The organism is Tsuneonella sediminis, from assembly GCF_051912845.1.
In the GTDB taxonomy this organism is placed as follows: Bacteria; Pseudomonadota; Alphaproteobacteria; order Sphingomonadales; family Sphingomonadaceae; genus Tsuneonella; species Tsuneonella sediminis.
Window position 1 is genome coordinate 1 of the sequence record NZ_JBNCBU010000003.1, and the last position, 55103, is coordinate 55103.

The 55103-nt window shown below is 67.6% G+C and carries 55 protein-coding genes, 1 tRNA gene, 1 pseudogene and 1 riboswitch (1 of these 58 running past the window's edge); of the genes and pseudogenes, 35 read left to right on the forward strand and 22 right to left on the reverse strand.

Annotated elements, in window-relative coordinates; all coding sequences use genetic code 11:
* Positions 1-27: 27 nt before the first annotated feature.
* Positions 28-537, reverse strand: coding sequence for a hypothetical protein (locus ACPV3N_RS11820; RefSeq protein ID WP_440118016.1), 510 nt, complete (start codon positions 535-537; stop codon positions 28-30).
* Between the two features lie 290 nt (positions 538-827).
* On the opposite strand from ACPV3N_RS11820, the gene ACPV3N_RS11825 reads away from it, so the two are divergent.
* A tRNA-Gly gene (locus ACPV3N_RS11825) sits at positions 828-901 on the forward strand.
* Between the two features lie 55 nt (positions 902-956).
* Positions 957-1913 (forward strand): alpha/beta fold hydrolase, encoded by a 957-nt coding sequence (locus tag ACPV3N_RS11830; RefSeq protein ID WP_440118018.1) that lies wholly within the window; start codon positions 957-959, stop codon positions 1911-1913.
* Here ACPV3N_RS11830 and ACPV3N_RS11835 read toward each other — a convergent pair.
* Together ACPV3N_RS11835 and ACPV3N_RS11840 are read right to left on the reverse strand one after the other, a co-directional pair.
* Positions 1910-2782, reverse strand: a complete 873-nt coding sequence (locus tag ACPV3N_RS11835) for an ROK family protein (RefSeq protein WP_440118020.1) — start codon at positions 2780-2782, stop codon at positions 1910-1912. The genes ACPV3N_RS11830 and ACPV3N_RS11835 overlap by 4 nt on opposite strands.
* Before the next feature lies 1 nt (position 2783).
* On the reverse strand, positions 2784-3578 hold the full coding sequence (locus tag ACPV3N_RS11840; RefSeq protein WP_440118021.1) for an SDR family oxidoreductase: 795 nt from the start codon (positions 3576-3578) through the stop codon (positions 2784-2786).
* A gap of 90 nt (positions 3579-3668) precedes the next feature.
* Between ACPV3N_RS11840 and ACPV3N_RS11845 the strand changes: the two genes are divergently transcribed.
* The 5 genes from ACPV3N_RS11845 to ACPV3N_RS11865 all read left to right on the forward strand — a co-directional run bounded on the left by ACPV3N_RS11845 (position 3669) and on the right by ACPV3N_RS11865 (position 7251).
* Positions 3669-4973: an alkaline phosphatase PhoX gene (locus tag ACPV3N_RS11845; RefSeq protein WP_440118023.1), complete on the forward strand. Its 1305-nt coding sequence runs from the start codon at positions 3669-3671 to the stop codon at positions 4971-4973.
* Positions 4974-4993: 20 nt separating this feature from the next.
* Positions 4994-5554: a TMEM165/GDT1 family protein gene (locus ACPV3N_RS11850; protein WP_440118025.1), complete on the forward strand. Its 561-nt coding sequence runs from the start codon at positions 4994-4996 to the stop codon at positions 5552-5554.
* Between the two features lie 86 nt (positions 5555-5640).
* Positions 5641-6102: a Dps family protein gene (locus tag ACPV3N_RS11855; RefSeq protein ID WP_440118027.1), complete on the forward strand. Its 462-nt coding sequence runs from the start codon at positions 5641-5643 to the stop codon at positions 6100-6102.
* A gap of 70 nt (positions 6103-6172) precedes the next feature.
* Positions 6173-6793: a 6-phosphogluconolactonase gene (locus tag ACPV3N_RS11860; protein ID WP_440118029.1), complete on the forward strand. Its 621-nt coding sequence runs from the start codon at positions 6173-6175 to the stop codon at positions 6791-6793.
* Positions 6781-7251: an NUDIX domain-containing protein gene (locus ACPV3N_RS11865; protein WP_440118031.1), complete on the forward strand. Its 471-nt coding sequence runs from the start codon at positions 6781-6783 to the stop codon at positions 7249-7251. Before ACPV3N_RS11860 ends, ACPV3N_RS11865 begins: the two co-directional genes overlap by 13 nt.
* On the opposite strand, the gene dinB is transcribed toward ACPV3N_RS11865, so the two are convergent.
* A complete protein-coding gene (gene dinB / locus ACPV3N_RS11870) occupies positions 7248-8366 on the reverse strand; it encodes a DNA polymerase IV (RefSeq protein ID WP_440118033.1) in 1119 nt (372 codons plus the stop codon). The genes ACPV3N_RS11865 and dinB overlap by 4 nt on opposite strands.
* 9 nt (positions 8367-8375) lie before the next feature.
* Positions 8376-9989 carry an MFS transporter gene (locus tag ACPV3N_RS11875; RefSeq protein ID WP_440118035.1) on the reverse strand — a complete coding sequence of 538 codons (1614 nt, stop codon included), beginning with the start codon at positions 9987-9989 and terminating at the stop codon, positions 8376-8378.
* A gap of 124 nt (positions 9990-10113) precedes the next feature.
* Between ACPV3N_RS11875 and ACPV3N_RS11880 the strand changes: the two genes are divergently transcribed.
* Positions 10114-11394: a multidrug effflux MFS transporter gene (locus ACPV3N_RS11880; protein WP_440118037.1), complete on the forward strand. Its 1281-nt coding sequence runs from the start codon at positions 10114-10116 to the stop codon at positions 11392-11394.
* Here ACPV3N_RS11880 and ACPV3N_RS11885 read toward each other — a convergent pair.
* Genes ACPV3N_RS11885 through crtY form a run of 6 tightly spaced genes read right to left on the reverse strand, consistent with a single transcriptional unit; the run spans position 11391 to position 19257 of the window.
* A complete protein-coding gene (locus ACPV3N_RS11885) occupies positions 11391-12947 on the reverse strand; it encodes an acyl-CoA carboxylase subunit beta (protein ID WP_440118039.1) in 1557 nt (518 codons plus the stop codon). The genes ACPV3N_RS11880 and ACPV3N_RS11885 overlap by 4 nt on opposite strands.
* Positions 12948-13002: 55 nt before the next feature.
* Positions 13003-14895, reverse strand: a complete 1893-nt coding sequence (locus ACPV3N_RS11890) for an acetyl/propionyl/methylcrotonyl-CoA carboxylase subunit alpha (protein ID WP_440118041.1) — start codon at positions 14893-14895, stop codon at positions 13003-13005.
* Between the two features lie 40 nt (positions 14896-14935).
* The gene (locus tag ACPV3N_RS11895) at positions 14936-15979 is read right to left on the reverse strand and encodes a phytoene/squalene synthase family protein (protein ID WP_440118413.1); all 1044 of its coding nucleotides are present in this window, start codon (positions 15977-15979) and stop codon (positions 14936-14938) included.
* A gap of 40 nt (positions 15980-16019) precedes the next feature.
* Positions 16020-16601, reverse strand: a complete 582-nt coding sequence (locus ACPV3N_RS11900; protein ID WP_440118043.1) for an LOG family protein — start codon at positions 16599-16601, stop codon at positions 16020-16022.
* On the reverse strand, positions 16598-18091 hold the full coding sequence (locus ACPV3N_RS11905; protein WP_440118044.1) for a phytoene desaturase: 1494 nt from the start codon (positions 18089-18091) through the stop codon (positions 16598-16600). The genes ACPV3N_RS11900 and ACPV3N_RS11905 overlap by 4 nt, the downstream gene beginning before the upstream one ends.
* Entirely contained in the window at positions 18088-19257 is a 1170-nt protein-coding gene (gene crtY / locus ACPV3N_RS11910; RefSeq protein WP_440118046.1) for a lycopene beta-cyclase CrtY, read from the reverse strand. Before crtY ends, ACPV3N_RS11905 begins: the two co-directional genes overlap by 4 nt.
* A 159-nt stretch (positions 19258-19416) precedes the next feature.
* On the opposite strand from crtY, the gene ACPV3N_RS11915 reads away from it, so the two are divergent.
* From ACPV3N_RS11915 to ACPV3N_RS11950, 8 genes are all read left to right on the forward strand, one after another.
* The gene (locus ACPV3N_RS11915; protein WP_440118048.1) at positions 19417-20283 is read left to right on the forward strand and encodes a MipA/OmpV family protein; all 867 of its coding nucleotides are present in this window, start codon (positions 19417-19419) and stop codon (positions 20281-20283) included.
* A gap of 68 nt (positions 20284-20351) precedes the next feature.
* Entirely contained in the window at positions 20352-21644 is a 1293-nt protein-coding gene (locus ACPV3N_RS11920) for a metal-dependent hydrolase family protein (RefSeq protein ID WP_440118050.1), read from the forward strand.
* A 98-nt stretch (positions 21645-21742) separates the two neighbouring features.
* Positions 21743-22711 carry a PAS domain-containing sensor histidine kinase gene (locus ACPV3N_RS11925; RefSeq protein WP_440118052.1) on the forward strand — a complete coding sequence of 323 codons (969 nt, stop codon included), beginning with the start codon at positions 21743-21745 and terminating at the stop codon, positions 22709-22711.
* A gap of 92 nt (positions 22712-22803) precedes the next feature.
* Positions 22804-24612 carry a flavin-containing monooxygenase gene (locus ACPV3N_RS11930; RefSeq protein ID WP_440118054.1) on the forward strand — a complete coding sequence of 603 codons (1809 nt, stop codon included), beginning with the start codon at positions 22804-22806 and terminating at the stop codon, positions 24610-24612.
* A 96-nt stretch (positions 24613-24708) separates the two neighbouring features.
* Entirely contained in the window at positions 24709-25599 is an 891-nt protein-coding gene (locus ACPV3N_RS11935) for a DUF2391 family protein (protein ID WP_440118056.1), read from the forward strand.
* Positions 25596-26012, forward strand: coding sequence for a hypothetical protein (locus ACPV3N_RS11940; protein ID WP_440118058.1), 417 nt, complete (start codon positions 25596-25598; stop codon positions 26010-26012). Before ACPV3N_RS11935 ends, ACPV3N_RS11940 begins: the two co-directional genes overlap by 4 nt.
* A gap of 63 nt (positions 26013-26075) precedes the next feature.
* A riboswitch (TPP riboswitch) is annotated at positions 26076-26183 on the forward strand.
* 30 nt (positions 26184-26213) lie between these two features.
* Complete coding sequence (gene thiC / locus ACPV3N_RS11945; RefSeq protein WP_440118060.1) at positions 26214-28055, forward strand: phosphomethylpyrimidine synthase ThiC; 1842 nt, start codon at positions 26214-26216, stop codon at positions 28053-28055.
* A gap of 43 nt (positions 28056-28098) precedes the next feature.
* Positions 28099-29799: a DUF262 domain-containing protein gene (locus ACPV3N_RS11950; protein WP_440118062.1), complete on the forward strand. Its 1701-nt coding sequence runs from the start codon at positions 28099-28101 to the stop codon at positions 29797-29799.
* A 170-nt stretch (positions 29800-29969) separates the two neighbouring features.
* Here ACPV3N_RS11950 and ACPV3N_RS11955 read toward each other — a convergent pair.
* Positions 29970-30209, reverse strand: a pseudogene (locus tag ACPV3N_RS11955) (DUF188 domain-containing protein); the annotation flags it as partial.
* 109 nt (positions 30210-30318) lie between these two features.
* Between ACPV3N_RS11955 and ACPV3N_RS11960 the strand changes: the two are divergent.
* Both ACPV3N_RS11960 and ACPV3N_RS11965 read left to right on the forward strand, forming a co-directional pair.
* Positions 30319-30864: a hypothetical protein gene (locus ACPV3N_RS11960; protein ID WP_440118064.1), complete on the forward strand. Its 546-nt coding sequence runs from the start codon at positions 30319-30321 to the stop codon at positions 30862-30864.
* Positions 30865-31077: 213 nt separating this feature from the next.
* Positions 31078-31422 (forward strand): HPF/RaiA family ribosome-associated protein, encoded by a 345-nt coding sequence (locus ACPV3N_RS11965; protein WP_440118066.1) that lies wholly within the window; start codon positions 31078-31080, stop codon positions 31420-31422.
* On the opposite strand, the gene ACPV3N_RS11970 is transcribed toward ACPV3N_RS11965, so the two are convergent.
* On the reverse strand, positions 31419-31781 hold the full coding sequence (locus tag ACPV3N_RS11970) for an Mpo1-like protein (protein WP_440118068.1): 363 nt from the start codon (positions 31779-31781) through the stop codon (positions 31419-31421). The genes ACPV3N_RS11965 and ACPV3N_RS11970 overlap by 4 nt on opposite strands.
* Before the next feature lie 142 nt (positions 31782-31923).
* Between ACPV3N_RS11970 and ACPV3N_RS11975 the strand changes: the two genes are divergently transcribed.
* Positions 31924-32253: a hypothetical protein gene (locus ACPV3N_RS11975; RefSeq protein WP_440118069.1), complete on the forward strand. Its 330-nt coding sequence runs from the start codon at positions 31924-31926 to the stop codon at positions 32251-32253.
* Here ACPV3N_RS11975 and ACPV3N_RS11980 read toward each other — a convergent pair.
* Entirely contained in the window at positions 32250-32711 is a 462-nt protein-coding gene (locus ACPV3N_RS11980) for a YaiI/YqxD family protein (RefSeq protein WP_440118071.1), read from the reverse strand. The genes ACPV3N_RS11975 and ACPV3N_RS11980 overlap by 4 nt on opposite strands.
* A gap of 41 nt (positions 32712-32752) precedes the next feature.
* Positions 32753-33010 (reverse strand): hypothetical protein, encoded by a 258-nt coding sequence (locus tag ACPV3N_RS11985; RefSeq protein WP_440118073.1) that lies wholly within the window; start codon positions 33008-33010, stop codon positions 32753-32755.
* Here ACPV3N_RS11985 and ACPV3N_RS11990 point away from each other — a divergent pair.
* The 3 genes from ACPV3N_RS11990 (at position 32989) to ACPV3N_RS12000 (ending at position 34713) form a co-directional block, all read left to right on the forward strand.
* Positions 32989-33762: a YbhB/YbcL family Raf kinase inhibitor-like protein gene (locus ACPV3N_RS11990; RefSeq protein ID WP_440118075.1), complete on the forward strand. Its 774-nt coding sequence runs from the start codon at positions 32989-32991 to the stop codon at positions 33760-33762. The two genes, ACPV3N_RS11985 and ACPV3N_RS11990, sit on opposite strands and share 22 nt — an antisense overlap.
* Positions 33763-33816: 54 nt before the next feature.
* Positions 33817-34005, forward strand: a complete 189-nt coding sequence (locus ACPV3N_RS11995; protein WP_440118077.1) for a hypothetical protein — start codon at positions 33817-33819, stop codon at positions 34003-34005.
* Between the two features lie 90 nt (positions 34006-34095).
* Positions 34096-34713, forward strand: a complete 618-nt coding sequence (locus tag ACPV3N_RS12000; protein WP_440118079.1) for a dioxygenase family protein — start codon at positions 34096-34098, stop codon at positions 34711-34713.
* 21 nt (positions 34714-34734) lie between these two features.
* On the opposite strand, the gene ACPV3N_RS12005 is transcribed toward ACPV3N_RS12000, so the two are convergent.
* A complete protein-coding gene (locus tag ACPV3N_RS12005; RefSeq protein ID WP_440118081.1) occupies positions 34735-35163 on the reverse strand; it encodes a hypothetical protein in 429 nt (142 codons plus the stop codon).
* A gap of 84 nt (positions 35164-35247) precedes the next feature.
* Here ACPV3N_RS12005 and ACPV3N_RS12010 point away from each other — a divergent pair, with 84 nt between their 5' ends.
* Together ACPV3N_RS12010 and ACPV3N_RS12015 are read left to right on the forward strand one after the other, a co-directional pair.
* Entirely contained in the window at positions 35248-35733 is a 486-nt protein-coding gene (locus tag ACPV3N_RS12010) for a COG3650 family protein (protein ID WP_440118083.1), read from the forward strand.
* A 155-nt stretch (positions 35734-35888) separates the two neighbouring features.
* Entirely contained in the window at positions 35889-36869 is a 981-nt protein-coding gene (locus ACPV3N_RS12015; protein WP_440118085.1) for a hypothetical protein, read from the forward strand.
* 64 nt (positions 36870-36933) lie between these two features.
* Here the strand turns inward: ACPV3N_RS12015 and ygfZ are convergent, their stop codons facing one another.
* Entirely contained in the window at positions 36934-37662 is a 729-nt protein-coding gene (gene ygfZ, locus ACPV3N_RS12020; protein WP_440118087.1) for a CAF17-like 4Fe-4S cluster assembly/insertion protein YgfZ, read from the reverse strand.
* Between the two features lie 39 nt (positions 37663-37701).
* Between ygfZ and pyrC the strand changes: the two genes are divergently transcribed.
* The gene (gene pyrC / locus ACPV3N_RS12025) at positions 37702-38739 is read left to right on the forward strand and encodes a dihydroorotase (RefSeq protein WP_440118089.1); all 1038 of its coding nucleotides are present in this window, start codon (positions 37702-37704) and stop codon (positions 38737-38739) included.
* On the opposite strand, the gene rarD is transcribed toward pyrC, so the two are convergent.
* Positions 38717-39610 (reverse strand): EamA family transporter RarD, encoded by an 894-nt coding sequence (rarD, locus tag ACPV3N_RS12030; RefSeq protein ID WP_440118091.1) that lies wholly within the window; start codon positions 39608-39610, stop codon positions 38717-38719. The two genes, pyrC and rarD, sit on opposite strands and share 23 nt — an antisense overlap.
* 205 nt (positions 39611-39815) lie before the next feature.
* Here rarD and ACPV3N_RS12035 point away from each other — a divergent pair, with 205 nt between their 5' ends.
* Together ACPV3N_RS12035 and ACPV3N_RS12040 are read left to right on the forward strand one after the other, a co-directional pair.
* The gene (locus tag ACPV3N_RS12035) at positions 39816-40280 is read left to right on the forward strand and encodes a glycine zipper 2TM domain-containing protein (protein WP_440118093.1); all 465 of its coding nucleotides are present in this window, start codon (positions 39816-39818) and stop codon (positions 40278-40280) included.
* A 139-nt stretch (positions 40281-40419) separates the two neighbouring features.
* The gene (locus tag ACPV3N_RS12040; RefSeq protein WP_440118095.1) at positions 40420-41118 is read left to right on the forward strand and encodes a hypothetical protein; all 699 of its coding nucleotides are present in this window, start codon (positions 40420-40422) and stop codon (positions 41116-41118) included.
* Here the strand turns inward: ACPV3N_RS12040 and astD are convergent.
* Positions 41115-42536, reverse strand: a complete 1422-nt coding sequence (gene astD / locus ACPV3N_RS12045) for a succinylglutamate-semialdehyde dehydrogenase (RefSeq protein ID WP_440118415.1) — start codon at positions 42534-42536, stop codon at positions 41115-41117. The two genes, ACPV3N_RS12040 and astD, sit on opposite strands and share 4 nt — an antisense overlap.
* Positions 42537-42666: 130 nt before the next feature.
* On the opposite strand from astD, the gene ACPV3N_RS12050 reads away from it, so the two are divergent.
* The 3 genes from ACPV3N_RS12050 to ACPV3N_RS12060 all read left to right on the forward strand — a co-directional run bounded on the left by ACPV3N_RS12050 (position 42667) and on the right by ACPV3N_RS12060 (position 45573).
* Positions 42667-42801, forward strand: coding sequence for a hypothetical protein (locus ACPV3N_RS12050; protein ID WP_440118097.1), 135 nt, complete (start codon positions 42667-42669; stop codon positions 42799-42801).
* Between the two features lie 67 nt (positions 42802-42868).
* Complete coding sequence (locus ACPV3N_RS12055; protein WP_440118099.1) at positions 42869-44980, forward strand: YadA-like family protein; 2112 nt, start codon at positions 42869-42871, stop codon at positions 44978-44980.
* Positions 44981-45024: 44 nt separating this feature from the next.
* Positions 45025-45573, forward strand: a complete 549-nt coding sequence (locus ACPV3N_RS12060; protein WP_440118101.1) for a hypothetical protein — start codon at positions 45025-45027, stop codon at positions 45571-45573.
* Here ACPV3N_RS12060 and ACPV3N_RS12065 read toward each other — a convergent pair whose 3' ends face one another.
* A complete protein-coding gene (locus ACPV3N_RS12065; protein ID WP_440118103.1) occupies positions 45574-46971 on the reverse strand; it encodes a protein adenylyltransferase SelO family protein in 1398 nt (465 codons plus the stop codon).
* A gap of 96 nt (positions 46972-47067) precedes the next feature.
* On the opposite strand from ACPV3N_RS12065, the gene ACPV3N_RS12070 reads away from it, so the two are divergent.
* The 4 genes from ACPV3N_RS12070 (at position 47068) to ACPV3N_RS12085 (ending at position 51947) form a co-directional block, all read left to right on the forward strand.
* Positions 47068-48219 (forward strand): glycosyltransferase, encoded by a 1152-nt coding sequence (locus ACPV3N_RS12070; protein WP_440118105.1) that lies wholly within the window; start codon positions 47068-47070, stop codon positions 48217-48219.
* Between the two features lie 143 nt (positions 48220-48362).
* Positions 48363-49130: a tetratricopeptide repeat protein gene (locus ACPV3N_RS12075; RefSeq protein WP_440118107.1), complete on the forward strand. Its 768-nt coding sequence runs from the start codon at positions 48363-48365 to the stop codon at positions 49128-49130.
* A gap of 23 nt (positions 49131-49153) precedes the next feature.
* A complete protein-coding gene (locus ACPV3N_RS12080) occupies positions 49154-50506 on the forward strand; it encodes an outer membrane protein assembly factor BamB family protein (RefSeq protein ID WP_440118109.1) in 1353 nt (450 codons plus the stop codon).
* 58 nt (positions 50507-50564) lie between these two features.
* On the forward strand, positions 50565-51947 hold the full coding sequence (locus ACPV3N_RS12085) for an isoprenylcysteine carboxylmethyltransferase family protein (RefSeq protein ID WP_440118111.1): 1383 nt from the start codon (positions 50565-50567) through the stop codon (positions 51945-51947).
* Here the strand turns inward: ACPV3N_RS12085 and ACPV3N_RS12090 are convergent, their stop codons facing one another.
* Both ACPV3N_RS12090 and ACPV3N_RS12095 read right to left on the reverse strand, forming a co-directional pair.
* A complete protein-coding gene (locus ACPV3N_RS12090; RefSeq protein ID WP_440118113.1) occupies positions 51948-53318 on the reverse strand; it encodes a glutamate--cysteine ligase in 1371 nt (456 codons plus the stop codon).
* A gap of 41 nt (positions 53319-53359) precedes the next feature.
* Positions 53360-54133: a 16S rRNA (uracil(1498)-N(3))-methyltransferase gene (locus tag ACPV3N_RS12095; protein ID WP_440118115.1), complete on the reverse strand. Its 774-nt coding sequence runs from the start codon at positions 54131-54133 to the stop codon at positions 53360-53362.
* Positions 54134-54300: 167 nt separating this feature from the next.
* Here ACPV3N_RS12095 and ubiA point away from each other — a divergent pair, with 167 nt between their 5' ends.
* A protein-coding gene (gene ubiA, locus ACPV3N_RS12100; RefSeq protein ID WP_440118117.1) for a 4-hydroxybenzoate octaprenyltransferase crosses the window boundary here: on the forward strand, positions 54301-55103 show its 5' portion. 103 nt of this gene lie beyond the right edge of the window; the window shows 803 of its 906 coding nt (coding positions 1-803); the start codon lies at positions 54301-54303; the stop codon falls past the right edge of the window.

A 55103-nucleotide genomic window follows, 5' to 3' on the forward strand; every position in this document is an offset into this window, starting at 1 on the left:
ACGGCGTTAGCCGATGCATCTCACGGTTCAAGTCGCGCATTTGGTGTAGGTGTAGGTCGCCGGCGACTGACCATCCGCACGCTCGACACGCGTGAGGGTGTCACCGCGGGCGGTCAGCTGCTGTTTCCGGGTCCACGTCATACCTTCTCCGCTGAACGCGAAGGCAGCCGTGATCGAGTTGTCGCTGCGGTCCTCGACCGCGCCGAGCCGCGCAACCGATTCGTAGAACGTGAGTGCGGTGGCAGATACCCGAAGCAATCCCTTCGCATCGCCGCGGGTGCTTGTGCAATCGGCGGGCACGAGGCCCCAGCGGCCCTGCAAGGCGGTGGGTATCCCCCGTTCAGGAGTGTCCGGAGGCCCGTCTGGCGAGGGCGTAGCCGAAGGAGAAGGCGCCGCGGACGGCGGAGGCGCGCCGCCGCCGATCCCGCCGTCGGGCTCGACCGGAATGGCCGTTCCCGTATCGGCGGTTTCGGGCGACTGCCGGTCGCAGGCGGCGAGAGGCAGGGTTAATGCGGCGAGCAGGAAAAGCGGGCGCACGCGTCGTCTCCGGATGTCTGAGGTTCGTTGAGCTGGGAACGAACGGGTGGGGGCGGAGGTCCCCGGTCGGACCCGAAAAAACGGGCGGCTTGCCGGAATTGGAAAGCCGCCCAGTCAGAAGGTTGCCCTTCGGGTCGCGGGGTTTCCAATACGGGGAACGACCCGGCGCCGGGATAGCCATCTGTATAGCTGTCGGTTTTTTCCTTGAGCGACCCGGCGGCGATGCCGATTGACCGCCCGCGCCCCGACGCGCTAATGCGCGCCGCCCGGTCCGCTTCGCGCGGACCCCGGCGGGTATGATGTAATGGTAGCCTGTCAGCTTCCCAAGCTGAACGCGCGGGTTCGATTCCCGCTACCCGCTCCAGCCTTTTACCTTGGCAAGCGCCGTCGCCGCGGCAATGGTGGCTGTTTGCAACCCGATGGGGGCTGGTTTGGACGATATCGCGACGCAGGCTGCCGGACACGACGGGACTTTGCTCGGGCGGTTCGGGGGCGAGAGGCCGCCCGCGGCGGCGTGGTTCACCGAGGCGCTGGAGCATGAACCCGAGCGCTCGCACTTCGAGGTCGAGGGTGCGGCGATCGAGCTGCTCACCTGGGGCCAGGTCGGCAAGCCGGGCCTTCTGTTCCTGCACGGCAACGCCGCGCATGCCGACTGGTGGAGCTTCATCGCGCCGCACTTCGCTGCCGACTATCGCTGCGCGGCAATTTCCTGGTCGGGCATGGGCGGGTCGCAGTGGCGCGAGCGGTACACGATACCCACCTTCGCGCAGGAGGCCATGCGCGCAATCGAAGTAGCGCAGCTCGCCGCTTCCGGCGCGCGGCCGGTCATCGTCGCGCATTCGTTCGGCGGCTTCCCTACTCTCTACATCGGCGCACAGCACCCGGAAGCGATTGCCGGGGCGATCCTCGTCGATTCGGCTCCCCCGCGCGAGGGGGGCGGGCCGCCGCCCCGACTCGCGCAGGGACGTGCGGCGCACAACCGCTATCCCACGCTCGCGGCCGCGCTGCGCCGCTTCCGGCTGATGCCCGAACAGGATGCAGCGCATCTCGAGATCGTCGACTTCATGGCCCGCGGCGGCCTGCACGAGGTGCCGGAGAGCGACGACGACCGGGGCGGCTGGACATGGCGGTTCGATCCCCAGTTCTGGCAGAACTTTAATCGCGGCAGCCTCGCGGCGCGTCCGGTGGTGCCGATGGGAGTGATCTATGGCGCCGATTCGCAGCTGTTCCCCGACGGGCGGCTCGAAACGCTCCGCGAGCTGATCGCCGATTGCCGCTTCGTGACAGAGATTTCCGGCGCAGGGCATCACATCATGGTCGACAAGCCGCTGGAGATGATCGCGGCGATCAAAGAGGGTTTGACCAGGCTGGCCTAGCGCGCCCGCCGCGCCAGCTCGATCGCACCGACGATTCCCGCATCGTCGCCGAGCGCGGGGCTGACGATCCGGTCGTCGAGAGTTCCGTTCCAGCCAGCGATATATCCGCCCAGCACCTCGCGGGGGGCTTCCCGCAGCGCCTCGATAAGTCCGGCGCCCTTCATGACCCCGCCCCCGAAGATCATCCGGTCGGGTCGGTGCAACAGAACGAGCGACGCGGCGAGCTGGGCGAGGTAGCGCGCGACTCTTGCGATCTCCGCCACGCTGGCCTGCCCGAGGTCGTGGCCCCAGCGCTCGAGGATCGCCGGGCCGCTGGCAAGCCCTTCGAGGCAGTCGCCGTGATAGGGGCACAGGCCAGGCCAATCGTCACCGCGGGCGCGTTTCACGGGTATGTGGCCAGCCTCGAAATGCGATTCGCCGGCAAGCGCGACGCCATTCCCGAGCAGGCCGGTGCCGATCCCGGTGCCCACGGTGGTATAGGCGAGCGTCCGTGACCCGCGGCCCGCGCCCGCGAGCCATTCGCCGAGCGCGGCGGCATTGACGTCCGTGTCGAGCGCGATCGGAACGCCGAACCGGCCGAGCGTCTCGGGCCAGCTCGCCCCGCTCCATCCGGGCTTCGGAGTGGTGGTGAACCGGCCCCAGTCGGGTGACGTGCGGTCGAGGTCGAGCGGACCGAAACTGCCGATGCCGAACGCGCCAAGCGGTCCGTGCCGTTTGGCGGCAGCGCCGAACCAGTCGGCAACCCTGGCCAGGGTGATCGCCGGACGGCCAGTTTCGATACGCTCTCGTTCCAGGATGGACCCGTCCGCGCCGGCCAGCGCGAGGACGAACTTCGTGCCCCCGGCCTCGATCGCCCCGATCGTCCTCACGTTAGCGGGGCGGCATGCGGATACCGCCGTCGAGGCGGAACTGGTGTGCGTTGAGGTAGCCGTTGCGGGCAATCTCGAGCACCAGCGAGGCGAACTCCTCAGGCTCGCCGAGTCGCTTGGGGAAGGGCACGCTGGCGTTGAGCTGGGCCCACATTGCCGGATTGCGATCCTTCATCCCCAGCATCAGCGGGGTCGCGAAAATCCCCGGCATGATCGAATTCACGCGGATGCCGAGATCCATAAGGTCGCGCGCCATCGGCAGGACAAGGCCGTTCACGCCCGCCTTGCAGCTGCCGTAGACGACCTGGCCGATCTGCCCGTCCTGTGCCGCGACGCTTGCCGTAAGGATCACGCAGCCGCGCTCGCCGTCGTCGTTGAGCGGTTCGGCGTTGGCCATTCCCAGCGCCGACAGCGACGCCACGCGGTAGCTCGAGACGAGAACACCCTCGGCCCCGAAGGCGTAATCCTCGGTCGAAAGCCGCTTGTAGCCGCCGCTTTCCTTGTCCCAGCCGATCGTCTTTCCGCGGCGACTGGTCATCGCGCAGTGGACCGTCACGCGCTCCTGACCGTGGGCCGCCCGCGCCGCCTCGAATCCCGCGACGGCCGAGGCCTCGTCGGTGATGTCGACGCGGCAGAACACGCCGCCGATGTCGTTCGCGTGGGCCTCGCCCGCCTCGGCATCGACGTCGAAGATCGCGACCTTGAAGCCCGCATCCGCCAGCGCCGCCGCGCTCGCCCTGCCGAGGCCCGATGCGCCGCCGGTTACCACTGCGGCGAGGCCGGGTTCGAGTTTCATGCTTTGTCCTCCCTCAAGAATGGGCTGTCATCGCCGTTTCTTCGCGCTATCGCAGGGCGACCGGCGAAACGCCAATAGGGAAAGCTGATCATGACCATGCCGATGCACCGCCGCCGCTTTCTGGGCGCGACTGCCAGCGCGTTCGCGGCGCTCGCCGCGAGCGGGTGTTCCACGATGAATTCGCGCGGGGGGCGGATCGGCTACGGTGGGCTGGTGCCCGATCCGGCGGGCTTCATCGACCTGCCGCAGGGGTTCTCCTACCGCGTGATCTCGCAGCTCGGCGAAACGATGAGCGACGGATTTACGGTCCCCGACGCCGCCGACGGGATGGGCTGCTTCGACCTGCCCGGAGGCAAGATCGCTCTTGTGCGCAACCACGAATGCATCCCCGGCGTCCACGACGGAGGCGGCGTCACGGGGCGGTCCTACGATACCATGGCGAAGAGCCTGGTTCCCCTGCCGGGAGGAACGACGACGCTGGTGCTCGATGCCGAGACGCTGGCGGTGGAAAAGCAGTATCGCTCGCTCGCCGGGACGATCCGCAATTGCGCGGGCGGGACGACGCCGTGGGGCAGCTGGCTGACCTGCGAGGAATCGGTCGCCAAGGCGGACGGCCGGATCAACAAGGACCACGGCTGGGTGTTCGAAGTGCCCGCCAACGCGCCTGGCCTGGTCGAGCCGGTGGCGCTGACCGCGATGGGCCGCTTCAATCACGAGGCGGCCTGCGTCGATCCGCGCACCGGCATCGTCTACATGACCGAAGACCGCGACGACAGCCTGCTCTACCGCTTCATTCCCAAGGTGCGGGGCCGCCTGGCCGAAGGCGGCAGGTTGCAGGCTCTCGTGCTGTCGGACGGTGTCCGCGACACGCGCAACTGGGGCGGGATCGCGTTCGCCCCGTTTTCCAGTCACCCGGTCAGATGGGTGGACCTCGACGATGTGGAAGCGCCGCAGGACGACCTGCGCAAGCGCGGCGCTGCGAAGGGCGCGGCGTTGTTCGCCCGGGGCGAGGGCATCCACATGGGCGAGGGCGAGCTCTATTTCTGCTGCACCAGCGGCGGCACCGCGAAGCTTGGTCAGGTATTCCGGCTCGACGTGTCGGGCGAGGGACGGCTGCATCTGTTCTTCGAATCGACCAGTCCCGACCAGTTCAATTACGGCGACAACCTGACCATCGCACCGTGGGGCGACCTGATCGTGTGCGAGGACCAATATTCCGATCCGGTCGACAACTACCTGCGCGGCATCGCGCCGTCGGGCACGCCATACCCGCTCGCGCGCCTGCGTGCGCAGACCGAATGGGCAGGGGCCTGCTTCTCGCCCGACGGACGGACGCTGTTCGTCAACGCCTACAGCCCTGCCAAGACGATCGCGATTACCGGGCCCTGGATCTAGGCGGATAGAGCCGGAAGCAGATGGCTGCTGCATTTCTCCTGGCGCTTGCAACCGTGTTCGCGGTTTCGCTGGGTGGCCGCGACCAGCTGCTGGTGGCCCGGCTGGGGGAACGACTGGGGAAGGGAGCCGACCTGGTGCTGGTCGGCGCACTGGCGGCGACCGCATCGGCGCTGCTCATGGCGGTGGCCGGCCTCGCGCTCGCGCTGGTGTTGCCAGGCCCGGCGGCAGACATGCTGGTGGCCATCGGCCTGTTCCTCGCCGGGGTGGAACTCGCGTGGCAGCGTGACCTGCGGTTGCCGGGGGAACCGACGCGATCGCTTTTCGCGACCTTCATAGTCCTCCTTGCCCGGCAGGTCGGCGACGGGGCGCGGTTCTGCGTGTTCGCGTTTGCGGCGGGCGGATCGGCGTGGCTGGCGGGAGCGGGCGGGGCGCTCGGCGGCACGACCGCGATAGCGCTCGGCATCGTCCTCGGAGATGAACTCGCCCGCTGGCCGCTGCGACGGCTGCGTCTCGCGCTCGCGGCTGTGTTGCTGGTTGCCGCTGTCGCCGTCGCCCTCACGACGCGCGGCATCATCGGATAGCACGATCAGTTCGAACGAGATTGTCGGTGAAACCGATCAAACGCTCCAGTCGTTGAGTCCGCATATCCCGACATAAGGAGGACCCGATGGCCGGAACCGGCGACAACTCGACAAAGGCGCTCGTGGAAGGGCTCAACAGGGCGCTCGCAGATCATTTCGCGCTCTATCTCAAGACCAAGAGCTTTCACTGGCACCTTCGCGGCCCGCGCTTTCGTGACCTGCACCTCCTGTTCGACGAACAGGCAAGCACCATTTTGGCGGTGACCGACCCGATGGCCGAGCGCGTACGCAAGCTCGACGCACCCACGCTGACTTCGATCGGCGCAATCGCGGCCTCGGCCACGATCGCCGACGAGGACGGGACCGACCTCGACGCCGAGGCCATGATCGCGGCGCTTCGCAATGACAATGCATCGCTCGTCGAAAGCCTGAAGACGCTCAAGGCGGTTTCCGACGAAGCCGGCGACAATGCCACCAGCGCGCTCGTCGACGAGTGGCAGGATCAGGCCGAACGCCGCGTATGGTTTCTTCGCGAGCTCCTGCGCTAGGATACGAATTCTGGCCCTTTCTCGCCGCCCGCGCGCTATCGCGCGGCGGGCATTTTGCTATCGGATTGTCATGAACAACCTGACAGTAATCGAGAATGCGAGCGATGGCGCGATCGCGGACTGGATCGCTGGAGAACTCGGCCGCGCGCTGGCCGCGACGCCCGGCCCGTTGGCGATCACCGTTCCCGGGGGTTCGACCCCTTTCCCGATTCTCGAGAGGCTTGCCGCTGCGGCGCTCGACTGGAGGCGCGTGACCGTCTGGCCGGGCGACGATCGCGTGGTGCCCGAGGAACACCCTGCTTCGAATACAGGTCGCATCCGCGCGCTGTTGGAGCCCGTCGGCGCCGAGGTGGTCACGCTTACCGTCATGGAAGCCGTGCCGACTTTCGCGCTCGCCTGGCTGGGCATGGGCGGGGACGGCCACGTCGCCTCGCTGTTTCCCAACACGGATCCGCGGGTCGACGACCCTGCGCGAATCCGCCGGCTGACGCCCGATCCGCTGCCGCCCGAAGCGCCGTTCGACAGGGTCAGCCTGACCTTGCCCGCGCTGCTGGCCAGCGAGCAGCTGATGTTCGTCATCCGCGGCGAGGCCAAGCGCCGGGTGTTCGAGGCCGCGGCAAGGGGAGACAGCGACCTGCCCGTCGCCCGCCTGCTTGCCGCGGCGGACCAGCCGGTCACATGCTTCGCCTGATTCCCCCGCCGCTGCACCGGTTCGCGCTGCGGCTTGCGCACGCCATACGCCACCGCTGGCGGCGTCTCGCGAAGCTGCCGCTCGCGGGTGTTTCTGTCATCGTCACCGATATCGAGGGGCGCCTTCTTCTCGTCCGTCACAGCTACGGCCCGGGTTCCTGGGCGCTGCCGGGCGGCGGGATGGCCAGGCGCGAGGAACCGCTGGCCGCCGCGGCGCGGGAGATCCGCGAAGAGCTCGGCTGCGAACTCGAATCTGCGCGGGTGCTCGACCGGTTCGAGGAAACGATCTCGGGCTCTCCGCACACGGCCTGGCTCGTGGCCGGCGTTTCGCGCGATTATCCCCGGCCTGACCGGCGGGAAGTGATCGAGGCACGCTTCTTTCCGCTGCATTCCCTGCCCGAGCCGCAGTCCGAACTGACCCGTGCGCGGATCGCGGCCTGGCGGAGCAGCCTGCGCTAGAGAAGGCTGAGCTGCGCGGTGTCGCGCGGACGTTCGGTGCCGCCTGTCCACTCGAGATTGGACAGCGTCAGCCCCATAAGCCGGATCGGCAGCGGCAACGGCAGCGCCTCGTCGAGCAGCGCCCGTGCGGTGGCGGCGAAGGTCCGCTTGTCGGCCACCGGCGCGCCCAGCGACCTTGCGCGCGTGGTAATCTGGAAATCGGTATATTTCATCTTGAGCGTTACGGTACGCCCCTTCGCCTGCGTGCGTTCGATCGATTCCCAGACGATGTCGATGATTGTCTCCAGGGTATCGCGCAGGGCCGGGCCGCTGGAGATGTCCTCGGAAAACGTGCGCTCGCCGCCGACCGACTTGCGGATGCGGTTGGCGCGCACGGGCCTCAGGTCGATCCCCCGCGCGGCGCGAAAAAGGTAGTCGGCCATGCTGCCGAAATGCGCGCGCAGCCAGGCGAGGTCCTTCGCGGCGAGATCGGCGCCGGTCTCGATCCCCAGGCGGGCCATCCTTTCCGCGCCCTTCGGCCCGACGCCGTGGAACCGGCGCACGGGAAGCGACTGCACGAACGCCGCCCCTTCGCCGGGGCGGATCACGCACAGACCGTCGGGCTTGTTCTGGTCGCTGGCAAGCTTGGCGAGAAACTTGTTGTAGCTGACCCCCGCACTGGCGGTCAGCCGCGTTTCGTCGCGGATGCGGCGGCGGATGTCGCGGGCAATGAGCGTCGCGCTGCCGATGCCCTTGAGGTCGTCGGTCACGTCGAGGTACGCCTCGTCAAGGCTGAGGGGCTCGACATGCGGGGTATAGTCGCGAAAGATCGCGCGGATCTGCGCCGACACCTCCTTGTAGACCTCGAAGCGGTGACGCACGAACACGAGGTCGGGGCACAACCTCTTCGCCGTGACCGACGGCATCGCGCTGCGCACGCCGAACTTCCTCGCTTCGTAGCTTGCCGCCGCGACGACTCCGCGGCCACCCGATCCGCCCACCGCGACGGGCTTTCCGCGCAGTTCGGGATTGTCGCGCTGTTCGCAGCTGGCGAAAAAGGCGTCCATGTCGACATGGATGATCTTGCGTAGCCCCCGGGGTGCCTCGGCGTCATCGTCGTCGACGGTATCGGTCATCGCTCCGATCTAGGGCACGGCGGGCGATTCCTCCACATGATCGATCCGCCGGCGAAAGGTTTCGGGGAGGAACAGGAGGCCCACCACGAGCGTCAGCGCCGCAACGCCGATCGGATACCACAGGCCCGCGTAGATGTTCCCGGTCGCGGCGACCATCGCGAAGGCGATCGTGGGAAGGAAGCCGCCGAACCAACCATTGCCGATGTGATAGGGCAGGCTCATCGCCGAATACCGGATCCGCGCCGGGAACAGCTCGACCAGCAGAGCGGCGATCGGGCCGTAGACCATCGTCACCAGCAGCACGAGCACCGTGAGGATTGCGACGACGAGCGGCGTGTTCACCTGTGCAGGATCGGCAGCAGCCGGATAGCCTGCTTCGGTGACGGCAGCGATGATCGCGTCGGAAGTGTCGCCCGGACCGACTTCCAGACGATCGTCCCCGATCGCGATCACCGCGCGATCGCCGTACGTGCCGTCCTCGTTCGCGTACGGTACGCCCGCCTTGGCCAGGGCCGATTTGGCCACATCGCAGCCTGTCGTATCGAATTTGGCCTTGCCGATCGGATCGAACTGAACAGTGCAGGTCTCCCGCTGTGCGAACACGACGACGGGTGCTTTCGCCTGCGCTGCCGCCAGCGCCGGGTTCGCAGCGCTCGTCAAGGCGCCAAACAAGGGGAAATACAGGAGCGCGGCCAGCGCGCAGCCCGTAAGCACGATGGGCTTGCGCCCCACCTTGTCCGACAGCCATCCCCAGAAAACGAAGAACGGCGTACCGATCGCCAGCGCCAGAGCGATCATCACGTTGGCACTGGCGCCGTCCACTTTCAGGATCTTCTCGAGGTAGAACAGCGCGTAGAACTGGCCCGTGTACCAAACCACAGCCTGGCCCGCGACCGCGCCCAGCAGGGCGACCAGCACCCACCTGAGGTTGGCCCACCGCCCGAAGGCTTCGCGCAGCGGCGTCTTGGAGGTGGCGCCTTCGGCCTTCATCGCCTGGTAGACGGGGCTTTCGGCGAGCTGGAGGCGAATCCACAGCGAGATCGCGAGCAGCACCGCCGAGATCAGGAACGGCACCCGCCACCCCCATTCGGCGAAAGCTTCCTCGCCCATGGCCGTCCTGAGGCCGATCACCACCAGCAAGGCGGCGAACAGGCCGAGCGTCGCGGTCGTCTGGATGAAGCTGGTGAACAGCCCGCGCCTTCCCTCGGGGGCGTGCTCGGCGACATAGATCGCGGCGCCGCCGTATTCGCCCCCGAGGGCAAGGCCCTGCACGAGCCGCAGCATGACCAGCAGGACGGGAGCCGCAACGCCGATGCTCGCATAGTTGGGCAAGAGCCCGACGGCGAAGGTCGCCGCGCCCATCAGGCCCATCGTGACGAGGAATGTGTACTTGCGTCCGACGAGGTCCCCGACCCGGCCGAACACGAGCGCGCCAAATGGTCGGACGGCGAACCCGGCGGCGAACGCGCCCAGCGCAAGGATGAAGCCGGTCGTCTCGTTGACCCCCGAGAAGAACTGGACCGATATGATCGTAGCGAGGAGACCATAGAGGTAGAAGTCGTACCACTCGAACACGGTGCCGAGCGACGACGCCACGATCACCTTGGTATGGCTGCGATCCATCCCCCGCTCCCTTCCAATCCTCCGGCGCCCGTCATGGCCCGGGGCGCGCCAGGATGACAACCCCGCTTTCACGTGGCCGAGGAAAGCGCTTCCCATCATCGGTCGCCGCGGGCATGGGCGCCCGATGCCGGATGCCGCACCCGCCGCGATCCATGCCAGCGATGGGTCTTCGCGAACGATAGGCCGCGCCGAGTTCGTCGCGCTGATGGCAGCGGTGATGAGCCTTGGCGCGCTCGCGATCGACGGGATGCTTCCCGCGCTCGACGAGATCGCCGTGACGTTCGGGGTCGACGATCCCAACCGGCGGCAGCTCGTGGTGGGGGTGTACCTGCTGGCGGCGGGGGTCGGTTCGCTGCTGCCGGGCAGCTTTGCCGACCGCTTCGGGCGGCGTCGGGTGCTGTTCGTCGCCTTCGCCTTTTACGTCGTCATCTCGCTGCTGTGCGCGGTCGCCCCCAGCTACGACGTGCTGCTTGCCTTGCGCGTAATCCAGGGCGTGGGCGTGGCAGGCCTCGGCGTCATCCCCGCGGCGGTCATCCGCGACCGGTTCGAAGGGGACGCGATGGCGCGGCTGATGAGCACGATCTTCATCGTCTTCATGGTCGTACCCGTGCTCGCCCCGACATTCGGGCAGATGATCCTGCACGTCGCCGACTGGCCGTTCGTTTTCGTCGGCATGGCTGCACTCGCCGCAATCGTCTGGGCGTGGACCTGGGCCCGGCTGCCCGAAACGCTGGCCGAGGAAGACCGCCAGCCGCTCGATTTCCGCAGCGTCGCGCACAACCTGCCGCTGACCTTCCGCACGCGCGTGGCGATCGGTTACGTGCTGGGCTCGGGGCTCACGTTCGGGGCGATGTTCGGCTACATCAACAGCGCACAGCAGCTCGTCGGAGAGCATTTCGGCGCGGGCGACGACTTTCCCTTCATCTTCGGCGCGACCGCTTCGACGCTCGCGGTGTCGAGCTTTGCCAACAGCCGCATAGTCGAACGGTTCGGCGCGCGGCGGGTGAGCCACAGCGCACTGCTGACCTTCATCGTCATCTCCGCGGCGCAGGTCTGGGCTTCGCTGTACCACGGGCAGAGCCTCGCGCTGTTCGTGCCGCTGATGGCCGGGAACCTGTGCCTGCTGGGATTCATGGGCGCCAATTTCGGGTCGATCGCGATGCAGCCGTTCCAGGCCACGGCGGGCACCGCGTCGAGCGCGCAGAGTTTCATACGGATGTCGCTCGGCGCGCTGCTGGGAATCGCGATCGGCCAGCTCTACGACGGGACCGCGCGCCCGCTTGCGTTCGCCTTGCTGGCGTGCAGCCTGCTCAGCCTCGCGCTGGTGCTGTTCAGCGAGCGCGGCGTGCTGTTCCGGCGCCCGCGCGACGCCCGCAAGTATCTCGCCATGCACGAGATCCACTAGCCATCGGCACCGAGCCGCCGCCAGGCGAGCGCGGCGAAATCGCACAGCAGGGGCCGCGTTTCGCGCGGGTCGATGATGTCCTCGACGTTGAAGCGCTCGGCGCTGCGGAATGGCGAAGTGACCTTCGCCAGCCGCGCGCGAATAGCCTCCAGTTCAGCCGCTGGGTCTTCCGCCGCGTCGATTTCGGACTTGTACGCGACCTCGAGCCCGCCCGCGATCGGCAGGCTTCCCCAGTCGCCCGAAGGCCAGCAGTAGCGGTACTGGTAGAGGTCGGCGTTCGACATCGCGCTGCCGGCAATCCCGTAGGCGCGCCGCATGACCACCGAGGCAAGCGGAACGCTGGCCTTGTAGACCGCGTTCATCGCCTGCACGCCATAGCGGATCGTCCCCGCGACCTCCGCTTCGCGGCCGATCATGAAACCGGGATTGTCGACGAGGTGGACGATCGGCAGGCGGAACAGGTCGGCCAGCTTCACCCAGCGTTCGACCTTCTCGCTGGTCTTTGCGTCCCACGATCCGCCAAGGAAGCTGGGGTCGCTCGCGAGGACCATCACCGGCCACCCGTCGAGCCGGGCGAGCGCGGTGATGCACGCTCGGCCCCACATGCGGCCGATCTCGAAAACGGTACCGCGATCGAACACGAGGTCGAGCGCGCGGCGCATCGAGTAGACTTCCTTCTCGCCCCGCGGGACGAGGCTGAGCAGCGCCTCCTCGCGCCGGCCGGCCGGGTCGCCGGTCTCGACGCGGCGCGCGGGCTGCCCGGCATATTCCGGCATGAACGACAGGAAATGCCGTGCGCGGGCGAAGGCTTCCGCCTCGCTCGCCACTTCGTCGTCGACGACGCCGTTGCGGGTGTGGATCGTGCTGCCGCCCAGCGCTTCCTTCGCCGCTTCGTGATCCTGCGAAGCCTCGTCCTTCCACGCCTCGCCGAGCGCATCGACGACAGCGGGACCGGCGGCGAAAATCTGGCTGAGTCCGCGCACCATCACCGAATAGTGGCTTGCCACGATGCGCGCGGCCCCGAGGCCCGCAGTGGGGCCGAGCGCGAGCGCGACGACCGGCACCGTCTCGAGGTTGCGGACCACGTCTCCCCACGGGGTCACTGCAGGGATATAGGTCGCGCCGATCTGCTCGAGCGTCCTGACCGAGCCACCGCCCCCGGTGCCGTCGATCATCCGCACGAGCGGCATCCTGAGTTCGTGCGCCATCTTCTCGGCCTGCACCATCTTGCGGCCGATCCCGGCGTCCGCCGCGCCGCCGCGGATGGTGAAATCGTCCGCCGTGGCGACAACCGGACGGCCATTGACGGTCGCGCGGCCGAACAGGAATGGCGCGGGAAGGACTCCGGTTAGCTCGCCGTTCTCATCGTAGGTGCCCCTGCCGGCCAGCTTGCCGATCTCGCGGAAGGAACCCGGGTCGACCAGGGCCGCAAGACGCGCCCGCGCGTCCATCTTGCCGCGGCGGTGTTGCCGCGCGACCTTGTCGGGACCGCCCATATCTTCCGCGAGTGCCTCGCGCCGGCGCAGTTCCTCGAGTTCCTTAGCCCACGTCATGCGCCCTCCCTTGCAGGGCTGCACGATTGCAAGCCGGAGCGCCGGAAGGGAAGCTCTATTCGCCCTCCGGCTCGACGATCGCCAGCAGCGCCTCGACCTGGACCTGGCTGCCTTCGCTGACCGACAGCCCGGTGACCGTCCCGGCGAACGGCGCGGTGAGCGCATGTTCCATCTTCATCGCCTCGAGCACCATAAGCCGCTGTCCGGCGGAAACCGTGTCCCCTTCGGCCACGTCGACCGCGATGACCTTGCCCGGCATCGGCGCGAGGATGTCCCCGTCGTGCGCGGAGGCATGGCCGCCGTCGAACCGGGGCAGGGTGAAAAGAAACGGATGGCCCTTGCGATAGGCCAGGGCCCCGTCCGCGACCCCGGCGGAAAAGCCGGTGACATCGGTGCACTCCTCGAGGTTGATGCGCCGCACCTCGCCGCGATGCTGGATCGTTATGTGCGGATCGCCGGCGGCGTTGAGCCGAAACCCTGCCGCGGCGGACCAGGGACCGGCGCCGCGCCGCTCTGCCTCGGCGAAGCAGGGCGAAAAGAGCGCCATCGCACCGATCTTCCACTCGGTTTCGCCAGCCTCGCCCACCGCGATCAGCCCGTCGCCACGCTCCGCGATGAGGCCGGTCGTCATGGTCCCGCCGCGGAAGGCGGGATCGTCGAGGCAGGCGAGCAGGAACGCCGCGTTGGTCTTCACCGGCCACACGCGCAGGCCGTAGAGCCCGGTCGCAAGCGTCAGCATCGCCTCGTCACGAGTGTCTCCGCGCGAAACCAGCTTGGCGATCATCGGATCGTAGAACGGGCTGACCGCGTCGCCCTGTTCGACCCCGGTTTCGACCCGCAGGACGTGGTCGGGCAGGTCGAGCAGATCGAGCGGACCGGTCGAGGGCAGGAAACCGCTCGTCGGGTCTTCGGCGTAGAGCCGCGCCTCCATCGCCCAGCCGTCGATCGCCAGGTCTTCCTGCTTCAGCGGCAGAGGCTCGCCGCTGGCAACGCGCAATTGCCACTCGACGAGATCGACCCCGGTGATCTCCTCGGTCACGGGATGCTCGACCTGGAGGCGGGTGTTCATTTCCATGAAGAAGATGCGGTCGGCGCGCAGCCCTTCGCTGGCGTCCGCGATGAACTCGATCGTGCCTGCGCCCTCGTAGTCGACCGCTCGCGCCGCTCGGACGGCGGCGGCGCAAATCGCCTCGCGCGTCTCCTCGTCCATCCCGGGGGCGGGAGCCTCCTCGATCACCTTCTGGTGACGGCGCTGCAATGAACAGTCGCGCTCGAACAGGTGCACGACATTGCCGTGACTGTCTCCGAACACCTGCACCTCGATATGGCGGGGCGAGGTGATCCACTTTTCAAGGAGCACTTCGTCGTTGCCGAAACTAGCGGCAGCCTCGCGCCTGCACGATTGCAGCGCAGCCTCGAAGTCCTCCGGCGCATCGACCTTGCGCATCCCCTTGCCGCCGCCGCCCGCGACGGCCTTGATGAGGACCGGGTAACCGATCGCGTCGGCTTCCTTCCCGAGCCGCCCGACAGACTGGTCCTCGCCCTCGTAGCCCGGCGTGACGGGGACGCCTGCGGCGCGCATCAGTTTTTTCGCCGCGTCCTTGAGGCCCATCGCCTCGATGCTGTCGGGCTTTGGCCCCACCCAGATCAGCCCGGCGTCGATCACGGCGCGCGCGAAGTCGGCATTCTCCGAAAGAAAACCGTATCCGGGGTGGATCGCTTCGGCCCCGGTTTCCTTTGCCGCGGCGATGATCTTCTCCCCGACGAGGTAGCTTTCAGTCGCTGGCGACGGGCCGATGTGCACCGCCTCATCGGCCTCGCGCACGTGAAGTGCCCGCGCGTCGGCGTCGGAATAGACCGCGACCGTCGCGATGCCCATGGCACTGGCGGTGCGCATGATCCGGCAGGCGATTTCGCCGCGGTTGGCGATGAGGAGTTTGGAGATCATGGCCGCGGGTTAGTGCGGGGGCGGCCGGGCTGCAAGCCGCTCACTCGTCGGCGAGCGGCTCCATCGGCGGAGGGGGGATCGGCTGGCTCATGCGTATGTCGATGAGGATGGTCGTCCGGTCCCACAGTGGCGGCTCGCCCGGGTCCTCGGGCCGGTTCCGCAGCGCTTCCCAGAACGCCGCGCCGACGTGCCGCAGCTTCTCCGCCCGGCCGATCACCACTCGGTTGTCCCACGCGCGGGTGCCGAGATCGCGCACCTGCCGTCCGATCGCGCCGTATATCCGCGCTGCCGACAGCACCGCCCAGCGGCGGCGGAACGGAAGCCTTGCAGCGCCGAGGCGGGCCCAGGCCTCGTGCCGCTCCATCCGCTCGATGAGCCGCGCGACGATATCTGCAAGTTCCTGCCGGTGGTGCGGATGCATGACCATCCCGGGCTCGATGTCTTCCTCGACCATCCACTCGACCGGAAGGTACCGGCGGTCGGCTCTGTCGTCCTCGGCAACATCGCGCGCGATGTTGGCAAGCTGAAAGGCGATCCCGAGATCGCACGCGCGGTCGAGCATCCAGCTGTCGCCGCGATCGACGCCCATGACGATCGCCATCATGACCCCGACGGCGCCTGCGACGTGATAGCAGTAGCGTGCCAGGTCCGCTTCGCTGCGCGGCCGCCAGTCCGCCGCGTCGAGCTCGAACCCCATGATGACATCGTCTGCCATCTCGCGGGTCAGGCCGCATTCGCGAGCGACGAGGCCGAAGGCGTCGAACGCCGGATCGGCGGTGGGCAGGCCCTGGAACGCCCGCTCGGTCAGGAGGCGAATGGCGGTGATGCGTTTTTCCGCGCCCGACTGGTCGCCCAACGCGCCGCCATGTTCCTGGACATCGGCAAGGTCGTCGCAGCGGCGGCACCAGGCGTAAAGGAGCCAGACGCGCTCGCGCGTGGCGCGGTCGAACAGGCGGCTGGCAAGCGCGAAGCTCTTCGATCCGCGCGCGATCGATTCCTCGGCCTCGTCGACGAGGTCCCAGCGCTCCCGTCCGCCGCCCGCCTGTGCCGGCGTCGTACGCAGGATGCGGCTGGGCGCCAGCATCCGCGGGACGATGCGACGGGGCCGCCTCACGCAGGCATGCTCACAGGTCGCTGGCCTTCATCGCGAAGATCGGCGTGTGCGGCCGATAAGTGGCCATCTTGTCGAGCAGACCGTCAAGTCGGTCGTCGGCGACGATGATCCCCTGGTGCGCGGGCCGCACGAAGCCGACCTCGGCCATGTGGCGGTTGAAGGCAATCAGGTGGTCGAAGAATCCGAACGCGTTCAGCAGGCCAACCGGATTGGTGTGATAGCCGAGTTGCGCCCAGCTTACCGCTTCCCACAACTCGTCCATGGTCCCCACTCCGCCGGGAATGGTGACAAATCCGTCGGAAAGATCGGTAAAGCGCTGTTTACGTTCGTGCATTCCCCCGACCGTATAGAGCTCCGTGCAGTCGTGGTTGGCAACTTCCGAATTGGCGAGGGCGTCGGGGATCACTCCGATGACTTCGCCGCCGGCCTCGAGCGCACCGGACGCGACCGCCCCCATCAGACCGAGGCGTCCTCCACCGTAGACGACGCCGATGCCGCGTTCGGCAAGGGTGCGCCCCACGTCCCGCGCCAATTCGATGTAGCTGGTGTCGGCCGGGCTTGCTGACCCGCAATAGACGGCAAGGCGGTTCACTCGGACAGGTCCTCCAGCATGAGCCCCGCGGTTGCCCTGGCACTGCCAACGACGCCGGGAATGCCGGCGCCCGGGTGCGTGCCCGCGCCCACGAGGTAGAAATTCTTGATCACGTCGTCGCGGTTGTGGCCGCGGAAGTATGCGCTTTGGGTCAGGATCGGTTCCAGAGAAAAGGCGCTGCCCATATGGGCATTGAGGTCGAGCGAGAAGTCTCGCGGCGCGTAGTGGAACTTCGTCACGATCCGCTCGTGAATGTCGGGGATGAGCCGCCGCCCGACCTCGTCGAGGATGCGCTTCTCGAGCATCGGTCCGATCGTTTCCCAATCGACCGCCAGCTTGCCCATGTGGGCGACCGGGACGAGCGCATAGAACGTGCTCCTGCCGGGCGGAGCCATCGAGGGGTCGGTCACTGTGGGATGATGCAGGTAGATCGAGAAATCCTGCGGCAGGACGCCGTGCTTGTAGATGTCGTCGAGCAGGCCCTTGTAGCGCGGGCCGAACAGGATTGCGTGATGCGGGATCCCGGGCCAGGTACCCTCGAGCCCGAAGTGGACGACGAACAGCGACGGGCTGAACCGCTTTCGGGCAAGCGACTTCGCCTGGTCCGCGCCGCGCTTGGTCTTGCCCAGCAGGTCGCGGTACGAATGCATGATGTCGGCGTTGCTGGCGACGGCGTGGAAGCGTGTCCGCCAGCCGCTCGCGGTCTCCACCTCGGTGGCGACGGTACCGATGGTGTGGACCCGCACGACGGGATCGCCGAGCCTGACGGTGCCGCCGAGCCGCTCGAAATGGCGCACCATTGCGGCGACCAGCCGGTTGGTGCCCCCGCGCGCCCACCACACGCCGCCGTCCTTTTCCAGCTTGTGGATCAGCGCGTAGATCGCGCTCGTAGTCATCGGGTTGCCGCCGACGAGCAGAGTGTGGAACGAGAGCGCCTCTCGCAGCTTCTCGCTCTTCACGTAGCTCGAGACCATCGAATAGACCGAACGCCAGGCCTGGTACTTGGCCAGCGCGGGGGCGGCCTTGATCATGCTGGCGAAATCGAGGAACGGCACGTTGCCGAGCTTGACGTAGCCTTCCTCGAATACGCCCGCGGAATAGCGCAGGAATTCATCGTATCCGGCAAGGTCGCCGGGCGCCACTCGCTCGATCTCCGCGCGCAGCGAAGCCTCGTCGTTGGAATAGTCGAAGTTCGTGCCGTCGGGCCAGTTCAGGCGGTAGAACGGCATGACGGGCATCAGTTCGACGTCTTCGGCCATGTCGTGGCCCGACAGTTGCCACAGTTCCTTCAGGCAGACGGGATCGGTGATGACGGTGGGGCCGGCATCGAAGGTGAATCCGTCGCGCTCCCAGTAATAGGCGCGTCCGCCCGGCTTGTCGCGCGCCTCCACCACGGTGGTCTGCACCCCTGCCGACTGCAGCCGGATGGCAAGCGCCAGCCCGCCGAATCCCGAACCGATCACGCAGGCGGTCTTGGTCTGGTATGTCATGCGGCGTTCTTCTCCAGCGGGGAACCCCGGGTGCCGAGCGCGCGGATCGCGGCCGGCACGGGGACGGGGGGCCTGCTGCAAAGCACCCGGGCCCGGTCCAGCCGCGTCAGGCGGGCAGCATAGAACCGTTCGACCAACCGCTGCGGCAGGCGGTAGACGAGCGCGAAGGCCTGTCGGCGACCCTCTGGTGCGCCGGCGCCGAGCATCATTCGTCCGAGTCGCCGATAGAATGCGGTGCGCCGCCAGTGACTTCGCGCGCGAGCCTCCACCACCGCGGCGAGCTGCGGCCCGGACAGGTCGTGTTCCTCCGCGATCGCGAGCGCGGTCTCGACGGCGAAGGGCAGGGTGTAGCTGGTCAGGGGATGGACGAACCCGCCCCGCGCGCCGATGACCGCAACTCCCTCGGTACGGTGCGCAGCCTGGAACGCCGCAAAGTCGCCCCCGGTGATGACCGGCAGCACGCCGGTCTCGAAATCGAGCGGCGTCCCCTTCCACCCGCGAGCATCGCAATAGCGGTCGATCCGCGCGGACAGCGCCGAGCGATCGAGCGCCGGCGCGTCGTCGTAGTAGGTGTCCTCGACGAAAAGTTCGTCCAGGCCCAGCGGCAGGGTGTAGACGAACCGGCAAGAGCCGTGCTGGTCGACCGCCGCGTCCATGATCATCGGGCGAAAGAGGCCATGTGGAGCCGCGGTGCGCAGCCGGCGGCCGAGGAACACCTGCCAGCCGCCCTCCAGGTGCGGGGCGCTCGCGATTCCCCGGGCGTCGATGACGCACCGCGCCTCGATGCGTTTGCCACCGGCCAGGGTTACGCCGCGAGCGTCGAGGGCGGCGACTGCGCGTCCGGTACGGATAGCGTCTGGCGGCAGGAGCCTGCGCAGCGCTGCATCGAAATCGGTCGAGGCGAGCGAGTTGTAGCCGGTGGAAAGACTGCGCTCGAAACCGGGGAAACGCACGTCGTAGCCATTCCACGCGCTCGTGCGGAACGCGCCGAGGAGGTCCGCGCCTTCGTGCGGCAGGTCGGATGAAAACCAGCTCCAGCGGTGATTGCCGCCCAGCACCTCGCCGCTTTCGACCAGCGCGAGCCTCAGCCCGGGCCGCGCGCGGTGGAGGGCGAGCGCCACGAGGCCGCCCGCGAGCCCGCCGCCGGCAATAGCAACATCGATCATGCGCCCGTTCATCTGCGCGCAGCCCTAGGGCGCATCAGCGGCCGGGGCAATCGGGTTGGATCGAGTCGGCGCCGCCCGGCAGCGCAGATTACAGGGACCCTTCGCGGAACGCGGGCTCCCGTGCACGAGTTGTCGCTATCGAAACAGGGGAATCGATCGATGAAATACGTCTTGTCCGCTGCCGTCGCCGCGACGCTGCTCGCTGCGCCGGCCCTTTCGCAGGAAGAACAGGTCTCTGCGGGACCTTCCGACAACGTGGAGGTGGCCAACACCGTCTACGACGATACCTGGATCTCGATCGGACTCGGGGTGGGATACGGTCCCAGTTACGACGGCTCGGACGACTACGTGCTCTATCCCTCGCCGTTGATTCAGGGTCGCGTGGCCGGCATCGGTGTCCAGCCGCGCCCGGCGGGCATTGCGTTCGACGTGGTCCCGGACCCGCAAGATGGCCTTGGCCTGACCCTGGGTCCGGTCGCGAAGATGCGGCTGAACCGCAGCCGGCAGATCGAGGACCCGGTCGTCGTGGCTGCCGGCAAGCTCAAGCGGGCGATCGAGATCGGCGGACAGGCGGGTATCAGCGCCCCCGCGGTCCTCAATCCCTACGATTCGCTTTCGTTCGGCGTCGATGCGCTGTGGGATGTGAACGGGGCACACGGCGGCATGACGCTGACCCCGAGCGTCACCTATTTCACCCCGCTCAGCCGGGGCGTGGCCGCCTCGCTCACGCTGTCGGCCGAGCGCGGCGACGGCGATTTCATGCGGTATTACTACTCGGTGACACCGGCGCAGAGCGCGGCGAGCGGATTGCCGGGCTTTGCCGCCGAAAGCGGGTGGACCAAGGCCGGGGCGACGATTCTGCTCGGCCTCGACTTCGACGGCGACCTTGCCAATGGCGGCCTCGCCGGGGTGCTCGTGGGCGGGCATTCGCGCATGCTCGGAGACGCGAAGGACAGTCCGTACACATCGATCAGGGGCAGCACCGGCCAGTGGTTCGGCGCGCTCGGGATAGGATATACTTTCTGAAGGCCTTTCCCTTCGCGGGCGGGGCGCTAAGCTGCGGCCAACGAAAGCGAAATCGGGAAAATCAGGGAATGCTGCGATCGAATGGGTGGCTGGGCGGCGCATTGATGCTGGCGCTCGGCCTGTGCGGGCAGGACGCGATCGCCGGGACGACGGTGATCCATGCAGGGGCAGTCGTCACCGACGCGAACCAGCCGGTACGAGGACCGTCGACCGTCATCGTCACCGACGACAGGATCGTCAGTATCGAAGACGGTTTTGTCACCGGACCCGATGGCGCCGAGACGATCGACCTCAAGACCCGCACGCTGGTTCCCGGCCTCGTCGATCTGCACGTGCACCTTACGGGCGATCCCGGCGGCGATTTCTGGAAAGAGGCGGTCGAACCGTCCGAATGGGGCGTGGTCGTGGGCGCCAAGAACGCGCGGGCGACGGTACGCGCCGGTTTCACGACCGTGCGCGAGGCAGGCAGTTCGGCGCAGTCGGCCTTTGCCCTCAGGCGCGGGACCGCCGAGGGGATGATCCCCGGCCCGCGGATCGTCGCCGCCGGACCGCCGCTGGCGATCGTCGGCGGGCATGGCGACGTCAGCGGGTTCCTGCCGGAAGTCAACGACCTGCTCTCGAGCGGCTTTACCTGCACGGGCCCGGTCGAGTGCGCCGAGAAGGTTCGCCGGGCCAGCCGCAATGGTTCGGACGTGATCAAGATCACTGCGACGGGCGGGGTGCTGAGCCAGCAGGGGCGCGGGCTGGAAGCCCACTTCTCGAACGACGAGATGACCTCGATCGCCCGAACCGCGCATTCGCTGGGCCTCAAGGTGATGGCCCATGCCCACGGCGCACGCGGGATCGAGGCGGCGAGCAACGCGGGCATCGATACAATCGAGCACGGCACGTACATCGACGACGGGGCGATCGCGGCGATGAAGAAGCACGGTACGGTGCTGGTGCCGACGCTGATGGCGTTCCAGGGCGTGACCGAGCGACTCGGAAAGGGCGTCTACACGCCGGTCGTGGAGGACAAGATCAGGGCTGTGGCCGACGTCGCGCGGACGTTCCTCGGCAAGGCACACCGCGCCGGGGTCCGAATCGCCTTCGGCACCGATGCCGGGGTATTCGACCATGGCCGCAACGCAGGCGAATTCGCCCTGATGATGGCCCAGGGACTGTCGAGCCGCGAGGCGCTCGCTGCCGCCACGACCGGTGCGGCCGAAGTGCTTGGCCTGCAGGGCGAGATCGGGCGTATCGCGCCGGGCTACTCGGCGGACCTCATCGCGGTCGCGGGCGATCCGACGAAGGACGCCCGGGTGCTCGAGGCAGTCGACTGGGTGATGGCGCGCGGGCGGGTGATCGACCGCGACGACTGACGGACCCATACGGGCTCGTCCCGAGGGGGCGGTTATGGCCAGCTAAACCCGGACGGGCTCATGGACGACGGGTGACATCTCCCCCGCGTTCCGACCCGATGACCCCATGCGCCGTCCCGATCGACCTTGCGGTCGCGGCCGGCTGGCTCGCGGCAATCGACCGGTCGCAATTCGTCGTCGAGCTGGAGCCAGACGGCACCATCGTGCGCGCCAACGCGCGGCTCTGCGCGGCCCTTGGTTACGAGGGGGAGGAACTTGTCGGTCGACCCCACCGCGAACTGATCGTCCCGGGCCCACGCGCCAACGCATCGGCGGGCGAACCGCACCGCACGATCGCCTATCGCGCCCGCGACGGGGGCTGCGTGATCGTCCGGGCGAGCGCGACCCCGATCGTGGGGGATGACGACCGTCCGATGCGCCTGCTCGTGATCGGCGTTGACGTCAGCGACCGGGGCGACCTGCGCGACGCGCTCGCGTTCCCGAGCCCCTGGCGCGATCATCCGGTTGGCGAGCACCTCGCGCCATCGCCTTCCGGGGGAAGCGCGGGCTGCGCACGGTTTCCCGCCATCGCGATCGCCGATCATGTCGAGGCCTGCGCCGAAGCGATGCGGCCGGCGGCAGAGGACAAGAACCTCGTGTTGCGGTGTGCCGTCGATCCGGACCTGCCCGCTCTCGCTGCCTGCGACCCCGTCCGATTGCGGCAGGTCCTCCTCCATCTCATCGGCAACGCGGTCAGGTCTACCGACCAGGGATGGATTTCTGTCTGCGCCGAACCGGCGTGGGACGATCCCGGAACGCTCGCGATCTCGGTAACCGACACGGGATCCGGAGTCGACGCGGGCGGAATCGACGCCGGGGCGCCTGCCAGCCCACACGCACCCCGGAAGCGTTGCGAGAATCCGCGGTGGCTGCTTGCGGAAATCGCCGACACCGCGCGTCAGATGGACGGTGCGGTCACCCTGTCGAGCGAGCGCGGTCGCGGCACCCGCGCGGAACTGCGGGTGCCGCTGCGCCCGCTGGGGACCCCTCGGGCGTACCGTTCCGGCCGGTTCACCCTGCCGGACTGAGGCCGGTTACCGGCTCCGTCCGTCTGCCGGAGACGCACGTCGCGCTTGGCCAACCGCCACCATACCGCTATTGGCAAAGGCGGGAGAGCCGAATGATGTCCGAAAGCGTAACCCTGCCTGCAATCGACCGCGACGCCCTGCGCCGCAAGTATGCGCAGGAGCGCGACAAGCGCCTGCGCGCGGATGGCTCGGCACAATACCGCCGCCTCGAAACCGAGTTCGCCGATCTTGCGGCGGACCCCTACAATCCCGTCGCACCGCGCGAACCGGTGACCGACCACGTTACGTTCGCCTTCGTGGGCGGGGGGTTCGCCGGCCTCGTCGTGGGGGCGCGGCTCAAGCAGGCGGGGATCGGCGATTACCGCATCATCGAGAAGGGCGGCGACTTCGGCGGGACCTGGTACTGGAATCGCTATCCGGGCGCCCAATGCGACACGGCGAGCATGATCTACATGCCCCTGCTCGAGGAAACAGGGCACATGCCGAGCGAGAAATACGCCCATGCGCCCGAAATCCGCGCGCATTGCGAGCGGATCGGACGGCAGTTCGGCCTTTATGACGAGGCGCTGTTCCATACGCAGGTAACTGCAGTGACCTGGAACGCGGCGCAGTCGATCTGGACGATCGAAACCGACCGGGGCGACCGCTTCACGGCCAAATACGTCGGGCTCGGTACGGGTCCGCTGCATGTCGCAAAGCTTCCGGGGCTGCCGGGGATCGAGACCTTCAGTGGCAAGGCGTTCCACACCAGCCGGTGGGATTATGCCTACACCGGCGGCAGCCCGGAGGGCGCGCCGATGGACCGGCTATCCGACAAGCGCGTCGCGATCATCGGAACCGGCGCGACCGCGGTTCAGGCGGTGCCCCACCTCGCGCGCGCGGCGAAGGAACTGCTCGTGTTCCAGCGCACGCCGTCTTCGGTTGACGAGCGCAACAATGCTCCGATCGATCCCGAATGGTTTGCAGGGATCGCCCGGCCCGGCTGGCAGAAGGCATGGCTGGAGAACTTCTGCGGCAACCTGGCCGGGGGCTTCGCGGACGATGACTGGGTGCAGGACGGCTGGACCGACCTTGGCAAGCGCATCCGCAGGGAAATCCTCGCCCTGCCGATGGACCAGCGCACGCCCGAAAACATCCTTGCCGCGTATGAAGATGCCGACCACGCCAAGATGGAGGAGATCCGCCAGCGGGCAGAGCGCGTGGTCGCCGACCCGGATGCCGGGCAGAAGCTGAAGGCGTGGTATCGCCAGCTGTGCAAGCGCCCGTGCTTTCATGACGAGTACCTCAAGGCGTTCAACCAGCCGGGCGTCCGCCTGATCGATACCGACGGCCAGGGGGTCGAGCGAATCAGCGAGAACGGCGTTATTGCGAACGGGGTCGAGTACCCGGTCGATTGCATCGTCTACGCCTCGGGCTTCGAGGTCGGGAGCGAATACACCTCGCGCGCCGGGTTCGAGGTCACGGGCGAGGGCGGGGTCACCTTGTCAGGCTACTGGGCAGACGGAATGCGGACGCTCCACGGCATCCATATCCGGCACTTTCCCAACCTGTTCATGGTCCAGCCGACCCAGGCGGCGAACCTGATCGCCAACGTCCCGCACAACATCGTCGATCATGCCGACACGATCGCCGCGGTCGTCCGCGCCGCCGAGGAGCGGGGCGCTTCGACCGTGGAGCCGACCGCCGAGGCCGAGAAGGCGTGGGTCGACCTGATCGCCAGCGGCGCGGGGCGCACGATCGGCAGCACCGAGTGCACGCCCGGCTACTACAACAACGAGGGGCAGGGATACGCCGACGCGAGCCGCTTCGCCGCCGGGCATCCGGCGGGAGCGATGGCCTATTTCGCGCACATCGATGCGTGGCGCAGGTCGGGTGCTTTCGAGGGGCTCACGTTCGGCTGACCGCCGTGGGAGCCGCCTAGCGGGAACGGAATCTGCTATCGATCCTTGTCGGTGAACGGCGCGGGATAACCCTCCGCGCAAGCAGGGAATGCGACAGTGAACGAGACGACGCGCACGGCCGGGTGGCTGGCCGTGACCCCGTGGGATAGGCCGGTCGACGACGGCAACGGCGCGATTCCCGCAGGGACCCTCGAGGTTCGCGACCTCGCGCGGGGCCTCGCGGGCGCCCTGTTTGTCTCCCTCCCGCTGCTGTTCACCCAGGAAATGTGGGACATCTCGGCGGAAATCCCGCTGCCCGTGCTGATCCTGTTTCTCCTGATCGCGATCGTCGTGAACCGCATCGCGCTCGAGTTCGCGGGCTACCGCCATTGCCGGTGGCAGCGGTCCAAGTGGTGGGACGCGATCGTGACGATGGGGATCGGCATGCTCGGCGCGGTCCTCACGCTTCTTGTTGCCGGCATCATCTCGCCTTCGCTCGACCTGTATCTCGCGCTTCGGCTGGTTGCGCTCGAGACCGTCCCGATGTCGCTCGGCGCGGCGCTGGCGGTCAACCAGCTCGGCGCCGGCGACGCGGCCGAGCGCGGTTCGATGCCCTTCGGTTTCGACGTGGAAGTGCTGATAGGGTCGCTTCTCGGCGGGTTCCTGTTCGCGTTCAACATTGCGCCGACGATGGAAACCCAGCTGGTCGTGGAAAGTCAGTCGTGGTGGCTGGTGCTGGCGACCGCGCTGCTTTCGCTGGGCATCTCGTACCTCATGGTCTCGGTCGCGCAGGTCGAACAGCGGGACCTCAGCCGCCGCAAGATCCTGACCAGCGACTGGCTCGAGGCGCTCGTCGCCTATGTCGTCGCGTTCCTGCTCAGCATGGTCCTTCTGTGGGTGTTCGGCTACGGCACGCCGCTCGATCCGATCGAGGTCTGGCTGCCGCAGACCGTCGCGCTGGCCTATGCGACTGCGTTGGGCGGCGCGGCGGGGAGATTGATACTGTGACCGACGAAACCGCTCCGAACGAAGAGCGCGCCGACGCCGGCAGGCAGGAAACGCAGCCGCCGACGATTCTCGGCTGGGCGGTGCGGATCGCCAGCGCACTGGCCCTTTTCGGGCTGCTCGCACTGCTTGGCTACAAGGCGATCCAGCCGAACAGGCCGACCGTGTTCACCGCCGAGGCCCAGCGCGAAAAGGCCTACGCCGATGCAGGCGCGGGGGTTCTGGTGCCGGTCGAAATCACCAACACGGGTACCGGCACGGTGCATAACGTCGACCTCGTCGTCACGGACGGCACGCGCGAGCACGATGTCGAGATCGAGCGGATCGGCGAGAACGAAACGCGGATCGTGGTGCTGAGGTTCGACCGCGCGCCGGAGAGGCTGGAAACGCGGATCGACAGCTACTCGCGGCCCTGAGGCATTTTGCGCAGGTTTGCGTGCCCGTCCGGCTGGACCGGCGGCCTCGACGCGCCTATCGTGGCGCCATCCCCGGGGAGCGCGCCTGCGCTGAGAGGGGCGGATGGCACCGCCCGACCCGTCGAACCTGAACCCGTTAGCACGGGCGGAGGGAAGGGTGCTCGCCAGCGCCCCTCGTCCGCCCCGTAAGGACCTTAGCGCATGGCCGACATCAACAGCACTTTCGACATTGGCGTGACCACCGGCCCCATCCGCGGCAGCCGCAAGATCCACGTCGGCCCCCTGAACGTCGCGATGCGCGAAATCGACCTCGAGCCGTCGAGCGGCGAGCCGCCGGTGCGGGTCTACGACACCTCCGGCCCCTATACCGACCCGCAGGCGACGATCGACATCCGCGCCGGCCTGCCGCAGCTGCGCCGCGAGTGGCAGCTCGCGCGCGGCGACGTCGAGGAATACGCCGCGCGTGAGGTGAAGCCCGAAGACAACGGCCAGCTCGGCCCCGACCGCTCGGGCGGGGTCCCGCCGTTCCCCAACGTGGCGAAGACCGTGCTGCGCGCCAGGCCCGGCGCGAACCTTTCCCAGATGCACTACGCCCGGCGCGGCATCATCACGCCCGAGATGGAATACGTGGCGGAGCGCGAGAACCTGGGGCGCGAGCGCCTGCGCCAGATGCCCGAGGGCAACAGCTGGGGCGCGGCGATCCCCGAATACGTGACGCCCGAATTCGTCCGCGAAGAGGTGGCGCGCGGCCGCGCGATCATCCCGTCGAACGTCAACCACCCGGAAGCCGAACCGATGGCGATCGGCCGCAACTTCCTCGTCAAGATCAACGCCAACATCGGCAACTCCGCCGTCGCGTCGGACGTCGCGAGCGAGGTCGACAAGATGGTCTGGTCGATCCGCTGGGGCGCGGACACGGTGATGGACCTGTCGACGGGCCGCAACATCCACGACACCCGCGAATGGATCATCCGCAACAGCCCCGTGCCCATCGGAACCGTGCCGATCTACCAGGCGCTGGAAAAGGTCGGCGGCATTGCCGAGGACCTCACCTGGGAGATCTTCCGCGATACGCTGATCGAGCAGGCCGAACAGGGCGTCGATTACTTCACCATTCACGCCGGCGTGCGCCTGCCCTACGTGCCGATGACCGCGAAACGCGTCACCGGCATCGTCAGCCGCGGCGGCTCGATCATGGCGAAATGGTGCCTCGCGCATCACAAGGAGAGCTTCCTCTACGAGCGCTTCGACGAGATCACCGAGATCATGAAGGCCTATGATATCGCCTATTCGCTGGGCGACGGCCTGCGCCCGGGCAGCATCGCCGACGCCAACGACGAGGCGCAGTTCGCCGAGCTCTACACGCTGGGCGAGCTGACGAAGCGGGCGTGGGAACAGGACGTGCAGGTGATGATCGAAGGGCCCGGCCACGTGCCGATGCACAAGATCAAGGAGAACATGGACAAGCAGCTCGCCGCCTGCGGCGAGGCGCCGTTCTACACGCTCGGCCCGCTCGTCACCGATATCGCGCCGGGATACGATCACATCACCAGCGGCATCGGCGCGGCGATGATCGGCTGGTTTGGCACCGCGATGCTCTGCTACGTCACCCCCAAGGAGCACCTCGGCCTGCCCGACCGCGACGACGTGAAGGTGGGCGTGGTCACCTACAAGCTCGCCGCCCACGCCGCCGACCTCGCCAAGGGCCACCCGGCGGCCAAGGTCCGCGACGACGCGCTGAGCCGCGCGCGCTTCGAATTCCGCTGGCGCGATCAGTTCAACTTGAGCCTCGACCCCGACACCGCCGAACAATACCACGACCAGACGCTGCCGGCGGAAGGCGCGAAGACCGCGCACTTCTGCTCCATGTGCGGCCCCAAGTTCTGCTCGATGAAGATCACCCAGGAGGTGCGGGACTTTGCGGCGAAGCAGAATGCGGGGCTGGAGAGCTTCGTCGCGGCAGAGGAGGCCGAGGCGGGGATGGCGGAGATGAGCGAGAAGTTTCTGGAGGAAGGCGGAAAGTTGTATTTGTCTGAACGTTAATGATACGTCGGCCCAAGGAACCGGTTAATGAGGGGCGTAATCGATGAGTGAAGGTGGCTATGCCTTTCACAACAAGGGCATCGGCAGTGTCTTGAAGACATCTCTCCTCGCGGTTCCACCAAATCAGCGATCCTATGCTTGGAAGCGTGGGCATGTCACCGATCTCTTAAGCGATTTGAAAACTGCGATATCCTCGAAAGACGATACCTATTTTCTCGGAACAACCGTTCTCGTTGAAGACGAAGTTCGCTTGCAAATCGCTGACGGCCAGCAACGTCTCGCCACCACCTCGATCATCTTTGCCCGATGCCGCGATCTGCTCAAAAAGATTGGCGAGGAAAGAGACGCCGATTCCATCAATCAGGATTTTCTGAGTAGGTACGACAGGAACACGAAGGACCAAGAATTCCTGCTGCACCTTAATATCGAAGACAACGAGTTCTTCCACGAACATATTATTGAGAAAGACTGGGAAACCGGCGCGCCCGACATTAAGAAATTTGCATTTCCGTCCAATCGGCGACTGTTTGAATCGTCCCAAGAAATTCAAACTTTCCTACGTGGCGAGATTGGGCATTTAAATGCAGAGCTTGCGCATGAGCAGCTAGATAAGTGGACTAAGTACCTCGAGAAGTTTTCAACGGTTGTAACCGTCCAAGTGCCAGACGAAGTGGGCGCTTTCAGGATGTTCGAAACCCTCAACGATCGAGGGTTGCGCGCATCTCAGGCAGATATTCTGAAAAACTATCTGTTCAGCAGGGCGAACTCTTCGTCGTTGGATCAGATGCACGGGCATTGGAATCAGATGTATGGGACGCTCTCCGATACCTTTGACGATGCCGATGAGCAGATGGTTCGGTATATTCGGTACTACTGGACACTATTGCACGGCCTAACTCGCGACAGGGAACTGGCCAAGGATCTCAAAGATGAGATAAAGAGTTCTCGAGCTGCCCTAAAATTTGTGTCTGCCGCAAACGCGGCAAGTGTAGACTTTGCCGCTATCTTCCAACCCGATCACTCGAAGTGGAAGCCTTACGGCGCCCAATGTACGGAAGATTTGCGCGTCCTGACGGAGATATTTAATATTGAACAAATTGTCCCGCTAGTGTTTGCCGTTTCTAATAGGTTTTCTGTGCCGGAAACCAAGAAAGCATTTAAGCTCTTTGTAAGTTGGTCAGCCAGATTCTTGCTCGGCGGTTCTGGAAGAGCTGGGCGTCTCGACAAACAATATGCTGAGATGGCTCATGATATCGGAACGGGCAAGATAAAGACTGCGAAAGCTTTACGAGATTTTCTTTCGGATAAGGTGCCGACTGATGATCAATTTAGGCGACTTGTTCTCAATGCAAAAGTCGCCAAGCCGGTTCTCGCGCGATACTACCTCATCGCACTTGAGATGGGGTACGGCGATAAGTCGGGCGAATTGGTGCCCTCTAGGGACGTCCATCAGGTAAACCTTGAGCACGTCATTCCAAAGACCTTCAACAAGGCTTTCAACCTCGCACGTCCGGAATACGAAGACTTGATCAATCGCCTGGGCAACTTGGCGATCATAAATTCTGCGTGGAATGCAGAAATCGGCAATCAGGACTTCCTCACCAAGAAACCGAAGTATGCGAAGTCGGAGTTGGAGCTCACCTCCCTGTTGGCGAAATATAAAAAGTTTGATCGGAAGGAGGTGGATAAGCGGCAGAAAGTCATGGCTGAACTTGCGCCGAAGGTGTGGTCGCTGAAATTTTGAAGTTCGTGCTGCGCAGATTTTGGGCGATCCCCACATCTCCCTGCCGAGTTCCTACGTCATGCCACAATGCACGCCCCCCCGCAGTTGATTGACCACCACAGTTCCGGGGAAGTTCCAGCGGCACGCGAGTTCCGAGGCGCGTTCCGCGCGTTCTGGAGAGCGTATACTTATCACCGCCCCAACCGCACCAACTCCCGGTCCAGCGCCTGCAGGAACCGCGAGCGGTCCTCCTTGCGGAACGGCGGCGGGCCGCCGCCGGTGCCTCCTAGCACCCCGTCCATCCCGGCGCGCAGGTCGGCCATGATGGCGCGGGTGGTGCCAGTGTTCTTGGGGGCGCTGCCGATGTTGGCGGCGTCGAAGGGCTTGCCGGTATGCGCCAGCACCTTCGCATCGGCCTTCAGGGCGCGGTCGCCTGCGCAACTCCAAGTGCGATCACCGGTCGCTCGCGCAAAACCATTTTCCTACACGCCCCCACCTGTGCCTTAAGCTGTTGGATGAGCAGCACGCTTCCCGCTACCCGTGCGGCTGGTTCCGGCCGCCGCGTCCTCGACCGTCCCTGTCGATGCGCCTTCGCTTCCCGCGCGCCCTCGCGACAGCGATTGCGATCCGCTGCCTCCGCCCGAAGACGGCGCGCCGCGGTGGAGCCGGGCGAAGCAGGTCGCCTTTCTCCAGCACCTTGCCGCCAGTCACTCGGTCGCCGCGGCGGCGCGCAGCGTGGGGATGAGCCGCCAGTCCGCCTATCGCCTGCGCGCGCGGCTGAAGGGCCAGCCGTTCGACCAGGCGTGGGCGGCGGCGTTCGACTGCGCGTTCAACGCGCTCGCCCACGCGGCGATGGAGCGGGCGATCCACGGGGTGGAGCAGCCCTATTTCCACAACGGCGAGCTGGTCCATGTCGGCCGCCGCTATGACGAACGGCTGACGCTGGGCCTCTTGCGGATGCGCGCCGAGATGCTCCCGCTCGAACTCGGCGATCCGGTGAGCGACGCCTCGGCTTACGCGCCGGGCGACTTTCCCGCGCTGCTGGGCCGGGTCGCCCGGGGGAACGAGCGGTGGGACGTTGCGTGATGCTCGGCGGAGGGCGGGGGCAGGCGAGAACGTGTCACCCTGTCCGCGAGACGAAAACAGTGCGAGGCCAATGATATAGCGTATTTGCCATGGGTGACGCCCTGTCACCTCTTTCCGGCGAACCGATTCCGCCGTGCGACGGGTTCGGGGAAACCTCGCGCCGCCGATCCGTTGATGATGGACCAACGACCGACACGAGAGGGAACAACGCCGATGCAGGTCCAGTTCAATTCCGACAGCAGCGTCATGGGCACCCAGAACGTCGCCTCGCGGATCGAGGAGGCGGTGCGGGCCAAGCTGGCGCGGTTCGAGGATCGGCTGACCCGGATCGAGGTGCACGTGCGCGACGAGAACGGGGCCAAGGGCGGGGCGGACGACAAGGCCTGCACCATCGAGGCGCGCCCGCGCGGCGGCCGCGCGATCGGCGTGACCGAGCACGCCGCCACCGTCGACGACGCCGCGCGGCTGGCCGGCGCCAGGCTGGCCCAGCGACTCGACCGTCATTTCGGCAAGTCCGAACGCCACGGCCACGACCAGCGGCCCGAAAAGACGCTCTAGCCCTCCTTGCGCACCCCCGCCGCGCGCAGTTCCTTGCCCAGCCTCCCGGTCAGCCACAGCCACCACATCCTGAAATCGGCGGCGAGGCTCCACAGCGGGTAGGTGAAGGTCGCGGGGCGGTTCTTCTCGACCGTGAAGTGCGCGAGCCAGGCGAAGAAGTAGCCCGCCACCGGCATCGCCAGCAGCCACCACCAGCGCCCTGTCAGCGCCGCGTACACCGCCACCGCGACCACCAGCGTCGTGCCGACATAGTGCAGCGCGCGGGTGCGCGGCTTCGAATGCTCGCGCAGGTAGAACGGCCAGAACTCGGCAAAGGTGGCATAGCGGCTGTCAGCCGGCCGGGGATCGGGTGCGGTCATGCCGCCAAGGCTGCCCCCGCTGTCCGGGTGGCGCAAGAAGCAAGTTGTGCCAGGGGACTCCGGGCGGGGCGGCCGCCTTTCGTATCGGTCGACACCGGCACCGCGTTCGGGCAGTCATGTCCAAGGCAAAGGGGGGAGGCGAATGCCCGAGACACAATCGAGTTTCGCGCTGGACGATAACCGGGAACGGCGGCGCCTGCCCGTGATCGGGCTCACGCTTTCGGCGCTGTATATCGCGGGGCTGGTCGTCTACCTGTTCGCGAAGGGGCAAAACCCGGCGGACCTGCGGCTGAACGAACTCGGTGATTTCCTGGGCGGCGTGGCGAGCCCGCTCGCGTTTCTCTGGCTGGTGCTGGGCTTCTTCCAGCAAAGCCGCGAGATCCGCCTGTCGTCGCGCGCGCTCCACCTGCAGGCGAGCGAACTGCGCGCGAGCCGCGAAAGTCATGAAAGCGGCGCCCAGCATTCCGGCTAGCGCCGGGCGAGCGCGACGAGCACGCGGTCGAGCGCCTGAAGGAAGCGCGACCTGTCGGCCTTCGCGAACGGGGGCGGCCCGCCGCCGGGTCCGACCATCCCTGCCCGCAAGTCGGCCATGATCGCGCGGGTGGCGATCGCGCCCCCGATGCTTGCGGCATCGAACGGCTTGCCGGCGTGCGAGAGGACCTGCGCACCCGCCTTGAGGCAGCGCTCGGCGAGGAGGATGTCTCCGGTCACCACGACGGTCCGGGGTCCGGCGTTATCGGCGATCCAGTCGTCCGCCGCGTCGAATGCGTCCGACACCACCACGCGCCGTATCCGCTCGCTGACAGGGACTCGGAAGGCCGCATTGCTCACCACGCGCACTTGCGCCCCGTGCCGTTCGGCCACGCGGTAGATCTCGTCCTTGACCGGGCAGGCGTCGGCATCGACCAGGATCGTCACGGTTGCAGGCATCGCGTGCGCCTAGCACGAATCCGGCGGTCGGCGGAGGCGGGCTAGGGGTCTTCGCTCGGCGCGTTCGCGTTGTCCTGTTCCTCCACGTCCTGCTCCCCCAGCTGGCCGTGGCCGTGATAGGCGGCGTCCGTCTGGCCGCCGTGGAAATCGCCATCGGCGTCCTTGGGGCCGACCGGCCCGCCGCCACCCGCACCGCGCTTGTCGCGCGGGATGAGGCCGCCGGTCTCGCCGTCTCCCCGGCGCGCGTGATAGCGACGGTCGGCTGGCGGCATTCCGGGTGTCGGGACTTTTCCTGGCATGGTGGCTGCTCCTCGCTTGCGGGGCGGTGCGCGCCGCTCTCCTGAAGGCGCGCCCGTCCTACCCTTCTAACGAAAGCCCGCCGGGGCAGCCGGTTCCCCCTGGTGCGGAGACCCCGGTCGGTCTTGCGCTGACGGTCCCGGAACGGCAGGGGGCACGGGACATTCCCATTTCCGACAGGAGAACCCGCGCGATGCTCGAACACGTACCCGCCTTCCTCGGCCGCCTGCTGCACAACGTGCGTGCGGGGCACGGCAAGCTCGCCGTGGCGAAGCTCGCCGACGAGGCGGCGATGGGCGCGGGAGGCTTTGCACTGTCCAGCGCTGCGTTCATGGACGGCGGCGTGCTCGACCCGATGTTCACCGCCGATGAGGAAGACGCGTGCTGTCCCCCGCTCGCGTGGACCGCGCCGCCCCACGGCACCCGCGCGCTCGCGCTGGCGGTCGAGGACCCCGATGCGCCGACGCCCGAACCGTTCGTCCACTTGCTGGGCTGGGGCATGGAACCTGCCGCGGGCGAACTTTACGAGGGTGACGATCCGCCGATGGTCGGCCTCAATTCGTTCCAGCAGGCCGGCTGGCTGCCGCCGGATCCGCCGAGCGGCCACGGAAGTCACGACTATGTCTTCCAGATCTTCGCGCTCGACACCCCGCTCGACCTGGGCCCCGGCAAGGGCCGCGGCGCGCTGATCGAGGCGATGGAGGGTCATGTGATCGGCGCCGCGGTCCTGACCGGGACATATTCGCGCGGCTGAAGGGAACCATCGGGAATCGCCGGGGATTCGGGTCTTCGCAAAGGAGATTCAACGATGGCAAGGAACACCGGCGAAGGCTACCGGGTCGGCTCGGTCGACGATCGCACCCAGGTGAAGAACCCCGTCACCGGAAAATGGACCAAGCGCGACCGCTCGGACGGCGAATTCATCGACGTGAAAAGCGATGGCGAGCCGTTCAAGGGCGTGGCCCGGGAACCCGACGGGCGGCGCTCGCGCGACTGAGCGGCAGCGCAGGGGGACGCTCCCTTGCGCCGGCGGGGCGGTCGGCTTAACCTGCCGCGCGCGGGTCGCCCTTTGGCAGGGGGGTGGCACATGCGCGGTTCCTTTTCACGCAGGACATTTGTCGCGGGCGCAGTCGGCGGGGCCGCGATCGGCGGCCCGGTGCTGGCACAGACGGTAACGGCGACATCCGACATGGGGCCGTTCTTCCCGGCCTCCTATCGCGGCGAAACCGATGCCGATCTCACGCGCGTCGCGGGCGGCAGCGGTCGCGCGCAGGGACAGGTGATCGAAGTAACGGGCCGCGTGCTCGACCGGTTCGGAAAGCCGGTTTCCGGCGCCCGGCTCGACATATGGCAGGCGAACGCGGCGGGCCGATACGCCCACCCGCAGGACCCGGCGATCATGCCGCTCGACCCCAACTTCCAAGGGTTTGCAACGCTGCGAACCGCCCCGGACGGAACCTGGAAGATGCTGACGGTAAAACCCGGAAGCTATGCCAGCCCGATCGGCGAGAGACCTCCCCACATTCACATGGACGTGACGGGGCGCGATGCCCGGGGCATCTACCAGATGTATTTCCCCGAAGACGAAACGGCGAACGCCAGGGACGCGCTCTACCGGTCGCTCGGCGACAGCGCCCCGACCGCGATCGCGAGCGCGCTGGGAGACCACCGCTATGCGTGGGACATCGTGTTGATCGAGGGGTAGGTTCTCTGTCCCCAGTCCGCCTCAGCCCGCCGGCGGGGCCGCCACATCCAGCGGCGCGATCGGGGGGGCAACGGGTCTCGCCTCGATCGAAGGGGGCGGGGATTCAGGCTCGTCCCATATGACCCCGCCAGACTCTTCCGCAAACGCCTGCTCGGGAAGCGGCTCGTAGCCGGCCGGGCGCCAGCCGAAGCGTTGCTGCGAGTACAGGCCGCGCGTTGACAGTTCCGCGACCTCGATTCTGCCGCTCGGCGTCACCATCGGGTAGTGGTCGGGCAGCGCCATCTCGGGCCGTCCGTCGTCCGACGGATCGAACACGATCGCGCGCTCCGGCAGCATGTTCATGCCGATTCCGGCGTTCTGAATGGGGGTGGTATTGGTCGTGGCGCCGCCGACCGCGCCCGCGATCGACGCGAAAACGCACGCGCCCAGAAACAAGGGCGTTGCCTTCATGGCGAAGACTCCGAATGTGTCGAACAGTTTGACTGGTACAATGCACGAAACGCCGCCGGTGTTCCGCGCGAAGGAGGAACAACGATGAAGGTAACGCGTCGAGGAGCCATGCCGCGCCCGACCCTCCATGCCGCCGCCGTGTCCGTCCTCGCGCTCTCCGCTTGCAGCAGCCAGCCGGAACCGGGCAGCATGCCGGGGGACCTGGGCGACGATTCGCCCTTCGCAGCCATCAGCGAGGGCGACACCGTCCGTTTCACTGGAACCGAGCCGTTCTGGGGCGGCCAGGTCGCAGGGACGGCCCTGACATACTCCACGCCGGAAATCCCCGACGGGACCGACATTACGGTTGTACGCTTCGCCGGACGCGGCGGCGTATCGTGGAGCGGGATGTACGAGGGCAGCAGGCTGGTGCTCGCCGTCACGCCCGGTGATTGTTCCGACGGCATGAGCGACCGCACCTATCCCTACACCGCCACACTCGAGGTCAATGGCGAACAGCGATCCGGCTGCGCCTGGACCGAACGCCAGTCTTTTACCGAGCCCGATCCGCCTGGAGAGACGATGCCCTAGGTTTTCACCAGAATGGCGGGCATCGGCTCGGCGGGCCATTCCATCGAGTCGCCGTGAAAAATTTGGCGGGAAACCTTAGATTACAACTGGTTGAGCGGTTCCTGAACGCCCCATAAACGGAACCCGGTCCAAAACTTGCGGATTGTTTGCCGGCTATGAAGACCAGCAACACACCGCTTCGCACGGGCCTTGCCGCGATTGCCGCTGCGACTGCCCTTTCGTCCACTTTCGCCGTCGCGCAGACTGCTGCCGAGGCACCGGGCGCGCCGATCGTGCTCCCCGAAAGCAGCATGCCGACCCCGGACCCCGTACCGGCGGCCCAACCGGCAATCGTCGTGCCCGAAATTCCGCCGGTTGCCGTGCCCGAAACTTTACCTGCATCGGTTCAAACCACCTCGTCCGCATCCACCCCGCGTGCCTCCACTCCTGTCCGCGCGGCCGCCACGCCTCGCTCCGTAACCCGGCCGGAGACTGCGAGCCGCTCGACCGTCCTGGAGCCGATGGCGTCCCCGGCAGCGGACGCTGGCGCGCCGCAATCCGTCGACGCGGCGAGCGCGCCCCGCCTGGCAGAGCCTGCGGGCGTTGCCGCGCTACCGCCCGTTGAAGAGATGTCCCCGGCGGCCGAGCGCCAGGCGCAGCAGGGTGACGTGACCGAGGGGCTTGCGCAGCTGCTCGCGGGGCTCCTCGTCGCTGCCACCGCGGCGGGCGGTCTGGTCCTCCTCGTGCGGCGGCGCCGGGGGCGGATCGCGACGGAAAGCGTCCCCACGATCCAGCGTCCTGTCGTGCGCGAACCCGCCGTGCCGGCATCACCCGCGAGCGCAATCCTTCCCGCCATAGCGTCGCGACCGGCGACCGACACCGGTACCGGTCTGCCGAACCAGGGCGCCGCCATCGCCCTCCCACGCGAGGCGCCGACCGACTTCCACGAGCGCACCAGCCTGCTACGACGCATGGTCGCCGCGCGGCCCGATCGCGCCAACCCGTTCCGCTCGCCGGGCGCCCGGCTGAAGCGGGCGCGGCTGATCCTCGCCTCGCTGGGCCGCACGTTCGAGAACGGCCCGCCGCGGATCGATCTCAGCGACTACACGAGCAACTGGCCCGCGCTCGCCCGCTACAATCGGGTTTCGCCCGCCTGACGCAATCTCGCGCGGTCGCAAGCGAGAGGGGCGGCACCTCAACCGGTGCCGCCCCGTTCACGCGTCAGTCGGACAGGCGCATCCAGTTCGGAACCACCTCGGGCGCGATCGCCTCGACCCGCAAGTGGTCAACCGCGAACCCGTGGTCCGGCCATGCGGTCTTGCGCCGGCTGTCGTCCGACGCCGCCAGCGGGACGACGACGAGCCGTCGGTTGACTTTCTGCCGCCAGTTCATTCGCGCGGTGTTTTCCTGCCCGACATAGCATCCCTTCGAGAAGCTCACTCCGTTGAGCTCGGCCGCGTTGGTTTCGAGCCAGAGGGTATCGCCAAGCTCTGCGCGTCCCTCGGGCACCCCGAGCCGCAGCCGGTGCGCGTGCCAGGCCGCATCGGCAGGCGCATCGCCCTCCGAGACCGGGGCCAGCCAACGCTCTCCGAGCGCTGCGAGACGCGGGTCGGCGGCTCCGCCATCGCCGGTATGCGGCGCCCAGTGGACCGCGACGGCATCGTCGCGCGCGATGTCGAGCTGTCGGCGCAGGCGGTAGAGCGCGAGCCGCCTGACGAGTTCGTCGGCGTGGGCCGCCTCGCAGTCGAGCAGGATCTCTCCCGGCGCACCGGGCCAGACGATGAGGTCGAACAGCGCCTTGCCCTGCGCGGTCAAAAGCCCGGCGTAGACCGGCAACGTGCCGGTCACGTCGTTGGTCAGCAGGCCCTGGAGAAATCCGGCGGCATCCTCCTCGGGTGAACGGGGCGATACGCGGACGAGCGCGCGGTCGAAAAGGCGGGTAGCGGGCATGGTTGGCAGATAGGATGGCCGCGCTCTAAGGGAAGGGCGATGAACGATTCCCTCACGATCCGCCGACCCGACGACTGGCACGTGCACCTGCGCGATGGCGAAATGCTGGCGGGCGTTGCCCGTTTCACCGCGCGCCAGTTCGCCCGCGCCATCGTGATGCCGAACCTGTCTCCGCCGGTTACCACGACCGATGCCGCGCGGGCCTACCGCAAGCGGATCCTGGCGGCAGTGCCCGAAGGGATTTCGTTCGAACCGCTGATGACCGCCTATCTCACCGACGGAACCGACCCCGCGGACCTTGCTCGCGGGAAGACGGACGGCGTGCTGACCGCGGCCAAGCTCTACCCCGCGAACGCGACGACCAACTCCGCGCACGGGGTGACTGACATCGCCCACCTGTCGCCGGTATTCGCCGCGATGGAAAGGGCCGGGCTGGTGCTCTGCGTTCACGGCGAGGTGACGACGGGCGATATCGACGTGTTCGACCGCGAGGCGGTGTTCATCGATCGTCACCTTTCGCCGATCGTGCGCGATTTTCCGGGGCTCAAGGTTGTGCTCGAACACATCACCACGCGCGAGGGGGTGGCGTTCGTAGAGGCGGCCGGGCCCAATGTGGCGGGGACGATCACCCCCCAGCACCTTCACATCAACCGCAACGCGATGCTGGTGGGCGGCATCCGCCCGCACGCCTACTGCCTGCCGGTGGCCAAGCGCGAGGAGCACCGGCTCGCGTTGCGCAAGGCGGCGACATCGGGCTCGGCGAAATTCTTCCTCGGCACCGACAGCGCGCCCCACGCCCGACACGACAAGGAAAGCGCCTGCGGGTGCGCCGGGATATTCAATGCTCCGTTCGCGCTCGAGAGCTACCTTCAGGTTTTCGACGAGGAGGACGCGCTCGACCGGTTCGAGCAGTTCGCCTCGCTCGCGGGACCGGCGTTCTACGGTTTGCCCGTCAACGAGGACATGGTGACGCTGCGGCGCGGCGAAGTGGTGGTGCCCGATGCGATCGAGGCGGGCGGCACGCCGGTCGTCCCGTTCCACGCAGGAGAAACGCTCAGCTGGCGGCTGGTCGCCTAGCCAGCAGGTCCCAGACGAACACTGCAATCGCGATCCAGATCGCGATGAAGGCGGCGACTTCGGCCGGGTGCAGCGGCTTGCCGAACACGGTCAGGCCCAGCACGAAGACGATCGTTGGCGCGAGGAACTGGACGAACCCCAGCGTCGAATAGCTCATCCGCCGCGCGGCTACCGCGAACAGCCACAACGGTATCGCGGTGGCGACGCCGCCGAGCATGATCGCCAGGCTCAACCCCCATTCGTGCCCGAACGAGGAACCGGTGGGGGAAGCGGCATACCAGCCGGCGAGCGCCAGTGCCGGCACCAGCAGGAGCATCGATTCGATCGTCAGGCCCGGCAGCGCGCCCACCGCCACCTGCTTGCGCACCAGCCCGTAGGTGCCGAAGCTCAGGGCGAGCGTGAGGCTGATCCACAACGTCGTCAGCGCGCCGCCCAGCAGCATGGCTATGCCGACCGCCGCGATGGCCACTGCGGTCCATCCGCGGCGCGACAGCCGCTCGCCGAGCAGTACCGTGCCGAGCAGAACGTTCACCAGGGGATTGATGTAGTAGCCGAGGCTCGCGGCGAAGACCTCTCCCGCCTGGATTGCCCAGACGTAAACCAGCCAGTTGATCGCGATGAGCACCGAAGAAAGCGCCAGCCAGGCAAGGGTGCGCGGGTTGCGCAGTGCAGCGGCGATCTCGGCCAGCTGGCGGCGGAAGGCCGCGATCACGAGGCACAGCGGCAGCGTCCACACGATCCGCCAGGCCACGAATTCGAACGGCGGAACGCTCTTAACGAGAATCAGGTAAAGCGGCAGGAAGCCCCAGATGAGGTAGGCGCCCAGCGCGGCAGGCAATCCGCTGGGGTGCTTGGGGTGGGCCTCGTTCATCTTCGCGCGCCCCTAGGCTCGCCGGTCCCGCCCCGCAAGCCGGGAAAAATCGGCGGGTTTCCCGCGGTTTGACTACAATCGGCAAAAATTTGCCAACCTGCACGCGCCGTTGCTGTCCGTTCAGTTTAACAGGTTTATTCCTGAACGGGACAGAAGGGGTGTGCACTCAGCCTCTCGGTCGCGAAAGACTCGAAAGGATAAACCGATGCAGAAGAACCCGATCAAGATCGCCGTGCTGGCCCTGGCCGTGCCGGGTCTGCTGGTCGCCGCACCGGTCGCCGCCGCGCCAGCGACGCACAGCGCCGCCTACGACAACAGCGTGGTTTGGGGCGACAATGCCGTCCAGCACAAGCGCCACAAGCACCGCGGACACGACCGCCATGACCGCTACGACAGCCGTTATTATGGCAATGGTTACGGTTACCAGCAGAGCAACTACGGCGAACCCGTCTACGCCAACACCCGCGTCTGGCGGGGTGAGGACGATCGCTACTACTGCCGCCGGTCCAATGGCACGACCGGCCTGGTCATCGGCGCCGCGGGCGGTGCGCTCCTCGGCCGCGAGATCGCCGGACGCTACGGCGACCGCACGCTGGGTGCGATCCTCGGTGCAGCGGGCGGTGCGCTTCTCGGCCGCGAGATCGCCAAGAGCGGCGCGCGTTGCCGCTGATCCGGGCCTGACAAGCTTCGCGGCCGTGCCCACCCGCGGCCGCAAGCGCGAACCCATTTCGGGGACGCGGAAGGCGTCCTTCGCTTCGGCGGAGGGCGCCTTCTTCTTTTGGCGCGCGCGATCGGCTAGAGGCGCGCGGGTGCGTCGCCTTGCCATTCTCGTGCCGCTGTTGCTCGCGGCTTCCGCGTGCGGAGAGGCTGAGCCCGATCGTTCGCTCCCGCCGCGCGACCCGCAGGTCGCGCAGGCGCTCGATGATCCCCTGATGACCGACCCCGACCTTTCGAGCCGCAACGAGGCAGCCGCCGCCTTGCGGGTAGAAAGCGACGCGTCGCTTCCGGTCCTGCCAACCACCCCCGAGGCCGCCAACGCCGCGCGGTCTGATGCGGCGCGGATCGTGGGCGGCGCGGACCGGCTGGTGCCGCTGGGGGAACCACAGGGCACCGGCGCCCCGCTCGCGGCGGACGCGGGGCCGCGGCAGCATCTGGAGGCGCTGGGTGCAGGTGCCCGCTGCCTCGACGCCTTGCAGGCCTCGGCGATCTGGGCAGCCCGGATGCCAGAGCCGATGCCGATCTATCCGCGCGGCGCCACGCTGGCGGCTGCGGGTTCCGACCGGCCGGGCTGCTCGGCGCGCGCGGTGGTCTTTTCCACGCCGGTGCCCCCGGCAGAGGTCCTGGCGTTCTACGCCGAGCGTGGCCGCAAGGCAGGCGCCGCGCCGCGATATTTGAGGGCGGGGACCGAGCTGCAATTGCGGGGTAGCAGCCGTCCGTTAGCCTACGATGTCCGGGTCCGGACCGAAGAAGACCGCACCCTAGTGCGGCTGGCGACTCTCGAGCGCTAGCCGTCGGTGGCGCGGCGCCGCTGTTCCCGGAAACCGGCTCCCAGGCTGGCGCGCGGCTGGTCCATCTCGGTGCTGGCGACCGGGTAGGCGCAGTAGTCGGCGGCGTAAAACGCCGACGGGCGGTGATTGCCCGACAGGCCGATGCCGCCGAACGGTGCCTTGCTGCTTGCGCCACTGGTCGGCCGGTTCCAGTTGACGATCCCGGCCCTGATGTTGGCCCAGAACCGGTTGTAGTCCTGCGGCGTTCCGCCGATCAGCGAGGCGGACAGGCCGAACCGCGTGTCGTTCGCCTCAGCGATGGCCTCGTCGAAATCATCGACCCTGATGACCTGCAGAAGGGGGCCGAACAGTTCGACGTCGGGCCGGTCGGCGATCGCCGTCACGTCGATGATCGCGGGGCTGACGAAGGGCAGGCTGTCGTCGGGGCGCTGCATGTGCTTGATCGCCTTGCCGCCGTGCGAAAGCAGGTAGAGGAAGCTTTCGGACAACTGGTCGGCGGCCTGGTTGTCGATCACCGGACCCATGAACGGGGCGGGATCGGCGAAGGGTTCACCGAAGATGATCCGGTCGGCTAGCGCCTTCACCTCGCCGAGCAGCGGCTCGTACATGCTCGACTTCACGACCAGCCGGCGTGCCGCAGTGCAGCGCTGGCCCGCGGTGGTGAACGCGCTCTGGATGACGAGGACCGCGGCGTCGGTGACCTTGGGCGTGTCGAGCACGACGATCGGGTTGTTGCCACCCATTTCGAGCGCGACGATCTTGCCCGGGTTTCCGGCAAGTTTCTTGTTGATCGCGATGCCGGCGCGGGCGCTGCCGGTGAACAGGACCCCGTCGATGTCGCGGTGCGCGACGAGCGCCTGGCCCTCTGCCGGCCCGCCGTGGAGACACTGGACGACCGCTTCCGGTATCCCTGCGCGGTGAAAGCACCCCGAAAGGAATTCGCCAACCGCCGGCGTCTTCTCGCTCGGCTTGAAGACCACGGTGTTCCCGGCGACCAGTGCGGGGACGATGTGACCGTTGGGCAGGTGCGCGGGGAAGTTATAGGGTCCCAGGACCGCCATCACCCCGTGGGGCTTGTGGCGCACCGCCGCGGTACCCTGTAGGGCGTTGTCGAACTTCTTCTGGCCGGTCCGCTCGGCATAGGCATTGACCGAGATGTCCACCTTGGCGACCACCGATTCCACTTCGGTGCGGGCTTCCCACAGCGGCTTTCCGGTCTCGCGCGCGATCAGTTCGGCCAGAGCATCGTTCTGCCGGCGCACTTCGTTGGCAAAGCGGCGGACGAGTTCCACTCGTGTCGCCAGCGGTTTGGCCGCCCACTCCGGCCAGGCGCGCCGCGATTGCTCGACCGCCGCGTCGACGTCGCCGGACATCCCGCGCCACAGTTCCCTGCCCGTGGCCGGTTCGATCGAGACTATATCGCTAGGGGACACTGTGTGCGGCAAACCTCGGAAATTTGGTGATTTTTAAAGACTCGCCTTTGGTTAGGCGCTGTGGTTAACTTTACCCGGCTTCCGGCCCTTCTAGCCTTTCGCCCCTTTCGAGCAAATGCCGATAAGTGGTGAATTTGCCCAGAATGGCACGGAGAGCGACGACAGGGGAATGATCCGGCAGGAACAGGGATCGACCGCCTCGGGCGGATGGTTCGAAATAGCCGAGGTCGCCAGCAAGGATCAGGTCTGAAAACCGGCACTTTCGCAGGGTGCCATCAGGCGCGCGCATTGTGCGGGCGCCAACGAGGAGAACGACCATGACTTCTTCAAAATCCAGGCTGACGGCGCTCGCGCTGGGTACGTCGGCGGTTACATCGGCGGGGCTGGCGCTCGCTTCGATGACAGCGGCGCCAGCCGCAGCAGCGGAGTGCCTTCTCGATACCGCCGATGACGATGTGGCGGGTCCGGGCGATTTCGACGAAGGCGCAACTTCGGCGGGCGGCGGTACGCTGGCGTGCGGCAACACCTCGACGGCAACCGGGGCGGTTTCGACCGCGGTCGGTGCGTCGGCCACGGCCACCGGGGACGTGACGGTGGCGGTCGGTACGGTTTCGTCCGCGACGGGTGATTCGGCCACCGCCGTGGGCGCGTTTTCGATCGCTGATGCCAACGGCGCGACCGCGGTCGGCGGGGGTGCCCAGGCCAGCGGACCCGGAGCGATTGCCATCGGTTCCGATCCGCTGATCACGACCCGGACGGTCGCGACCGGCGCCTCGAGCATCGCGATCGGCAGGACCGCGCTTGCGACCGGGATCGATGCGGTTGCGATCGGTGGCGACGACGCCGGGACCGGAGCCCGCGCGACCGCCAATTCCACCACCGCCGTCGGCGGGGAATCGCAGGCTACGCAGGCCGGCGCATCGGCGTTTGGCTGGCGCGCGGTCGCCACGGGGGTCCGCGCGACCGCGCTCGGGCACCTGACGGTTGCGAGCGGAACCCGCTCGACCGCGGTCGGCGAGGCTGCCGTCGCGTCGGGCGATTATGCGATTGCCGTCGGAGACGAATCGGTCGCTTCGGGCGCGGGGGCGGTGACCAACGGGTCGTTCAGCGAGGCCCGCGGCATCCAGTCGACCGCATCCGGGTATTCGGCAGAAGCGACCGGCGACTATGCGGTCGCCACCGGGGCGCAAAGCCAGGCAAGCGGCTACGCCTCGACCGCGACGGGTTCGTTCGCCTATGCGACCGGCGATCAATCGACCGCCAATGGTTTCTCCGCCGAGGCGACCGGAGCCGGTTCGACCGCGATCGGCTATAACACGGCGGCGACCGGGACGACTTCGACCGCACTCGGCAACCTCGCGCAAGCGACCGGTGCCGACGCCGTCGCGATCGGCGACCAGGCGGTCTCCTCGGGCCTGAATTCGGTTTCGGTAGGCAGCGAAAGCCAGGCGACCCAGGCGGGCACGTCTGCGTTCGGCTGGCAGGCGTCTGCGACCGGCGTGCGCTCCACTGCGCTCGGGCACCTCGCGACGGCCTCGGCGACGCGATCGGTCGCGATCGGGGAGGGCGCGATCGCATCGCCGGGGGTGACCCCGTCGGGAGCGCCCTCGCTCGGAACCTCGGTCGCGATCGGCAATCTCGCCCAGGCCACCAACGAGGATTCGGTGGCGGTGGGCGATCTTGCGGTTGCCTCGGGCTTCCACTCGACCGCAATCGGCGGGGAAGCCGTCGCCAGCGGGACGGGCGCCCAAGCGTTCGGCTGGCAGGCCTCGGCAACCGGCGGGCAATCGACCGCCCTTGGCCGCCAGGCAAACGCCGGCGGCTTCCAGTCGACCGCCCTCGGCCAGAGCGCCAACGCGGCGCAAGCGGGTTCGACCGCGGTGGGCTTTGCCGCCACGACCACGCGTGCCAACCAGGTCGCGCTGGGCGGAACCGGCTCGTCGGTGACGGTGGGCGACATCGCCGCCAGCACCGCGGCGCAGTCAGGTCCCACCTTCGTCGCGACGGTCGACAATTCGGGCACGCTGGGACGGGGGGTTACGACGGCCTCGCTTGCGACCGCAGCGTCGCTCGCAACCACCAACGCGAACGTTTCGGCATTGCAGACGGCGACAGCCGCCAACACGGCGAGCATCACCAATCTGCAGACACTGACCGCCGCGCAGCAGAACCAGATCACCTCGCTCTTCGGCGGGCTCGACAAGGCATACGAAGGTGTCGCGATGGGGCTGGCGATGGAATCGCCCGCGCTGCCCGCCGGCACAAACTTCGGCCTTTCGGGCGGTATCGGCTATTTCCAGAAGAACGCTGCCGGCACGCTCGCGGTCGCGGCACGGGTGGGCGAGAACGCATCGCTCTCGGCCGGCCTCGGGGTCGGCTTCGACAGCGGGGAGGTCGGCGCACGGGGCGGCTTCCAGGTCGCGTGGTAAGCGACTAGACCTGACGCATGACGCTCAGATCGTGCATACGAGAAATGCCGGGGCGACTTGTCCCGGCATTTCTCGTCTCGCTTGCCTGCCTCGTGCCCGCGCCTGCCGGAGCGCAAGGCGTTCCGGCAGTCCAGGCTCCGCCTGCCTCGCGCCCGGTTCCCGATCAGCTTGAGCTGTCCAAGCTCATCTGGTCCACCATGCTCGCGGTCGACCATGCCAATCGCTCGGGCAACTATTCGGTGCTCCGCGATCTCGGCGCGCAAGGGTTCCAGATCAACAACGACGCGGCCCGGCTCGGCCAGATCTTTGCCGGGCTTCGCAGCAGCCGGATCGATCTTTCGAATTCCCTGCTCGTCCCTCCGACCTACACCGAGCCGCCGCGCCAGATCCAACCCGATGTTTTCGAGGTGAAGGGCCTGTTCCAGCTGCGGCCGACGGCCCTGCAGTTCGATATGTATTTCCAGTGGGAGCAAGGACGCTGGAAACTGTTCGGAATCGACATTCAGCCGGTCCAGATGGTGGAGGCGATGCCCGCTGCGGTGATGCCGCCCCCACCCGCCCGGCAACAGGACCCGGTGCCGCGCAGGCGCTGATCAGGCGCTCGCTGCGGCTGCCGGCGGGGCGCCGAGCGCGTTGCCAAGGCGCCGAATGGCCGCGATCTCGTCCATCAGAGGCGACCAGTCGTCGCGCTCGTCGATCGCCGACCAGAGCTGTTCGACCCGGTCGATGACGAGCGAGGGCGGTGCCGGCTCGTCCCACAACGGGTGAGAGGCCCCCGCTGGCTCGTAGCTTTCGAAGGCTTCGGCAAGCGCGCCATCGGCAACGCGGCCGAAACGGTGCCGGTGAAAGAAGCTGTCCGGCGGCTCGCCGCTTTCCCGCATCGCGGTCTCGCACGCCGCGACGAGCGCCGCGTCGCGTTCCTCGCCCTGCGATGCCAGTCCCAGCCGCCACAGCCAGCGGCGGCGGATATGCGCCATGTAGAGCGGTCCGAACCGCTCGAGCGCGGTGAGCAGCGGCGGCGCCTCGGCCACGCCGCGCAGAGCGATCGCGAGCTGTCCGCAATTCCAGTAGAGCGCCTCTGGCTGGCGGCCGAAGGCATAGAGGCCCGCATGGTCGAAATAGGCGGCGGTAAACCCGGCGTCCCATTCGGGCAGGAAGCGCCACGGACCATAGTCGAAGCTTTCGCCCGTGACGTTCATGTTGTCGGTGTTGAGCACCCCGTGGACAAAGCCCGCCACCATCCAGCTGGCGGCAAGGTCGGCGAGCCGTTCGACCACCTGATGCATCAGGATGACGGCTGGCTCTTCGCGGCACGGTGCGTCGAGCGGGGGAAGGGGTCCGGGAAACTGGGACAGGCAATAACCTATCAGTTCCTTCATCTGTTGCGCCTCCTCCAGCGCGGCGAGGCGCTGGAAGCTGCCGATGCGGATGTGCCCGTGGCTGAGCCGCACGAGCACGGCGGAACGGGTGGGCGACGGCTCGTCGCCGCGCCAGAGTTCCTCACCCGTCTCGACGATCGAGAACGTCCGGCTGGTGTTAACGCCGAGCGCCTCGAGCATCTCGGTCGCCAGCAGTTCGCGCACCGCGCCCTTCAGCGTCAGCCGGCCATCCGCGGTGCGGCTCCACGGCGTCGTGCCGGACCCCTTCGTTCCGAGTTCGAGCAGGCGGCCATCGGTGCTTCGCATCTGCGCGAAGGTGAACCCGCGCCCGTCGCCGATCTCGGGGTTGTACACGCGAAACTGGTGGCCGTGATACCGCAGGGCGAGCGGCCCGGGCAGCGTGCCAGGTAGCGGTTCGAAGCGCGCGAAGCGGGCAATCCATTCGTCATCCGCGAGTCCCGACAGACCTACGGCGGCTGCCGCGCGGTCGTTGCGCCAGCGCAGGATCGCTTTCGGAAAATCCGCTGGTTCGACCGGGTCGGCAAGCCAGTCTGCGAGTTCGAGGAGGGGCCGTTCGGGCCGGTATACGGCAGGTTGCTCTCCGGCGTTCATCCGGCGATAGTGGGGACATGGGCGCGGCGGTGCAAGGCGCGCCCGCGAATACGGAAGGGGCCGCACCGACACGATGATCTGGGACCAGGCGGCGGCATGAGCGCGGAGCAGGCCGCGCCACCGCGCATCCTCCATCTCCATTCGACGTTCGCCAGCGGCGGCAAGGAACGCAGGGCGGTCCGGCTGATGAATGCCTTCGGACCGAAGGTTCATCATGCGATCGTATCCGGCGTCCCGGGGCAAACGTCCGCAGCCGCGGAGATAAGTCGGGCGCTCAAGGTCGCGTGGCCGAAGGATTTCCCGCCCTTGCAGGGCCGTCCGACGCCGGGCCGGCTCAAGAGGATTGCCGAGGCGATGCGCGGCTACGACCTCGTGCTGACCTACAACTGGGGCGCGATGGACGCGGTGATGGCGAGCACGCTGTTCGGGGAGGCGTTCGGCTTGCCGCCGCTGATCCACCACGAGGACGGCTTCAACGAGGACGAGCAACGCCGTCTCAAGCCGGCGCGCAACCTCTACCGGCGGATTGCACTGGGCCGGGCGAGAGGGTTGGTGGTCCCGTCCGAGACGCTCGAGGAGATCGCGCTGACGACATGGGCCCAGCCGATCGGCCGCGTGCGGCGCATCGCGAACGGGATCGATACCGAAGCCTTCGCAAAGGCGCCCAGGGCCGACGCGCTACCGGGGCTGGTCAAGCGCCCCGGCGAATTCTGGGTCGGAACGCTGGCGGGTCTGCGCCCGGTCAAGAACCTTTCCGCACTGGTCCGCGCGGTCGCCCCGCTACCCGAGTTCTGCCAGCTCGTCATCGTGGGCGAGGGACCCGAGCGCGAGGCGATCCGCGCCGAGGCGGAGCGTCTCGGCATCGAACACCGGGTGCACCTTGTCGGCCATGTACAGGCGCCCGAGCGGTTCGTCGCACTGTTCGATCTGTTCGCGCTCTCCTCGCATTCCGAACAGTTCCCGATTTCGCTGGTCGAGGCGATGGCAGCCGGCCGCCCGGTCGCGGCCTATGACGTCGGCGACGTGGCCGGGATGGTCGCAACCGAGAACCGGCCGCTGATCGTGCCGCCCGGCGACGAGGACGCGCTGTCGCGAGCAATCGGGTCCCTGCTCTACGATACCGAGGCGCGCGCCGCGTTGCGCAGGGCGAACCGGGCGAGGGCGCGCGAGGAATTCGACGAGAAGACCATGATCGCCGCCTATCGCCGGCTCTACGCTAGCGCCATGGGCCGGCCGACCCTCCCCTAGGCGGCATCGCGGTGCCTGCGCGCCGCGCTTCACGGGGCGTTCACCGGCCGGGGGACATCCGGGATTCGACATTGAATTGAACCGCCCATCGGCTAAAGACCGCGCGCACCAGACCCTTCCCCAGCACGAGACGACCGACGCCTGTGGCCCTTCGACCAGACAGCGACCTGACCCCCGAGGAAAAACGCGCCCGCGCGCAGGCCGCGCAGGAAGACGTTCTCCTGCGCGAGGTCGACGAGGCGGTGCGGCAGGACCAGTATGCGGAAGCCGCGCAGAAATATGGCAAGGTGATCGTCGCGGCAGCCGTGCTCGTGCTTGCCGCATTCGGCGGATACCTTTTCTGGGACAGCCGCCAGGATGCCCGGAGCGAAGCCGATAGCGAGCAGCTGGTGCGGGCGCTCGACGAAGTGCAGCGCGGCAACCTCGCCAGCGGCGACGAGGCCCTGGTCCCGGTGATCGACGACGGAACCGACGGCGCCCGCGCCGCCGCGCTGTTGCTCAAGGCCGGGATCGCAATGGAGCAGAACAAACCCGCCGAGGCCGCGGCGCTTTACGAGCAGGTATCGGCCGACGACCGGGTGCCCGAGGCGTTCCGCAACCTTGCTACGATCCGCTTCGTCGCGGCGCGTTACGACACCATGAAGCCGGCCGAAGTGGTCGCCCGGTTGAAGCCGCTGGCTGTGCCCGGAAGCGCGTGGTTCGGCCCTGCGGGAGAACTGGTAGCGATGGCCTATCTCGACCAGGGCAACCAGGCCGAAGCCGGCGCGCTGTTCGCAGCAGTCGCGCGTGACAAGAACACGTCCGACAGCTTGCGGTCGCGGGCGCGCCAGATGGCGGGCCTTCTCGGCGTCGATGCGATCGACGATGTCGATACCGTGATCGGCGAGACCGCGGCTGGCGCCGCCCAATGACCATTTCTAGGACCGTGATCCCGATGACAACTGCCAACGCCTTTCGCACCGCCGCCCGCTCGGGCGTCGCCCTCGCGCTTGCGCTGGGCCTGTCGGCCTGCGCCGGCGGGCTGTTCGGCGGAGGCAAGGACAAGAAGGTGACCCCGACCGTGGGCAACCGGGTGCCCGTGCTCTCGCGGATCGAGACGGCGAAAGTCGACCCCGCGCTTGCCGGAATTTCGGTGGTCCTGCCACCCGAACGGACCAACGCGGAATGGCCGCAGGCCGGCGGCAATGCCGGCAAGAGCTACGGCCACCTCGCGCTTCCCGCCAACCTTGCCCGGGCCTGGACCGCGTCGGTCGCCGGCTCGAGCGACCGACGCCGCCTCGCTGCTGCGCCCGTGGTGGGCGATGGGAAGCTTTTCGTCGCCGATTCCGACGGCGTCGTCAGCGCGTTCGATGCGCAGAGCGGTCGCAAGTTGTGGTCGCAGGCCGCCGAAGTTGGCGGTAATCTGCGGCCGGCCAATTTCGGCGGCGGCGTCAGCTTCGACGGCGGCCGGGTCTATGCCACCAACGGCGTAGGCGAGGTGCTGGCGCTCGACGCAAACACCGGCGCGCAGGTCTGGAAGGTAAAGCCGGCCGGCCCGCTGCGTGGTGCGCCGACGGTCGCGTTCGGTTCGGTCTACGTCATGACCCAGGACAACCAGCTGATCGCGCTGTCGGCCGGCGACGGCAAACAGCAGTGGAGCGAATCGGGATCGACCACCCAGACGGGCCTATTCGGCGTCGCGTCGCCCGCCGCGGCGCAGGGCACGGTGATTGCCGGCTATTCGAGCGGCGAGCTGGTCGCCTATCGCTACGAGAACGGCCGCACTCTGTGGGCGGATGCGCTCGCCCGCACGTCGATCTCGACCGAAGTCGGCGCGCTGTCGGATATCGACGCCGATCCGATCATCGACCAGGGGCGGGTCTACGCGCTTGGCCAGGGCGGGCGCATGGCGGCCTACGAGCTCGTCACCGGGCAGCGGATCTGGGAACTCAACCTCGCCGGAATTTCGACCCCGGCGGTCGCGGGCGAGTGGATCTTCACGCTGACCGACGATGCCCGCCTGCTGGCGATTGCGCGCGGCAGCGGCCGGGTGCGCTGGGTCTCCGATCTCGGGCGGTGGAAGAACCCCGAGAAGAAGAAGGACCCGCTGTTCTGGACCGGGCCGGTCCTGGCGGGGAACGCGCTGTGGGTCGCCAATTCGGAAGGCCAGATCTACCGCGTCAGCATTGAGGAAGGCTCGGCGAGCCTGTTCCAGACGCTGAAGGATCCGATCGCCCAGGCGCCGGTAGTTGCCGGCGGGACGCTGTACGTCCTCGACGAGGGCGGCACGATACACGCCTTCCGCTGAGCCGGCAGCGCGGCGGGCGGTTACCGGCTGTTTAACCCTTACTCGCTAACGCGGGCGCGTGACCGACGCGCGTCCCACTGCATTGCCCGATGCCCCGCCGCGGAGCGACGTCTCGCCGTGGGTGGGTCTGGCGGGACTTGCGGGGCTGTTCGCGTGGATCGCGGTCTGCCGCCACTGGCCGCTGATCGCCGAGACCCTGGCCGTTCCCGGGCCGCGCGCCCGACTTGACGGTCCCCATGCCGCGGTCGCCGCGATGCTGTTCTCCACCGCGCCGATGGTCGCGGTCTCGTTGCTGGTCGACAAGGTCCATCGCCGTGCGTCGACCGGCATCGACTGGTCGAAGCCCGCACCGCTCGCGCAGACCGCGGCGACTTCCGCGGTCAAGCTGGCCGGCCTGTGGGCGACATGGATAATCATGGCCTGCGGCTACGCGCTCGGTCGCTGGTACTGGGACGGACAATACCTGTTCGCGATGCAGGTGCTCGAGGCGGCGGCGATCCCCCTGTTCGTACTGTCGATACCCTATGTCGTGTGGCTCGACCGGTATCTCGAAAGCCCGCGCGACCATGCCTGGCACTTCGGCGCCATGCTCTTGGGACGCGAGGCGCACGATTTCGAGGCGGTGAAGAAGCACTGGCGTGCATGGATCATCAAGGGCTTCTTCGGCGCGTTCATGATCTCGATCCTGCCGCCGGGGTTCGCTGCCTCCGTGAACGCCGATTACGCCGGCATCGCGAGCGATCCGGCGGCACTCGGCATGGCGCTGATCATGCTGCTGTTCCTTGTCGACGTGCAGATCGGGACGGTCGGCTACCTGATGACCTTCCGCCCGCTCGACGCGCACATCCGCAGCGGCAACCCCTATCTTGCCGGCTGGCTCGCCGCGCTGATGTGCTACCCGCCGTTCGTGTTCGCGATCATGGGCTCGGGCCTCCTCGGCTACGAGTTCGGCACCCCGGGGCAGGGGGACGCCAACTGGACGGTCTGGCTTGCCGGCCAGCCGCTGCTCCTGTGGACCTGGGCGGCGCTGCTGGTGGCGCTCACCGCCATTTATGCCTGGGCGACGGTCGCGTTCGGCCTCCGGTTCTCCAACCTCACCTATCGGGGAGTCCTGACGGGCGGTCCATACCGCTTCACCCGCCACCCGGCCTATCTCAGCAAGAACCTGTTCTGGTGGCTGTCGACGCTGCCGTTCCTCGTCACCAACGCCTCGGCGACCGATGCGGTGCGCAACGTCGCGAGCCTGCTGCTCGTCAACCTCATCTACTACTGGCGCGCACGGACCGAAGAGGACCACCTGTGGCACGAGGACGCGAAGTACCGGGCCTATCACGCTTGGATGAGCGAACACGGGCTCGTCACCGCGCCGCTCACCCGGCTCAAGCGCCGCCTCGGCGTGCGGGTGCGCGGGTTCGATCCGGTCGCCGAGCCTGCGGAATAGTCAGAAGCTGTACTTGTAGACCCGGGTGATGTCGCCGTTCCACTCGCCGTGGAACTTGTCGAGCAGCCGCTGGGCGGGCACCTTCCCGCTGGCGACGATCTCCTCGAGCGTTTCCAGGAAGCCGGTCTCGTTGTCGCCGCTGGAATTGAGTTCGCCGCGCGCCGCAAGACCGGCGCGGGCGATCCCCAGCACTTCGGGCGCGATGTCGCGCAACGTGCGCCCGCCCGGGACCGGTGCGTCGAGCGCGAGCTTCGGTACGCTCGATCGGAGGGTCTCGCGCTCTTCCATCGACCAGTCTTTGACGAGGTCCCATGCGGCGTCGAGCGCGCCCTGATCGTACAGCAGGCCGACCCACAGCGCGGGCAGGGCGCAGATCCGGCTCCACGGTCCCCCGTCGGCGCCGCGCATCTCGAGGAACGACTTCAGACGCACTTCCGGAAAGGCTGTCGACAGATGGTCCCACCAGTCGCTCATCCGCGGCTTCTCGCCCGGCAGCACCGACAGATCGCCGTCGAGGAAATCGCGGAAGCTGAGGCCGGCGGCGTCGATGTACCTGCCGTCGCGGAAGACGAAATACATCGGCACGTCGAGCATGTAGTCGGCATAGCGTTCGTACCCGAACCCGTCCTCGAAGACGAACGGGATCATTCCGGTGCGCTGCGGATCCGTGTCCGACCAGATGTGGCTGCGATAGCTGAGATAGCCGTTGGGCCGCCCTTCCGTGAACGGCGAGTTGGCGAACAGCGCGGTAGCGAGCGGCTGAAGCGCAAGGCTGACGCGGAACTTCTGCGCCATGTCCGCCTCGCTCGAATAGTCGAGGTTAGTCTGGATCGTGCAGGTCCGCAGCATCATGTCGAGACCCAGCGTGCCGACCCGCGGCATATGCCGCATCATGATTTCGTAGCGGCCCTTGGGCATGATCGGGAGTTCTTCGCGGGTCTTGTCGGGCCACATGCCGAGCCCGAGGAAACCGACCCCGCACTGCTCGCCGATCGCCTTCACCTGCGTCAGGTGGCGGCCGGTCTCGGCGCAGGTCTGGTGCAGGTTCACCACCGGCGCGCCCGACAGCTCGAGCTGGCCCGCGGGCTCGAGGCTGACGGTCCCGTCCGGCCCGCTCATCGCGATGACCTTTCCGTCCTCCTCGACCGGGCTCCAGCCGAACCGGGTCAGCGACATCAGGAGATCGCGAATGCCGCAGGCCTCGTCATACGAGGGGGCATGAAAATCGGGCAGCTTGTAGACGAGCTTCTCGTGCTCGGTGCCGATTCGCCACGCCTCGCGCGGCTTTTCGCCTGCGGCCATTGGGGCCACGAGCTGCTCGCGGCTTTCGATGATGGGGTCGTCCGCTTCGGAGGCCTGCCGCGTGCTCATGCCGGTGGCCCTAGAAAACGCAAAAGCTGTGCGCCAGCGATTTAATCGCGTCCCGCTGACCAGTCGCCCGCCGTGCCCATCCAGAGCGCGGTCGCGGCGATTGCCGCGGTCTCGCCGCGCAGGATCCGCGGGCCGAGCGTGATGGGGAGCGCCTGCGAATGGGCGCGGATGGCGGCGCGCTCATCGTCGTCGAAGCCGCCTTCGGGACCGGTCAGCAGGGCGGCCGGCGATCCGGCGCGCGAGAAGACCCCCGCCGCAGGTTCGCCGCCGCACTCGTCCGCGAACAACAGCGCCCGGCCCGCCGGCCAGTCGCGCAGGAGGGCCGACAGCGCCAGCGGTTCGGCGATTGCGGGCAGCGCGGTCCGGGCGCATTGCTCGGCCGCCTCGATCATCACCGTCCTGGCGCGATCGGGATTGAGCTTGTCCGCGACGCAGCGGCGAGTCACCACGGGCTGGATCCGCGCGACCCCCAGTTCGGTCGCCTTCTCGATTACCGTGTCGAACCGGTCCTTCTTGAGCAGCGCGGCACAGAGCCAGAAATCGGGCACCTCCTCGCGTGGGCGCAGCCGCTCGACCGGCTCGAGCGCCACCTCGCGCCGGTCTGCCGCCACTACCCGCGCGGCCCATTCGCCGGTCTCGTCGTCGCACAGGACAACCGCGTCGCCTGGCGAGGCGCGCATCACCCGCGACAGGTAGTGCGCCTGGTTGCCGCCCACCGCAACTATCGCGCCCGCAGCGAGCGGCGGCGGGACGAACAGGCGCGGCGCGCTGCGGGGCGGCCACGCGGGGCGCATCGGAGAGGGGATTGCTGGCATGATCGGGCGCTGTCCTACATGGTGGGTTTGTGCCAAGGAAGGGCCATGCCGCGGTTCCCGCTCCCGATGCAGTCGCCTGTCATTGCCGGCAAACCGGGACCGGCTTTTGCTGCTCAGGACAGTGTGACACGTGTGACACGCCCAGCTTGCGCCCGGGTTGACGTCGCGTGACCGACGACGCGATCGTCCCCGATACCCAGCACCGCGGGATCGTGGCCTCGCTGCCGCAACTCCCCCGCGATCTTGCCATGCTCGCGCGGTTCGACCGGCCGATCGGCTGGTGGCTGCTGTTCTGGCCCTGCGCGTGGGGCGTGTGGCTGGCGGGCGCGGGGTGGCAGCTTGGGCTGCTCGGCTGGCTGCTTCTCGGCAGCATCGCGATGCGCGGGGCGGGGTGCGTCTACAACGACATCGTCGATGCCGATCTCGACCGGCAGGTTGCGCGGACCGCCAGCCGCCCGGTCGCAAGCGGCCGCATATCGACCCGCGCCGCGTGGTTCTGGCTTGCCGCGCTGTGCGCGGTCGGCCTTGTCGTCCTGCTGCAACTGCGCTGGCAGGCGCAGCTCGTCGCGCTGGCCAGCCTTGCCCTGGTCGCCGCCTATCCCTTCATGAAGCGGATCACGTGGTGGCCGCAGGCGTGGCTGGGTCTCGTCTTCACCTGGGGGGCGCTCGTCGGCTGGACCGAAATCCGGCTCGATCATCCCGGCGTCGTGGCCGCGCTTTATGCCGGCGCGTTCTTCTGGTGCATGGGCTACGATACGATCTACGCGTTGCAGGACCGCGAGGACGACGCACTGGTCGGGATTCGGTCGAGCGCGCTGCGGCTGGGCGACGCGGTCCAGGCCGCGGTGCTCGCGTTCTATTGCCTCGCACTCACGCTGTGGGGCCTAGCGTTCTGGCTGCTGCGCGCGGACTGGATCGCACTCCTCGCGCTGGCGCCTGTGGCTGCGCACCTCCTGTGGCAGGGGCTGAC

Coding starts and splice junctions, on each gene's coding strand:
- ACPV3N_RS11965 (WP_440118066.1), top strand. CDS start 31,078: ATGCAGGTCCAGTTCAATTCCGACAGCAGCGTCATGGGCACCCAGAAC.
- ACPV3N_RS12090 (WP_440118113.1), bottom strand. CDS start 53,318: ATGAGCACGCGGCAGGCCTCCGAAGCGGACGACCCCATCATCGAAAGC.
- dinB (WP_440118033.1), bottom strand. CDS start 8,366: ATGACCGATACCGTCGACGACGATGACGCCGAGGCACCCCGGGGGCTA.
- ACPV3N_RS12070 (WP_440118105.1), top strand. CDS start 47,068: ATGAGCGCGGAGCAGGCCGCGCCACCGCGCATCCTCCATCTCCATTCG.
- ACPV3N_RS11950 (WP_440118062.1), top strand. CDS start 28,099: ATGAGTGAAGGTGGCTATGCCTTTCACAACAAGGGCATCGGCAGTGTC.
- ACPV3N_RS11875 (WP_440118035.1), bottom strand. CDS start 9,989: ATGGATCGCAGCCATACCAAGGTGATCGTGGCGTCGTCGCTCGGCACC.
- pyrC (WP_440118089.1), top strand. CDS start 37,702: ATGAACGATTCCCTCACGATCCGCCGACCCGACGACTGGCACGTGCAC.
- thiC (WP_440118060.1), top strand. CDS start 26,214: ATGGCCGACATCAACAGCACTTTCGACATTGGCGTGACCACCGGCCCC.
- ACPV3N_RS12015 (WP_440118085.1), top strand. CDS start 35,889: ATGAAGACCAGCAACACACCGCTTCGCACGGGCCTTGCCGCGATTGCC.
- ACPV3N_RS11885 (WP_440118039.1), bottom strand. CDS start 12,947: ATGACGTGGGCTAAGGAACTCGAGGAACTGCGCCGGCGCGAGGCACTC.
- ACPV3N_RS12065 (WP_440118103.1), bottom strand. CDS start 46,971: ATGAACGCCGGAGAGCAACCTGCCGTATACCGGCCCGAACGGCCCCTC.
- ACPV3N_RS11925 (WP_440118052.1), top strand. CDS start 21,743: ATGACCCCATGCGCCGTCCCGATCGACCTTGCGGTCGCGGCCGGCTGG.
- crtY (WP_440118046.1), bottom strand. CDS start 19,257: ATGATCGATGTTGCTATTGCCGGCGGCGGGCTCGCGGGCGGCCTCGTG.
- ACPV3N_RS11880 (WP_440118037.1), top strand. CDS start 10,114: ATGCCGGATGCCGCACCCGCCGCGATCCATGCCAGCGATGGGTCTTCG.
- ACPV3N_RS11895 (WP_440118413.1), bottom strand. CDS start 15,979: ATGCTGGCGCCCAGCCGCATCCTGCGTACGACGCCGGCACAGGCGGGC.
- ACPV3N_RS11855 (WP_440118027.1), top strand. CDS start 5,641: ATGGCCGGAACCGGCGACAACTCGACAAAGGCGCTCGTGGAAGGGCTC.
- ACPV3N_RS11920 (WP_440118050.1), top strand. CDS start 20,352: ATGCTGCGATCGAATGGGTGGCTGGGCGGCGCATTGATGCTGGCGCTC.
- ACPV3N_RS11915 (WP_440118048.1), top strand. CDS start 19,417: ATGAAATACGTCTTGTCCGCTGCCGTCGCCGCGACGCTGCTCGCTGCG.
- ACPV3N_RS11905 (WP_440118044.1), bottom strand. CDS start 18,091: ATGACATACCAGACCAAGACCGCCTGCGTGATCGGTTCGGGATTCGGC.
- ACPV3N_RS11865 (WP_440118031.1), top strand. CDS start 6,781: ATGCTTCGCCTGATTCCCCCGCCGCTGCACCGGTTCGCGCTGCGGCTT.
- ACPV3N_RS11840 (WP_440118021.1), bottom strand. CDS start 3,578: ATGAAACTCGAACCCGGCCTCGCCGCAGTGGTAACCGGCGGCGCATCG.
- ACPV3N_RS11830 (WP_440118018.1), top strand. CDS start 957: ATGGGGGCTGGTTTGGACGATATCGCGACGCAGGCTGCCGGACACGAC.
- ACPV3N_RS11860 (WP_440118029.1), top strand. CDS start 6,173: ATGAACAACCTGACAGTAATCGAGAATGCGAGCGATGGCGCGATCGCG.
- ACPV3N_RS12005 (WP_440118081.1), bottom strand. CDS start 35,163: ATGAAGGCAACGCCCTTGTTTCTGGGCGCGTGCGTTTTCGCGTCGATC.
- ACPV3N_RS11890 (WP_440118041.1), bottom strand. CDS start 14,895: ATGATCTCCAAACTCCTCATCGCCAACCGCGGCGAAATCGCCTGCCGG.
- ACPV3N_RS12000 (WP_440118079.1), top strand. CDS start 34,096: ATGCGCGGTTCCTTTTCACGCAGGACATTTGTCGCGGGCGCAGTCGGC.
- ygfZ (WP_440118087.1), bottom strand. CDS start 37,662: ATGCCCGCTACCCGCCTTTTCGACCGCGCGCTCGTCCGCGTATCGCCC.
- ACPV3N_RS11995 (WP_440118077.1), top strand. CDS start 33,817: ATGGCAAGGAACACCGGCGAAGGCTACCGGGTCGGCTCGGTCGACGAT.
- ACPV3N_RS11850 (WP_440118025.1), top strand. CDS start 4,994: ATGGCTGCTGCATTTCTCCTGGCGCTTGCAACCGTGTTCGCGGTTTCG.
- ACPV3N_RS12095 (WP_440118115.1), bottom strand. CDS start 54,133: ATGCCAGCAATCCCCTCTCCGATGCGCCCCGCGTGGCCGCCCCGCAGC.
- ACPV3N_RS12060 (WP_440118101.1), top strand. CDS start 45,025: ATGCCGGGGCGACTTGTCCCGGCATTTCTCGTCTCGCTTGCCTGCCTC.
- ACPV3N_RS11985 (WP_440118073.1), bottom strand. CDS start 33,010: ATGCCAGGAAAAGTCCCGACACCCGGAATGCCGCCAGCCGACCGTCGC.
- ACPV3N_RS12035 (WP_440118093.1), top strand. CDS start 39,816: ATGCAGAAGAACCCGATCAAGATCGCCGTGCTGGCCCTGGCCGTGCCG.
- ACPV3N_RS12050 (WP_440118097.1), top strand. CDS start 42,667: ATGCCGATAAGTGGTGAATTTGCCCAGAATGGCACGGAGAGCGACGAC.
- ACPV3N_RS11845 (WP_440118023.1), top strand. CDS start 3,669: ATGACCATGCCGATGCACCGCCGCCGCTTTCTGGGCGCGACTGCCAGC.
- ACPV3N_RS11930 (WP_440118054.1), top strand. CDS start 22,804: ATGATGTCCGAAAGCGTAACCCTGCCTGCAATCGACCGCGACGCCCTG.
- ACPV3N_RS12055 (WP_440118099.1), top strand. CDS start 42,869: ATGACTTCTTCAAAATCCAGGCTGACGGCGCTCGCGCTGGGTACGTCG.
- ACPV3N_RS12080 (WP_440118109.1), top strand. CDS start 49,154: ATGACAACTGCCAACGCCTTTCGCACCGCCGCCCGCTCGGGCGTCGCC.
- ACPV3N_RS11975 (WP_440118069.1), top strand. CDS start 31,924: ATGCCCGAGACACAATCGAGTTTCGCGCTGGACGATAACCGGGAACGG.
- ACPV3N_RS11970 (WP_440118068.1), bottom strand. CDS start 31,781: ATGACCGCACCCGATCCCCGGCCGGCTGACAGCCGCTATGCCACCTTT.
- ACPV3N_RS12010 (WP_440118083.1), top strand. CDS start 35,248: ATGAAGGTAACGCGTCGAGGAGCCATGCCGCGCCCGACCCTCCATGCC.
- rarD (WP_440118091.1), bottom strand. CDS start 39,610: ATGAACGAGGCCCACCCCAAGCACCCCAGCGGATTGCCTGCCGCGCTG.
- ACPV3N_RS11980 (WP_440118071.1), bottom strand. CDS start 32,711: ATGCCTGCAACCGTGACGATCCTGGTCGATGCCGACGCCTGCCCGGTC.